General features: G+C 62.3%; 52 protein-coding genes (1 of these 52 cut by a window edge). 34 read left to right on the forward strand and 18 right to left on the reverse strand.

The annotated features are described in order from the left end of the window. Positions 1–277 precede the first annotated feature (277 nt). The 3 genes from AB4037_RS22275 (at position 278) to AB4037_RS22285 (ending at position 3,546) form a co-directional block, all read left to right on the forward strand. A complete protein-coding gene (locus AB4037_RS22275; RefSeq protein ID WP_434956403.1) occupies positions 278–712 on the forward strand; it encodes a PopZ family protein in 435 nt (144 codons plus the stop codon). Positions 713–829: 117 nt separating this feature from the next. Beyond that, entirely contained in the window at positions 830–2,656 is a 1,827-nt protein-coding gene (gene glmS, locus AB4037_RS22280; protein WP_441772978.1) for a glutamine--fructose-6-phosphate transaminase (isomerizing), read from the forward strand. Between the two features lie 185 nt (positions 2,657–2,841). Further along, on the forward strand, positions 2,842–3,546 hold the full coding sequence (locus AB4037_RS22285) for a DUF502 domain-containing protein (protein ID WP_434956401.1): 705 nt from the start codon (positions 2,842–2,844) through the stop codon (positions 3,544–3,546). A 34-nt stretch (positions 3,547–3,580) separates the two neighbouring features. Here the strand turns inward: AB4037_RS22285 and AB4037_RS22290 are convergent, their stop codons facing one another. From AB4037_RS22290 to AB4037_RS22300, 3 genes are all read right to left on the reverse strand, one after another. Continuing rightward, the gene (locus tag AB4037_RS22290) at positions 3,581–5,176 is read right to left on the reverse strand and encodes a methyltransferase regulatory domain-containing protein (RefSeq protein ID WP_441772979.1); all 1,596 of its coding nucleotides are present in this window, start codon (positions 5,174–5,176) and stop codon (positions 3,581–3,583) included. Positions 5,177–5,238: 62 nt separating this feature from the next. Further along, entirely contained in the window at positions 5,239–7,335 is a 2,097-nt protein-coding gene (gene recG, locus AB4037_RS22295; protein ID WP_434956399.1) for an ATP-dependent DNA helicase RecG, read from the reverse strand. Between the two features lie 171 nt (positions 7,336–7,506). Continuing rightward, complete coding sequence (locus AB4037_RS22300) at positions 7,507–7,860, reverse strand: DUF488 domain-containing protein (RefSeq protein ID WP_441772980.1); 354 nt, start codon at positions 7,858–7,860, stop codon at positions 7,507–7,509. 122 nt (positions 7,861–7,982) lie between these two features. Between AB4037_RS22300 and AB4037_RS22305 the strand changes: the two genes are divergently transcribed. Genes AB4037_RS22305 through AB4037_RS22315 form a run of 3 tightly spaced genes read left to right on the forward strand, consistent with a single transcriptional unit; the run spans position 7,983 to position 12,880 of the window. After that, the gene (locus tag AB4037_RS22305; protein WP_434956397.1) at positions 7,983–8,279 is read left to right on the forward strand and encodes a succinate dehydrogenase assembly factor 2; all 297 of its coding nucleotides are present in this window, start codon (positions 7,983–7,985) and stop codon (positions 8,277–8,279) included. Next, entirely contained in the window at positions 8,276–11,800 is a 3,525-nt protein-coding gene (mfd, locus tag AB4037_RS22310) for a transcription-repair coupling factor (protein ID WP_441772981.1), read from the forward strand. Before AB4037_RS22305 ends, mfd begins: the two co-directional genes overlap by 4 nt. 12 nt (positions 11,801–11,812) lie before the next feature. Then, positions 11,813–12,880 (forward strand): D-TA family PLP-dependent enzyme, encoded by a 1,068-nt coding sequence (locus AB4037_RS22315; protein ID WP_434956395.1) that lies wholly within the window; start codon positions 11,813–11,815, stop codon positions 12,878–12,880. A gap of 198 nt (positions 12,881–13,078) precedes the next feature. Here AB4037_RS22315 and AB4037_RS22320 read toward each other — a convergent pair whose 3' ends face one another. After that, complete coding sequence (locus tag AB4037_RS22320) at positions 13,079–14,464, reverse strand: AMP-binding protein (RefSeq protein WP_434956394.1); 1,386 nt, start codon at positions 14,462–14,464, stop codon at positions 13,079–13,081. A 216-nt stretch (positions 14,465–14,680) separates the two neighbouring features. On the opposite strand from AB4037_RS22320, the gene AB4037_RS22325 reads away from it, so the two are divergent. The 3 genes from AB4037_RS22325 (at position 14,681) to AB4037_RS22335 (ending at position 17,937) form a co-directional block, all read left to right on the forward strand. Next, complete coding sequence (locus AB4037_RS22325) at positions 14,681–16,072, forward strand: AmpG family muropeptide MFS transporter (protein ID WP_441773165.1); 1,392 nt, start codon at positions 14,681–14,683, stop codon at positions 16,070–16,072. Between the two features lie 321 nt (positions 16,073–16,393). After that, positions 16,394–17,134, forward strand: a complete 741-nt coding sequence (locus AB4037_RS22330; RefSeq protein WP_434956392.1) for an invasion associated locus B family protein — start codon at positions 16,394–16,396, stop codon at positions 17,132–17,134. 128 nt (positions 17,135–17,262) lie between these two features. Then, positions 17,263–17,937: an invasion associated locus B family protein gene (locus tag AB4037_RS22335; RefSeq protein WP_434956391.1), complete on the forward strand. Its 675-nt coding sequence runs from the start codon at positions 17,263–17,265 to the stop codon at positions 17,935–17,937. Between the two features lie 103 nt (positions 17,938–18,040). Here AB4037_RS22335 and hspQ read toward each other — a convergent pair whose 3' ends face one another. From hspQ to AB4037_RS22350, 3 genes are all read right to left on the reverse strand, one after another. After that, on the reverse strand, positions 18,041–18,373 hold the full coding sequence (gene hspQ, locus AB4037_RS22340) for a heat shock protein HspQ (RefSeq protein WP_434956390.1): 333 nt from the start codon (positions 18,371–18,373) through the stop codon (positions 18,041–18,043). Between the two features lie 185 nt (positions 18,374–18,558). Further along, positions 18,559–19,458: a lysophospholipid acyltransferase family protein gene (locus tag AB4037_RS22345; protein ID WP_441772982.1), complete on the reverse strand. Its 900-nt coding sequence runs from the start codon at positions 19,456–19,458 to the stop codon at positions 18,559–18,561. Between the two features lie 66 nt (positions 19,459–19,524). Next, complete coding sequence (locus AB4037_RS22350) at positions 19,525–20,718, reverse strand: UbiH/UbiF family hydroxylase (RefSeq protein ID WP_441772983.1); 1,194 nt, start codon at positions 20,716–20,718, stop codon at positions 19,525–19,527. Positions 20,719–20,840: 122 nt separating this feature from the next. Here AB4037_RS22350 and AB4037_RS22355 point away from each other — a divergent pair, with 122 nt between their 5' ends. The 7 genes from AB4037_RS22355 to AB4037_RS22385 all read left to right on the forward strand — a co-directional run bounded on the left by AB4037_RS22355 (position 20,841) and on the right by AB4037_RS22385 (position 29,080). Further along, entirely contained in the window at positions 20,841–22,007 is a 1,167-nt protein-coding gene (locus tag AB4037_RS22355) for a D-alanyl-D-alanine carboxypeptidase family protein (protein WP_441772984.1), read from the forward strand. Next, positions 22,004–22,651 carry a dTMP kinase gene (gene tmk, locus AB4037_RS22360; protein WP_434956386.1) on the forward strand — a complete coding sequence of 216 codons (648 nt, stop codon included), beginning with the start codon at positions 22,004–22,006 and terminating at the stop codon, positions 22,649–22,651. Before AB4037_RS22355 ends, tmk begins: the two co-directional genes overlap by 4 nt. Further along, complete coding sequence (locus tag AB4037_RS22365) at positions 22,648–23,688, forward strand: DNA polymerase III subunit delta' (RefSeq protein WP_441772985.1); 1,041 nt, start codon at positions 22,648–22,650, stop codon at positions 23,686–23,688. The genes tmk and AB4037_RS22365 overlap by 4 nt, the downstream gene beginning before the upstream one ends. 308 nt (positions 23,689–23,996) lie before the next feature. Beyond that, positions 23,997–25,562: a methionine--tRNA ligase gene (gene metG / locus AB4037_RS22370; protein ID WP_441772986.1), complete on the forward strand. Its 1,566-nt coding sequence runs from the start codon at positions 23,997–23,999 to the stop codon at positions 25,560–25,562. 16 nt (positions 25,563–25,578) lie between these two features. Then, entirely contained in the window at positions 25,579–26,379 is an 801-nt protein-coding gene (locus tag AB4037_RS22375; protein WP_441772987.1) for a TatD family hydrolase, read from the forward strand. A 5-nt stretch (positions 26,380–26,384) separates the two neighbouring features. Then, positions 26,385–27,206 (forward strand): MBL fold metallo-hydrolase, encoded by an 822-nt coding sequence (locus tag AB4037_RS22380; protein ID WP_441772988.1) that lies wholly within the window; start codon positions 26,385–26,387, stop codon positions 27,204–27,206. 221 nt (positions 27,207–27,427) lie between these two features. Further along, a complete protein-coding gene (locus AB4037_RS22385) occupies positions 27,428–29,080 on the forward strand; it encodes a Na/Pi cotransporter family protein (protein WP_434956381.1) in 1,653 nt (550 codons plus the stop codon). A gap of 66 nt (positions 29,081–29,146) precedes the next feature. On the opposite strand, the gene AB4037_RS22390 is transcribed toward AB4037_RS22385, so the two are convergent. Both AB4037_RS22390 and AB4037_RS22395 read right to left on the reverse strand, forming a co-directional pair. Further along, the gene (locus tag AB4037_RS22390) at positions 29,147–30,388 is read right to left on the reverse strand and encodes a Zn-dependent hydrolase (RefSeq protein WP_441772989.1); all 1,242 of its coding nucleotides are present in this window, start codon (positions 30,386–30,388) and stop codon (positions 29,147–29,149) included. Beyond that, positions 30,385–31,593: a diaminopropionate ammonia-lyase gene (locus AB4037_RS22395; protein ID WP_441772990.1), complete on the reverse strand. Its 1,209-nt coding sequence runs from the start codon at positions 31,591–31,593 to the stop codon at positions 30,385–30,387. The genes AB4037_RS22390 and AB4037_RS22395 overlap by 4 nt, the downstream gene beginning before the upstream one ends. A gap of 99 nt (positions 31,594–31,692) precedes the next feature. Between AB4037_RS22395 and AB4037_RS22400 the strand changes: the two genes are divergently transcribed. The 3 genes from AB4037_RS22400 (at position 31,693) to AB4037_RS22410 (ending at position 34,987) form a co-directional block, all read left to right on the forward strand. Beyond that, positions 31,693–32,205, forward strand: coding sequence for an Lrp/AsnC family transcriptional regulator (locus AB4037_RS22400; RefSeq protein ID WP_441772991.1), 513 nt, complete (start codon positions 31,693–31,695; stop codon positions 32,203–32,205). Positions 32,206–32,447: 242 nt separating this feature from the next. Then, positions 32,448–33,170: a tellurite resistance TerB family protein gene (locus AB4037_RS22405; protein ID WP_441772992.1), complete on the forward strand. Its 723-nt coding sequence runs from the start codon at positions 32,448–32,450 to the stop codon at positions 33,168–33,170. Between the two features lie 413 nt (positions 33,171–33,583). Continuing rightward, on the forward strand, positions 33,584–34,987 hold the full coding sequence (locus AB4037_RS22410) for a S41 family peptidase (RefSeq protein ID WP_441772993.1): 1,404 nt from the start codon (positions 33,584–33,586) through the stop codon (positions 34,985–34,987). Between the two features lie 46 nt (positions 34,988–35,033). Here AB4037_RS22410 and AB4037_RS22415 read toward each other — a convergent pair whose 3' ends face one another. Then, entirely contained in the window at positions 35,034–35,723 is a 690-nt protein-coding gene (locus AB4037_RS22415; RefSeq protein ID WP_441772994.1) for a cysteine hydrolase family protein, read from the reverse strand. Between the two features lie 129 nt (positions 35,724–35,852). Between AB4037_RS22415 and AB4037_RS22420 the strand changes: the two genes are divergently transcribed. The 12 genes from AB4037_RS22420 to AB4037_RS22475 all read left to right on the forward strand — a co-directional run bounded on the left by AB4037_RS22420 (position 35,853) and on the right by AB4037_RS22475 (position 47,528). Then, the gene (locus tag AB4037_RS22420) at positions 35,853–36,719 is read left to right on the forward strand and encodes a MurR/RpiR family transcriptional regulator (protein WP_441772995.1); all 867 of its coding nucleotides are present in this window, start codon (positions 35,853–35,855) and stop codon (positions 36,717–36,719) included. 113 nt (positions 36,720–36,832) lie between these two features. After that, on the forward strand, positions 36,833–38,152 hold the full coding sequence (locus AB4037_RS22425; RefSeq protein ID WP_441772996.1) for a glutamine synthetase: 1,320 nt from the start codon (positions 36,833–36,835) through the stop codon (positions 38,150–38,152). Next, on the forward strand, positions 38,152–38,961 hold the full coding sequence (locus AB4037_RS22430; protein ID WP_434956372.1) for an N-formylglutamate amidohydrolase: 810 nt from the start codon (positions 38,152–38,154) through the stop codon (positions 38,959–38,961). Before AB4037_RS22425 ends, AB4037_RS22430 begins: the two co-directional genes overlap by 1 nt. Beyond that, entirely contained in the window at positions 38,958–39,584 is a 627-nt protein-coding gene (locus tag AB4037_RS22435; RefSeq protein ID WP_441772997.1) for a cysteine hydrolase family protein, read from the forward strand. Before AB4037_RS22430 ends, AB4037_RS22435 begins: the two co-directional genes overlap by 4 nt. Further along, positions 39,577–40,353, forward strand: a complete 777-nt coding sequence (locus AB4037_RS22440) for an ABC transporter ATP-binding protein (RefSeq protein ID WP_441772998.1) — start codon at positions 39,577–39,579, stop codon at positions 40,351–40,353. Before AB4037_RS22435 ends, AB4037_RS22440 begins: the two co-directional genes overlap by 8 nt. After that, positions 40,346–41,083 carry an ABC transporter ATP-binding protein gene (locus AB4037_RS22445; protein ID WP_441772999.1) on the forward strand — a complete coding sequence of 246 codons (738 nt, stop codon included), beginning with the start codon at positions 40,346–40,348 and terminating at the stop codon, positions 41,081–41,083. Before AB4037_RS22440 ends, AB4037_RS22445 begins: the two co-directional genes overlap by 8 nt. Beyond that, positions 41,080–41,982, forward strand: coding sequence for a branched-chain amino acid ABC transporter permease (locus AB4037_RS22450; protein ID WP_434956368.1), 903 nt, complete (start codon positions 41,080–41,082; stop codon positions 41,980–41,982). The genes AB4037_RS22445 and AB4037_RS22450 overlap by 4 nt, the downstream gene beginning before the upstream one ends. Further along, entirely contained in the window at positions 41,979–43,019 is a 1,041-nt protein-coding gene (locus AB4037_RS22455) for a branched-chain amino acid ABC transporter permease (protein WP_441773000.1), read from the forward strand. Before AB4037_RS22450 ends, AB4037_RS22455 begins: the two co-directional genes overlap by 4 nt. A gap of 4 nt (positions 43,020–43,023) precedes the next feature. Next, positions 43,024–44,202, forward strand: a complete 1,179-nt coding sequence (locus tag AB4037_RS22460; protein WP_441773001.1) for an ABC transporter substrate-binding protein — start codon at positions 43,024–43,026, stop codon at positions 44,200–44,202. 1 nt (position 44,203) lies between these two features. After that, entirely contained in the window at positions 44,204–44,953 is a 750-nt protein-coding gene (locus tag AB4037_RS22465; protein WP_434956365.1) for a cyclase family protein, read from the forward strand. Positions 44,954–45,227: 274 nt separating this feature from the next. After that, on the forward strand, positions 45,228–45,701 hold the full coding sequence (lysM, locus tag AB4037_RS22470) for a peptidoglycan-binding protein LysM (protein WP_441773002.1): 474 nt from the start codon (positions 45,228–45,230) through the stop codon (positions 45,699–45,701). A gap of 183 nt (positions 45,702–45,884) precedes the next feature. Next, on the forward strand, positions 45,885–47,528 hold the full coding sequence (locus tag AB4037_RS22475) for a Hint domain-containing protein (protein WP_441773003.1): 1,644 nt from the start codon (positions 45,885–45,887) through the stop codon (positions 47,526–47,528). A 79-nt stretch (positions 47,529–47,607) separates the two neighbouring features. Here AB4037_RS22475 and AB4037_RS22480 read toward each other — a convergent pair whose 3' ends face one another. The 5 genes from AB4037_RS22480 to AB4037_RS22500 form a co-directional block, all read right to left on the reverse strand. Beyond that, positions 47,608–48,426 carry a carbohydrate ABC transporter permease gene (locus tag AB4037_RS22480; protein WP_441773004.1) on the reverse strand — a complete coding sequence of 273 codons (819 nt, stop codon included), beginning with the start codon at positions 48,424–48,426 and terminating at the stop codon, positions 47,608–47,610. A gap of 55 nt (positions 48,427–48,481) precedes the next feature. Further along, the gene (locus AB4037_RS22485) at positions 48,482–49,378 is read right to left on the reverse strand and encodes a carbohydrate ABC transporter permease (protein ID WP_441773166.1); all 897 of its coding nucleotides are present in this window, start codon (positions 49,376–49,378) and stop codon (positions 48,482–48,484) included. A gap of 35 nt (positions 49,379–49,413) precedes the next feature. Further along, the gene (locus AB4037_RS22490; RefSeq protein ID WP_441773005.1) at positions 49,414–50,748 is read right to left on the reverse strand and encodes an ABC transporter substrate-binding protein; all 1,335 of its coding nucleotides are present in this window, start codon (positions 50,746–50,748) and stop codon (positions 49,414–49,416) included. 56 nt (positions 50,749–50,804) lie between these two features. Next, a complete protein-coding gene (locus AB4037_RS22495) occupies positions 50,805–51,464 on the reverse strand; it encodes a GntR family transcriptional regulator (RefSeq protein ID WP_434956360.1) in 660 nt (219 codons plus the stop codon). A 77-nt stretch (positions 51,465–51,541) separates the two neighbouring features. Continuing rightward, positions 51,542–52,429 (reverse strand): dihydrodipicolinate synthase family protein, encoded by an 888-nt coding sequence (locus AB4037_RS22500; RefSeq protein WP_434956359.1) that lies wholly within the window; start codon positions 52,427–52,429, stop codon positions 51,542–51,544. Positions 52,430–52,637: 208 nt separating this feature from the next. Here AB4037_RS22500 and AB4037_RS22505 point away from each other — a divergent pair, with 208 nt between their 5' ends. Beyond that, positions 52,638–53,129 (forward strand): MEKHLA domain-containing protein, encoded by a 492-nt coding sequence (locus AB4037_RS22505; protein ID WP_434959635.1) that lies wholly within the window; start codon positions 52,638–52,640, stop codon positions 53,127–53,129. Between the two features lie 4 nt (positions 53,130–53,133). Here AB4037_RS22505 and AB4037_RS22510 read toward each other — a convergent pair whose 3' ends face one another. Beyond that, entirely contained in the window at positions 53,134–53,613 is a 480-nt protein-coding gene (locus AB4037_RS22510; protein WP_434956358.1) for a DUF2938 domain-containing protein, read from the reverse strand. Positions 53,614–53,678: 65 nt separating this feature from the next. Continuing rightward, positions 53,679–54,209, reverse strand: coding sequence for a regulatory protein RecX (locus tag AB4037_RS22515; RefSeq protein ID WP_434956357.1), 531 nt, complete (start codon positions 54,207–54,209; stop codon positions 53,679–53,681). Positions 54,210–54,342: 133 nt separating this feature from the next. Between AB4037_RS22515 and AB4037_RS22520 the strand changes: the two genes are divergently transcribed. After that, positions 54,343–54,999 carry an HAD family hydrolase gene (locus AB4037_RS22520; RefSeq protein ID WP_441773006.1) on the forward strand — a complete coding sequence of 219 codons (657 nt, stop codon included), beginning with the start codon at positions 54,343–54,345 and terminating at the stop codon, positions 54,997–54,999. A gap of 84 nt (positions 55,000–55,083) precedes the next feature. Here the strand turns inward: AB4037_RS22520 and arfB are convergent, their stop codons facing one another. Continuing rightward, positions 55,084–55,527 carry an alternative ribosome rescue aminoacyl-tRNA hydrolase ArfB gene (arfB, locus tag AB4037_RS22525; protein WP_434956355.1) on the reverse strand — a complete coding sequence of 148 codons (444 nt, stop codon included), beginning with the start codon at positions 55,525–55,527 and terminating at the stop codon, positions 55,084–55,086. Between the two features lie 126 nt (positions 55,528–55,653). Here arfB and uvrA point away from each other — a divergent pair, with 126 nt between their 5' ends. After that, a protein-coding gene (uvrA, locus tag AB4037_RS22530; protein ID WP_441773007.1) for an excinuclease ABC subunit UvrA crosses the window boundary here: on the forward strand, positions 55,654–57,013 show its start. 1,565 nt of this gene lie beyond the right edge of the window; only the first 1,360 of its 2,925 coding nucleotides appear in the window; its start codon is at positions 55,654–55,656; its stop codon lies beyond the right edge, outside the window.

Consider the following 57,013-nt stretch of genomic DNA (forward strand, 5'->3'; position numbering starts at 1 on the left):
AGATCGTGGCTGCCTATACCGTGCTGTCGACCGTCGGAAAGCTCAACGCCACGGCGCTCGGCCTCAAGGTTGCTCGTTACAACCCCACCACGCATTACGATCAGGTGCGTGACAAGTGGATCGGCACCGATATTCCGGATGGGCGCTAAGTAGCACCTACCCACAGGAAGATGACGGCAACGCCCTCCGCATCCTTGCGATCGGAGGGCGTTCTTGTTTGAAGTGAAGCAAGTGCGCATTGGGGGCAGGGCGCGCTTGATGTGGAAGGAGCAGCCCGATGTCGTCACCTACGCGGGCAGATCCGCCTCGTACCCTCAAGGAGCCCTCGATGGACGAGATTCTCAGCTCCATTCGCCGCATCATTTCGGATGATCCGCCGCCGGCAAGGCCGGGACGCCGCGCTCCGCTGGAAGCCTCCACTCAGGAGGAACCGTCGGCCCCTGCCGCCCCGTCCGAAATTTCCTCCGGCCCGATCGCAGCCAATGTCGATCGCGGGCCGGCTCCTTTGCTTTCGGCAATGCCGGAATCGGAGACGGCATCCGCCTTCGCCTCGCTGAACCACACGATATTCTCCAAGAATGCACGCACCATCGAGGACGTGGTGCAGGAAATGCTGAGACCCATGCTGCAGAGCTGGCTCGATGCCCATCTGCCGACCCTTGTCGAACGATTGGTTCGCCAAGAAATCGAGCGCATTTCCGGCCGGCAGTGACAGGCTCTTCAGGGGCTCTGTCACAAACTGTCAGGCATTTTGATTTCTCACTGCATTCACGAAGCCCTAAATCCCTCGCATCTAGAGTTCGTCTCGAATCGATGAAGGGTAAGGCGTATGTGCGGTATTGTCGGTATTCTGGGTAAGCAAGCGGTTGCGCTGCCCCTGGTGGATGCGCTGCGACGCTTGGAATATCGCGGCTACGACTCCGCCGGCATCGCGACGCTGGAGGAGGGAGCCATCACGCGCTGCCGGGCCGAGGGCAAGCTGCGCAATCTGGAAAGCAAGCTCGATCGAAATCCGCTCGCTGGTGTCATCGGCATCGGCCATACGCGGTGGGCGACCCATGGCAGGCCGACTGAAGAGAACGCCCATCCGCATGCCACCGCCCGAGTCGCGGTGGTCCATAACGGCATCATCGAGAACTTTCGCGAGCTGCGCGAAGAACTGAGCGCCGAAGGCGCGCGCTTCCAGAGCGAGACCGATACGGAGGTTATCGCCCATCTCGTCAACCGCGAGCTCGATCGCGGCCTGCCACCGATCGAGGCAGTGCATGCCAGCCTGCGGCGCCTTCGCGGGGCATTCTCACTGGGCTTCCTCTTCGCTGGCCACGACGATCTCATCATCGGTGCGCGGCTGGGGTCGCCGCTGGCGATCGGCTATGGTGAGGGCGAAATGTTCCTCGGCTCGGACGCCATCGCGCTGGCTCCCTTCACCAACACCATCGCCTATCTCGAAGACGGCGACAGCGTCGCCCTGACGCGTGGTTCGGCAACCATCTACGATGCCACCTTCAAGCGCGTGCACCGTCCGATCCAGAAATCGCAAGCGTCCGCCACCATCGTCGACAAGGGCAATCACCGGCATTTCATGGCCAAGGAGATCCACGAGCAACCGGAAGTCGTATCCCATACGCTGACCTCCTTCATCGACATGGTCGGCGAGACCATCCGGCTGCCCGAAGATCTGCCTTTCGACTGGAAGGACCTCAACCGCATCACCATCTCGGCCTGCGGCACGGCGTCCTTCGCTGGCATGATCGCCAAATATTGGTTCGAACGTTATGCGCGGCTGCCGGTCGAAGTCGATATAGCCTCCGAGTTCCGCTACCGCGAAGCCCCGCTCGACAAGGGAGGTCTTTCGATCTTCGTATCTCAATCGGGTGAGACGGCCGATACGCTCGCGGCGCTGCGCTATTGCAAGGAGCAGGGCCAGCACACGCTCGCCGTCGTCAACGTGCCAACCTCGACCATCGCTCGGGAAGCCTCGGTAATGGTCCGCACCTTGGCGGGTCCGGAGATCGGCGTCGCTTCCACCAAGGCCTTCACCTGCCAGCTCGCTGCCTTGGCGGGCCTTGCCATCGGCGCCGGCAAGGCGCGCGGCGCCCTGTCCGCAGAGGAAGAAAGCGAGCTCGTCCATGCCCTGATCGAGGCGCCGCGCCTGATGGCTGAGGCGCTGCGGCTCGAGCACGAAATCGAGACTTTCTCCAGGGACCTCGCCAAGGCCAAGGACGTACTCTATCTCGGTCGTGGCACCAGCTTCCCTCTTTCCCTTGAAGGTGCACTGAAACTCAAGGAAATCAGCTACATACACGCAGAAGGTTATGCTGCAGGCGAGCTGAAGCATGGCCCAATCGCCCTGATCGACGAGACCATGCCTGTGGTGGTGATCGCGCCTTTCGACGCGATCTTCGAAAAGACCGTCTCGAACATGCAGGAGGTTGCCGCACGGGGCGGCCGCATCATCCTGATAACCGATGAAGCTGGGGCAGCGGCGGCTGCCATGGCGACGCTGAAGACGATCATCCTGCCTTCGATGCCGGCGATCGTGACGCCGCTGGTCTATTCCATTCCGATCCAGCTGCTCGCCTATCACACCGCTGTGATCATCGGCACCGACGTCGACCAGCCACGCAATCTGGCCAAGAGCGTTACCGTCGAGTAGGAATGCTCACGGGCACCGCCTGATTGGACCGATTGCACAAATTTGCATCGACAGGCGGTGATGAGGGCGTGCTAGAGCAAAGCGCGTTGAGGCGATGGCGCTCTTTTGCTCCAGCTCTTTGTTCGAACGCGTCTTTGCGATTCTTGGTGATTCCACCAAATCGCAAAACGCTATAGAAGCGTGACATGGTACGAGATACGCCTCCCCACACGGTAATGCCTGCCGGTCCGCCTCAGCGGGCCAGTAGATTTGGCGGCTTGCACAGCTATTTCCTCACCGGCCTGGTGGTCACCGGGCCGGTTGCGATCACGCTCTACCTGATTTGGACCTTCATTCAGTGGGTCGATGGCTGGGTCAAGCCATTCATTCCCGCGCGTTACCTGCCCGAGACCTATCTCCCTTTTCAGATCCCGGGCTTCGGCCTGGTCGTCGCGGTCATCGGCCTCACCCTGATCGGCTTCTTCACCGCTAATCTGGTCGGCCGCACCTTGGTGCGTCTCGGCGAGAAGATCCTCGACCGCACCCCAGTGGTACGCGGCATCTACAAAGCCCTGAAACAGGTATTTTCGACCATCTTTTCCCAATCGGGCACATCCTTCCGAAAGGTCGGACTGGTGGAATTCCCGCAGGGCGCCTGGTCGATCGTCTTCATCTCCTCTGAGCCGAGCCCCGTGGTCGAGGCGAGGCTGCCGGGCGGCAACGACGGAGCCTGGGTTTCCGTCTTCATGCCCTGTGCGCCCAACCCGACAACAGGCTTCTTCTTCCTGCTGCCGAAATCAAAGGTGATCGAATTGCCGATCAGTGTCGAGCAGGCCACCAAGCTGGTGATCTCGGCCGGCCTGATCCAGCCCGAACAATTGCCGGTTCCCGAGGACCTGCGGCCGAACTGAAAAAGGCTCGCCGCTGCTGGCCCCTTCGAGGGATTTACGGCTCGAGCAATGCGTTGTTCCAAGCTATCCCGAGTGTGGCGGCGAGATGTTCCTGGGCGCAGGCCGCGATGTCGGCTTCGTCGGTGACGCGCTGACCATTGCGTTGGAAGTGCAGGGCATCCTCACCGGCTTTGGCCTTGAGATGAGCGAGCAGTTCGGCACGGGTCCGCGAGCCGTCCATCACGGGCAGGATATGCTGGGCCACCACGCCGAGATCGAAATTCTCATGACGCCGGTTGACGGTGCGCGTGCGGCCGCTGGCAGCATCCTTGCGAGCGAGGACGGTCGCCTTGGGGCGGTCTCCATCCGCGGCGCCGATATCAACCGCCATGGTAGATGCGACGATCAACCCGGAAAGAACGCCTTGCAGCAAGGCGCCGCGGATCTCATTCCGCTCCTCTTGGGTGAGTTTCTTCTTATCCGAAGTTTCGATCTCCGCGATAAGCTGGTGAAAGTTCGAGGTCGCCGGCTTTCGGGCCGCGACCCGTTCGAAAGCCTTGCGAACCGCCTCGACCCGCGTGCGGATCTGCCGACCTCCGCGGTTCTCGAAGCAATAGGGCATGTCCGCTTCGCTCGAGGGAACTTGCGTAATATCGGCCAACAGATGCAGGTCCTCGATCCGCTGCGGGTCGATATTCCGCTTTGTCGCTGCCGCCCGGGCCGGCGGGATCAACAGGGTCTGCCGGAAGGTCCGCCCTGTCACCACGTCGATATAATTCTCGGTCGAGAGCAGGGTGTTGCCACCCAGCATCCGCAGGGCCTTGGCAGCCTCCGGCCCGAAATTCTCGGGCACCATCATGTGCAGGTCGGCCTCGCCGAGATAGGCGAGTTGATGCTGGCCGGCCGCATACATGAAATCATGGAAAGAGCAGGGGGCATTGTCGAGTTCCAGGAACTCATGGGCCAGATAATCGTCCGGCACCTTCTGCAACTGCGCGACGCCTTCCTTGACCGCGGCGCCATAGGGGCCGGGTGGCGCATGCTCCGCCAGGAAGCCCATGAACTCCCGCGCCTTGGCGATGCGTTCACGCAAATTGCTGGCCTGGCCGACATGGGCCATCAAGGCATCGCGCAGGATCTGCTTGGGCCGCCAGCCCGGCAGCACGTTGAAGCTGACATAGGCAATGCCCTGGAATTCGAGATATTTGGAACAGATATCGAGGATCGCATGGCGCACGGGCTCCGGCACCCAGGAATACACGCCGTGGCAGACGATGAAGTCGAAGCGATGATCGGGGCCTTCGAAGAAGGCGATATCCTGTTGACGCAGCTCGATATTGGTCAAGCCGAGCGCCTCGATACGCTTGCGGCCATCGGCGATCTGGATGCCGGAAAGGTCTATGCCCAGAAAGCGGCCTTCTGGATGGGCCGCGGCCAGGGGAATGAGATTGCCGCCGCTCGCACAACCGATCTCGAGCACGCGCATTCTGTCGAGGTTCGGCATTTCAAGGCTGAACAGCCGCGCCACAGCCGCAAGTCTTGCCGGATGCGTCTGCGGAAAGGCATTGGAGACATAAGGCAGTTCGTCATAGCTCGCCCGCGTCCTGGCCTGAGCCTCTGCGAAATTGGACGGGTGAGCACCTGAGGTCATTGCGATATCCCCTGCATGAAGACTGGAACATCCCGGCAGATTACATGCCCGCTTCCCTTACGCTATCCCGAACGTAGCAGACGCACAGCTTCATCGCGTTCGAACAGATAGAGCAGGGTGCGCAGAGCCTCGCCGCGTGGCGAGACGAGCTCGGGATCGCGGGCCAGCACCAGCCTGGCATCGTCATTGGCGGGGGCGAGCAGATGACGGTGGCTGTCGAGATCGGCGACCCGGAACCCCGGCATGCCGGACTGACGCGTGCCGAGCACGTCGCCTTCGCCCCGCAATTTCAGGTCCTCTTCGGCGATGCGGAAACCATCCTCGGTCTCGCGCATGATCTCGAGTCGCTTGCGGGAGACCTCGCCAAGCGGCCCCCTGTAGAGCAGGAGACAGGTCGACTTGTCTGAGCCGCGCCCGATACGTCCGCGAAGCTGGTGGAGTTGAGCCAGGCCGAAGCGCTCGGCATGCTCGACCACCATCACCGTGGCCTCCGGCACATTGACGCCGACCTCGATCACCGTGGTCGAAACCAAGACACGCAGATCGCCCGACACGAACCGGGCCATCACCTCGTCCTTGGCCGTGCCTTTCATCTGCCCGTGGAGAAGACCGACCTTGTCGCCGAAGAGGGAGGCAAGATGGGCGAAGCGATCTTCGGCCGCTGCGACATCCAAAGTCTCGGATTCGGCGATCAGAGGACAGACCCAATAGGCCCGCGCGCCGGTCTGCAACAAGCGCGCCAAGCCATCAACCACCTCGTCGAGCCGTTCGAGCGAGATCAGGCGTGTATCCACCGGTTTGCGTCCGGCCGGCTTCTCGCGGAGCTGAGAGGAGTCCATGTCACCAAAATAGGTCAGCACCAGGCTGCGTGGGATCGGGGTCGCCGTCATCACCAGCACGTCGACACCAGCATTCTTGCGGCTCAAGGCCAAGCGCTGATGTACGCCGAAGCGATGCTGCTCGTCGACGATGGCAAGGCCGAGATCCCGAAACTCGACGTCCTCCTGGAACAGCGCATGCGTCCCCACCACGATGTCGATGCTGCCTTCCTTCAACGCAGCCTGCATGCGCGCACGTTCGCGCGCCTTGTCGCGCCCGGTAATCAGGCCAATGCGCAAACCGGCGGCCTCGGCAAGGGGCTGGATGGTGGCCAAGTGCTGGCGGGCGAGGATTTCAGTCGGCGCCATCAAGGCCGCCTGCCGCCCTCCTTCCACCATGGTCGCCATGGCAAGCAGGGCGACCACCGTCTTGCCGGAACCGACATCACCCTGCAGCAGTCGCAGCATGCGGGTCGGGGCCGCCATGTCGGCCCGGATATCGGCCAGCGCCGTAACCTGGCTCGCCGTCAGCTTGAAGGGCAGGGCAGCCTCGATCCGAGCCGCGATCATTCCAGTCCCGGTGACGGCGAGCCCCGGCAATGCCTTGTTGTGCGTACGCACCATGGCGAGTGCGAGTTGCGAGGCCAGGAGTTCATCATAGGCCAGCCTCAATCGGGAAGCGGAATCTGGTGCGACCGCCTGCGGTGTCTCCGGCGAATGCAGAGCGGCCAAGGCCTCGCGAAATCCCGGCCAGCGCTGCGCCTTGAGCCAGGCCGGGTCCTGCCACTCGGCGAGTTCGGCGGTTCGGGCCAGGGCTTCCTGCGTCACCTTCTGGATCTGGCGCGGATAGAGCCCTTCGGTCAGCGGATAAACCGGCTCGACCAGAGGCAGGGATTTGAGTCCTTCCTCATCGACGATCCGATCGGGATGCACCATCTGGCGCATGCCATCGAACAGCTCGATCTTACCGCTGAGCCAGCGCCGCTCGCCAACGGGCAGAGCGTGCTCGATCCAGCTCGTCTGAGCGGCGAAGAAGATGAGCGTGAGATCCCCGGTGTCGTCCTGGACATAAACCCGATAGGGGCCCTTGCCCCCACTGGGCCGGTGGCGCTCCACCATAATCTCGACCATCACCAATTCGCCGATCGGCGCATCCACCAATTTGGGACGGCGGCGGCGGTCGAGGACGCTGGCCGGCAGGTGAAACAAGGCATCCACCACCCGCGCGCCCACCGGCTCCGCACCTCCGAGGAGACGGGTGAGCAGCTTCACAAGCTTCGGCCCGACCCCTGGCAGGGATGAGACGGAAGCGAACAAGGGTGTCAGAATCGCCGGACGCATGAAGGCCTCACCGGTTCTTTTGGCCGGATGGAAAGCAGGAGGCAAGCTTCAGCCGTTCGAAAGAGTGGATCTTATTCGGAGCGCGGACTTCCAGTCCGCTCTTGGAACCGCAGCGTTCGCGGAAGAAGGAAGAGCGGACTCGAAGTCCGCGTTCCAACCTGCGCCTCCCACTCAAAAGGTGATGCACTCCAGGACCCTTTTGGTGACGATCGCATGGGTGTGTTCGACATCCCTGGCCGCGTAGACGAGGGTCGCGACCTTGTCGCCGATCATGCGCCGGAGTGCGATGACGGCCTCACTGTTGTGCGCGAGTTCGCTCTCGTAGAGGGCCTGAAATTCCCGCCATTTCGCCGAATCGTGACCGAACCATTTTCGGAGTGCCGGGCTCGGCGCCACGTCCTTGGCCCAGATGTCGATATGCGCCTCCTGCCTGGATAGGCCGCGCGGCCACAGGCGATCGACCAGGATGCGCAGACCATCCTCGGAAGCGGGCGGATCATAGGCGCGTTTCAATCCGATCGGCATGGTGGCTCCCGGTCACCTTCCATTCCCGCTCTGGGATTTGACCGCGCGGATGATATTTCGATCTTCCATGGTTCCCACAGGCCTTCGGACTCTCTATACAGCGTGCCAACAGGAACTGGAACATGTCCGGAACGATACGCACTTCTGAGGAACTTGACCCGCGTCGGAGACGGATCGTCTACCGGGCCTGGCATCGCGGCTTTCGCGAGATGGACCTCATCATGGGCAGCTTCTGCGATACCATCATCGTCGAGCTGTCCGAGGACGAGGTCGGTGACTTCGAAACGCTCATCGATGCCCCCGATCACGAGCTCTACGCCTGGATCAGGAGCGCTGAGCCCGTGCCGACCGAATTCGATACGCCTGTGTTCCGGCGGTTGCGCGATTACCATTTCACCATGAAACCGATGTTTGCATGAAAGCCGCGGATCGACTCGCTGGGGTTCTGAGCCGCCCCGGCGGCCAACTCGTCTTCTCCAACTGTGCTGATGGGCAGGACGGGCTCGTCCTGGCCGACCTCGCGCGCACACTGGTTGCACAGGCCCGCGAGCGACCGGCCGCCATCCTGCATATCGCACGCGACGGCGGCCGCTCGGCCACTTTGGAAGCGGCCCTTCAGTTCTACGCGCCCGAGATCGACGTCATCAGCTTTCCCGCATGGGACTGCCAACCCTATGACCGGGTGTCTCCCAATGCCGCCGTCATTGCCCGGCGCATGACCGCGCTGTCGCGATTGGCGACCACACGGGGCGGAGACCGGCCTCGTATCGTGCTCACCACCGTCAATGCCGTGTTGCAGCGCGTGCCGTCCCGCGATCTCATCGCCGCCCAATCGCTCTCTGCCGCGCCCGGCAATGCCGTCAATATGGACCGGCTGTCAGCATGGCTTGAGCATAACGGCTATCTGCGTTCCTCCACTGTGCGCGAGACCGGCGAATATGCCGTGCGAGGCGGCATCCTCGACCTCTACCCGCCAGGCTTGGCCATCCCGGTGCGTCTCGACTTCTTCGGCGATACGCTCGAATCCATCCGCAGCTTCGATGTCGAGACGCAGCGCTCCCAGACGCAACTGCGCATGCTCGACCTCGTGCCGATGAGCGAAGTCCAGCTTACCACCGAGACGATCAAGCGCTTCCGCCAGGCCTATCTTGCCGAATTTGGTGCCCAGACACGCGGCGATCCACTCTATGAGGCGATCTCCGAAGGCCGGCGCTATGTCGGCCTGGAACACTGGCTGCCGCTGTTTCACGGCAAGCTCGACACGCTTTTCGATTATCTGCCCGAGGTTCCTGTCGCTCTCGATGCCCTGGCCGAGGATGCCGCCGGCGAAAGATTGGCGCAGATCAAGGATTATTACGATGCCCGCCGCGAGGTACTGGGCAAGCCTGGCGAGACCGTGCCCTACAAGCCGCTGCCGCCGGACCGGCTCTACATCGCGCCCGAGGAGTGGCGCCGCCGGCTGGACGAGTCGTCCCTGGCGCGCATGACGCCATTCTCGTCTCCCCCCGCGCCCGGTCGGGAAATCATCGATTGCGGTGGTCGTCAGGGCCATAATTTTGCGGCTGAACGCGCCGCCGAGGACGCCAACGTCTTCGATGCCGTGGTCCGTCACATCCGCACTCTGCAGGCCTCAGGGCAACGGGTAATCGTGGCAGGCTGGACCGACGGCTCGCGCGAGAGGCTCGGTGCCGTACTCGCCGATCACGGCCTCACCCAGGCCAAGCCCATCCCCAACTTTGCTCGCGCCTTGGCACTGCCAAAAGGCGAGATTGCCCTCGGTGTGCTGCCGCTCGAAACAGGCTTCGAGACAGCCGACTTCGCCATCATCTCGGAACAGGACGTTCTCGGCGACCGGCTGGTGCGCCGTGCGGGCAAGCGCAAGCGCGCGCAGAACTTTCTCACCGAGATCGGTACCCTGTCGCCCGGCGATATCGTCGTGCATGTCGAGCACGGCATCGGGCGCTTCGTCGGCCTGCAGGCGGTGACTGCCGCGGGTGCACCGCATGATTGCCTGGAAATTCACTATGCGGGCGGCGACAAGCTGTTCCTGCCAGTGGAGAATCTGGAGCTGCTGTCGCGCTATGGCTCGGAAGACGCCGAAGCGCAGCTCGACAAGCTCGGTGGGCGCGGCTGGCAGGAACGCAAGGCGCGCATGAAGAAGCGCATCCGCGAAATGGCGGGTGAGCTGATCAAGATCGCTGCGGCACGCGCTTTGCGCGAGGCGCCCAAGCTGGTGCCGGCCCAGGGCATCTATGACGAATTCGCCGCGCGATTCCCCTATAGCGAAACCGAGGACCAGCAATTCGCCATCGACTCCGTGCTCGAGGATCTGGCATCCGGCCGCCCCATGGATCGCCTGGTTTGCGGCGACGTCGGCTTCGGCAAGACGGAAGTGGCTCTGCGCGCCGCCTTCGCCTGTGCGATGACGGGCCGGCAAGTCGCCGTCGTGGTCCCCACCACGCTGCTCGCCCGCCAGCATACCAAGACCTTCGCCGACCGGTTCAAGGGGCTACCCGTCAAGGTGGCGCAGCTCTCGCGCTTCGTCCCGGCGGATGAAGCCCGCAAGATCAAGGCGGGCCTGGTCTCGGGCGATGTCGACATCGTGGTCGGCACGCATGCATTGCTGGCCAAGACCATCGCCTTCCGGGATCTCGGCCTGCTGATCATCGATGAGGAGCAGCATTTCGGCGTGGCCCACAAGGAGCGCCTCAAGCAATTGCGCTCCGAGGTGCATGTCTTGACTCTGTCGGCGACGCCGATCCCGCGCACGCTGCAGCTCGCACTGACGGGCGTGCGCGAATTGTCGATCATCGCCACGCCGCCCGTCGATCGCCTGGCCGTGCGTACCTTCGTCACGCCTTTCGATGCCGTGGTGCTGCGCGAAGCGCTGATGCGCGAACGCTATCGCGGCGGCCAGAGCTTCTTCGTCGTGCCTCGCATCGAGGACATTGCCGACGCCAAGGCCTTCCTCGACGAATATGCGCCGGAGGCCAAGGTCGCCATCGGCCACGGCCAGATGGCTGCCGGCCAGCTCGAAGACGTGATGACGGCCTTCTACGAAGGCAAATACGACATCCTGCTCTCGACGACGATCGTTGAATCAGGCCTCGACATTCCCACCGCCAACACGCTGATCGTTTGGCGGGCCGACATGTTCGGCCTGGCCCAGCTCTACCAGCTGCGGGGGCGCGTGGGGCGCTCCAAGACCAGGGCCTATGCCCTGTTCACCCTGCCGGCCAACCGCACCATCACGCCCGGCGCCGAGCGCCGGCTCAAGGTGCTGCAATCGCTGGATACGTTGGGAGCGGGATTCCAGCTCGCCTCGCATGATCTCGACATTCGTGGAGCCGGCAATCTGCTGGGCGACGAACAGTCCGGCCACATCAAGGAAGTCGGTTACGAGCTCTACCAGCAGATGCTGGAAGAGGCCGTCGCGGCCCTCAAGGACGGTGGCGTCGAGACCGAGGTCGAGGAACAATGGTCACCACAGATTACCATCGGTACGCCGGTGATGATCCCCGAGGACTATGTCCCGGACCTGACATTGCGCCTCAGCCTCTATCGCCGCCTGTCCTCCCTGGATATCGACGCCGAGATCGACGCGTTCGGCGCCGAACTGACCGATCGCTTCGGCGAGCGGCCTGATGAGGTCGACCAGCTCCTCAAGCTGATGTCGATCAAGGCCCTGTGCCGGCGCGCCAATGTCGAGAAGGTCGACGCCGGCCCGAAAGGCGTGGTGGTCTCCTTCCGCGACAATGCCTTCGCCAACCCCGACGGGCTGGTGCGCTACATTGCCGAGCAGGGCTCTTTCGCCAAGGTCCGCCCGGACATGCGCGTCGTCTTCCAGCGCGATTTCGACAAGCCCATCGATCGGCTCAAGGGTACGGCCGTCATTCTCAAGAACCTCGCTCGCATCGCCGAGATGAAGAAAGCCGCCTGATCGGATACAATGATGGCAAGTTCCTCCCTCTCTTCCGTCGAAACTCCCTTCGTCCAGATTGATCTCGACATCGCCGAACGCAACATCGTACGGCTCCAGGCCTATTGCGACGAACACGGCCTCAGGCTGCGGCCGCATATCAAGACGCATAAACTGCCGCGCCTGGCCCGCTTCCAGGTCGAGCAGGGCGCGGTCGGCATTACCTGCCAGAAACTGTCGGAGGCCGATGCGATGACCGACGGCACCGGCCTCGACGATGTGCTGATCACTTATAATCTTGTTGGGGAGGCCAAGCGCGAGCGCCTGCGGGCACTTTCGGAGCGCATCCGTCTCAGCGTCGTGGCTGACAGCGCCGTTGTCGTCGATGAATTGGCGGCAGCCATGAAGGGAACCGGGCGCAAGCTGACCGTGCTGGTCGAGTGCGATACCGGAGCCCGGCGCTGCGGTGTTCCAACGCCGGAAGCGGCTGCGGAACTGGCAAACCGTATCGCGGCGTCATCCGAGCTGCATTTCGGCGGCCTGATGACCTATCCGCCGGTCGGCGGAACAGAGGCCGTACAGGATTTCATGCAAAGAGCGAAATCCTTGATTGAAGCTTTTGGAATTCCAGTCGAAACAATCACAAGCGGCGGATCTCCCGACATGTGGCGGGCGCATGAGGCCTCCATCATCACCGAATACCGGCCGGGGACCTACGTCTATAATGACCGTTCCCTTGTCGCCCGTGGTGTCTGCGGCTTCGATGACTGTGCCCTCAACGTGGTCGCCACAGTGGTGTCGGTGCCCGACCCGCATAGGGCCATTATCGATGCCGGTTCGAAAGTCCTGACCTCCGATCTGCTCGGCTTGACCGGGCATGGTCATGTCCTCGGCCGGCCGGACATCGCGATCGACCAGCTCTCGGAAGAGCATGGCCGGTTGATCAGCGAGCAGCCGATCGCCCTTTCAGTGGGCGACCGCGTGCGCATCGTGCCCAATCACGCCTGTGTGGTCGCCAATATGCTGGATTTCGTCGTCCTCTGTCGCGGCGATGCCCTCATCGGTCCCGAGCCCGTCGCCGCGCGCGGCCGCGTCTGGTGAGCGAGGCAGATCGCAACGCGGTTTACTCAAGCACCTTTCGTAGGTTGCACGACCTTTGTCATTGCCGGGCTTAATCCGGCAATTCAGGTTCCCCCTCCGAGACGCCGCATGCCCGGGTCAAACCCAGGCATGACAAAAGTCGGCGTTTCTCCTGTAAGTAAAAGGCATTGGAGCGAAAAGGTTTCATGCCGCCTGAAGTCAAGCGGCTCCCGCGAGAGGGCGGCTGAGCTTTGCCGGGTCGATACTCTGCCCGCGATCGTGGGCCTGAGCCGGTTCGTCCATGCTCATGGGCTTGCCATAGCGTGCACCCGTCACCTCAAGGAGACCAACGCCTCGATCCACGGATCCGGAAGCGGGGTAGGAGGTCGACACCCAACCCTCCGCTCCGAGGGGATAGGAGGCCTCCCGCTCGCTGACGTCGAAACCGACACCCGGCACCTGCTGGCCACGCAAGGCCAGATAACCGCTCTCCTCGACGCTGGCCTCGACGAGCGGCAAGGCAGTATCCTCCTGGCCCGCAACCGTTACCGCGAGTCCAAACCCGCCGTCATTCAGCGCGCGCATCGGCACGATGCCGATCTCGCCGAGCACGGCAAAATGGGGAACCGGGCAGGGGGCATCTACTGGCACGATGGCAGTATGCGGCGCCCGCGCGAGGCCGGCGACCTTTTCGAGCTTGCGGCTGTCGAACAAACCGTCGGAGAGGCCCGCACGCAGGACCGCGTCGGGCAACAGAGCATGGGTAACGCCGTGCATCGTCATCTGGACGGCAAAGACCGTCGCGTCGAAAGCTTGGTGCAGAATGAGCTGGCAGCCGGTGCTGAGCCATGTCACCAAGCCACCCGCAAGCCCCGCGAGCCCCGACGGAGCCATCGGACAAAGCAGACGCGAGGTTCGCGACAGACCGAGTTCCGCTACCAGCACCGAAGCGGCCGCATGCCATTCACGATGCGTGCGGGCGACGGCGAAGTCCCCGTCCGCGCCCCGGTCGATCGTCATGATCGCCAGGTTTTCCTCAGGGCGCTCGCGCCGCGACAGGCGGGTGATCACGCCCGTGCGGGGATAGCCGATGCAGTCCTCGAAAGAGACGGTCCCTCCCGGCAAATCCGCCCCGAAAGCCCCGATGAAACGAATATCGGCGATGGATTCGTCGACGAGGTGACGCAGTGGCCGCAAGGATTGGACATCGCCCATGCGCCGCGCCGCGAGGATCGCCTTGGCGTTCAGCCTCTCGGCGACGCCGACGATTTCAGCCGGCGAAAAATCGATCGGAACGATTACCGCCACGAGGCCCGCCCGGATACAGCCGAGCAGTGCGATCAACGTATCCGTCACGTTGAGCCCCTGCACGCAGACCAGCGCCTCGCTGGGCAACCCCATTTCGAAAAAGCGGCCGGCGACCGCGGAGACGGCAGCATCGACCTGGTTCCAGGTCAGTCTGCGCGGTGCGCCATCGGCCCAGAGGGGGCGGTCGGGCGCGTCGATCAGGGCCAGCATATCGCCGGCTCGCTGAGCGCTGAGACGCAGCATCTGGTCGAGGGTAGGGGGGGCGAGGGCAATCCTGGGCGTGATGTCTGACGTCATGGGGCCTCAGGGGGTATTCACAGGGCACGAATCAGATCCAGGTGAGTCTAACCCTGGATGACGGCAAAGCCATAGCCGGTTTGACAGCCCCGGTCGTCCCATCCGCGAGCACCATCCACACTTTGAGCAGATGCCCATTCCGAAAGCCCATGCACTCGGGAACATCCGTCATCAAAGCATTTGGTCTGTCCGGCCCGGCGCTCCATAATCGTGGACATGATTCCCGGTCAAAAACTCCTCACGCTTCTGCGCGACATCGCCGCCGACAAGCGCCTCGCTTTCATGCTGTTGCTCGGCTTCAGCTCGGGCTTGCCCTTCCTGCTGGTGTTCTCGACACAATCGGCCAGGCTGCGTGAGGTCGGGATCACACGTACCGACATTGGCCTGATGTTTTACGCGACGCTGTTCTACAGCATCAAATTCCTCTGGGCTCCCTTGCTGGAGCGGTTCGACCCGCCCGTGCTGGGACGGATGGTCGGCCGGTGGCGCGGTTGGCTGCTGATCACGCAGATGGGCATCATCCTGGGCCTGTTCGGTCTCGCCAGCAGCAATCCGGCAAGCTCGCTGGGAATGACGATATTCTGGACAACCGTCACCGCATTCTTTGCCGCCAGCCAGGACGTGGTGATCGACGGCTGGCGCATCAACGTCATCCCGCGTGACCGCCAGGGCATCATGCTGGCGGTGTCCCAGCTTGGCTATCGCATCGGCATATTGTGCGCGGGAGCCGGCGCCCTTTATTTGGCTGAATATCTCGACTGGCAGGCGGCTTACGCCACGATGGCCGCATTGATGCTCATCGGCATCATGGCTGCCTTGTTTGCGCCCGATCCGCCAGCTGTCGAGAAAGAAACCCTCACGGACAAGCTCATTTCTGTATTCGAGGATGACAAGGCTCCCGGCTCGCAGAGCACATCCAACCGGCCAGATTGGCTGACCGCTTACAAGGAAGCGCTGAGCGACCTCTTCTTACGCCGCGGTTGGATCCTCGTGCCAATCATGTTGCTCATCGCGCTTTATCGCCTGCCGGACTTCCTGGCTGGCGTGATGTCCAACCCGCTCTATATCGATCTTGGCTTCTCCAAAGCCGAAATAGCCAATATTTCGAAGATTTATGGCTTCGCCATCGGCCTGACCGCTCCCTTTGTGGGCGGCTTTTGCATCTGGCGCTTTGGCCTGATGCCCTCGCTGCTTTTTGGAGGCATTGCCGCCGCCACCTCACATTTGAGTATGGCTCTTTTGGCAGCCAAGGGAGCGGATTCGAGCTATCTGGCTTTGGCGGTGAGCGTCGAAAGCTTTGCAGGCGGCTTCGCGGGAACGGCGCTGATGGCCTACATGTCCTCGCTGACGTCGCCCGCCTATGCCGCCAGCCAGTATGCCCTCCTGAGTTCGCTTTACGCCCTGCCGGGCAAGTTGCTGGCAGGCATGTCGGGGAAAATGGTCGATCTGTTCGGCTATTCCGTCTTTTTCTCGGCGACGTCGACGATCGGCTTGCCGGTTGCGATCCTCTGCCTGATCGTCTGGCGCTCGGCGGACAAGGAAGCCCCTGGCCACTCGAAGGAAGAACAGGAACAAGCGTCACTGGCGGGCGAGGGAGGGCGCCGTTGAGGAGCGCTGGCGTACGGCAAGCGAATCGCTGCTCTAGAGTAGGCAAGACGGTTTGCTTCCTGCGATTTTCGCAACTCGAATGCCAGATATAGCGGCGCTGGTCACGTTTTCTTCAATTTGTCATGCACAAGCTGCGACACCGTCGCCATAGGTTGTTTTCGAGGCTGGAAACCAGTGCCCGCTTCGTTTATGGACCTTTCCTGAAATCGTCATCTCGGTGCCTTCGTCGGCGATGAGAGACATTCAGCCCCATTGGTGCGTTGCCGACCCCGCGCTAGCCCAGCGCGTTGCGGCGGCGGACTTAGGACCCAAGGATTTTGCATGATGTCGTTCCGCCTCCTTGCGACTGCAGCTCTTGCGGCGCTCAGCCTCGCGGTGACACCCGCATTGGCACAGGAAACGCCTGCCAAGCCGGCCGCGCCCGCCACGAAGCCGAAGGCACCTGCAGCCAAGCCGGCGCAAAAGCCTGCAGCAGCCGCGCCCGCGGCAGCAGCGGCCGCCGCTGAGCCCGTTCCCGGCCTGGAAGGCGCGACCACTCCCGCCATCTCCAGCTCCCAACCTGACTGGGTGAAGCTGTGCCAGGCCGACCAGGCCAAGAAGGAAATCTGCCTGACCCGTCGTGACCTGCGGTCCGATACGGGGCAGACGATGATGACCGCCATCCTCATGCAGAACGTCACCGACAAGAAGCAACTCCTGCGCCTTGTCCTGCCCGTCGGCGCCCTCATTCAGCCTGGCGTCGGCCTCTATCTCGACAATACCGCTTTCGCCAGCGGCAAATATGCCGTCTGCTCTCCCGAAGGCTGCCTGGTCGAACTGCCCATCGACGAGGCCCAGCTCAAGGCTCTTCGCGGTTCCAAGACCCTGGCGATCGCCTTCAAGACCCCCAACCAAGGCGTGCAACTGCCGCTGGGCACCGAGGGTTTTGCCAAGGCACTCGACAACAAGCCGCTCGATCCCCAGTCGATCGTCGACGAGCAGAAGAAGCTGCAGCAGCAATTGCAGGATGCCGCCGAGAAGGCGCGCCAGCAGCTCAATGCCAATCCGGCGCCTGCTCAATAAGACCGCCTGGAGCAAAGCGCGTTCATGACTGAACGCTTCTTTGCTCTCACTCTTTGGTTCGACGCGTCTTTGCGATTCTTGGCGCGACCGCCAAATCGCAAAACGCTTTAGGAACAGGAACCCAGATTATGCGAAACTCACTGATCGCTGGCACCGCGGCAGCCTTGATCCTGTCGGCCGGAACCGCGCTGGCCCAGCAACAGCCCCAGCCTGCTGGCCAGCAGCCCGAATTGCCCAAATTCGACCAGCCCGAATGGACCAAGATCTGCGCCAAGACCCCGGACGGCAAGGACACCTGCCAAACCGTGCGCGATCTTCTGGCACCGACTGCAGCCTGGATGATGACCGCGCAGGTCGGCCAGGAGAAGGGCGGCAAGCCCAAGCTCACTGTGATCATTCCGGCGGGCGTTGTCCTTCCGCTGGGTGCCCGCGTCCTCGTCGATGACCAGACCCTCGACACTGCGAAATATCGCATCTGCACGGGACCGAGCTGCATCGCCGATATGCCCCTGAGCGACGCGAATGTCGCCAGCCTCAAGAAGGGCAAGAAACTGAAAGTGCAGGCGATCACCTTCCAGGGCCAGCCTATCGGTATGGATATCGGCCTGGATGGCCTCGGCAAGGCTCTCGATGGCCAGGGCATCGACCAAGCCGGTTATGCTGCCAAGCAGAAAGACTATGGCGAGAAGTTGCAGGCTATATTCCAGCCCCTCATCGATGCCCAGCGCAAGCAGCAGCAACAGCAGGGCGGCGGCGCCGCACCGGCCACACCGCCGGCTCAGCCGGCAGCGCCCGCGCAATAACATGACAAAAGGCCGACCTTCGGGTCGGCCTTTTCATATCGGAAACCGACCGGCTCACCCTAGATTGCGAAGGTCGCCGATGCTCTCCAGGCCGAGGGGCGTATCAGTGGCGCGTACCTGGTTTCAGCCGGTACCCACCCTCATTGTCGCGGTCGAATAGCTCATCGATCTGCGTGTTCCGAACAGGACTGCCGCTGTCGTCGATCACCAGGTTCTGTTCGGAGACATAGGCGACATATTCCGTCTCCTCATTCTCCGCGAACAGATGATAGAAGGGCTGGTCCTTGGAAGGGCGCACATCTTCCGGAATGGACTGCCACCATTCTTCCGTATTGGAGAATTCCGGATCGACGTCGAAGATGACGCCACGAAACGGATAGATGCGGTGGCGTACCACTTGACCGATAAAGAACTTTGCTTCCCGCGCTTTATTCATACGCTATTCAATCGTCATTTGCGCTCGGCAAACTTGCAATAGTGGTGCCTGCAAGCCGGGCGATACCGAAGCCCGCCACAACCGAACGAGCCTGCTATCCCGTTACCAGAATAGCAGTATTATCGTCAAAGTCGTCGAATATTTCATTAATTTCACACGCGAAACGGCGGACGATGCAGTTGCCGTCATCCCCAGCGTCGGTGTGCCCACATCCATTGTTCGGGATGCTCGCGGATCCACTGCTCGAACAGGACATGAATTCTGCGCGTCGCTTCGGCAATGTCGGCATCGCGGTCGGCGGTACGCGGCACATCGATAACCTCAGCCTCGATATAGAAATGCACACCGCCCGTGCGCACGCAACGCGCGGCGATCAGCTCGGCATCGTTGCTGCGCGCCAGCAAGGCGGGGAAGGGCGTAGTGGGGGCAGGGCGGCCGAAGAACGGGATCATGATGCCCCGGCGATCCCGCAGATCCGCCAGCAAGGCGACCGCACCGCCGTCTCGTACGATGCGCATCAATTTACGCGCAACGTCGTTGCCCTTGGGGAACAGGCCGCGCGAATAACGATCCCGGCGGGCCAGCATGACATAATCGTCAACCTTGGGGTTCTTCATGCGCTGATAGACGCCCGCTGCCTTGATGCCGCGGACCAGGGTCGGATAGATCACCAGCTCCCAATTGCCGGTATGCAACGAGACGAAGACGCAGCCCCTGCCGGAGGTTTTCAGCGGATCGAGCTGGAGGCCGGCGCGGTCATCGATGCGGCCGGCCCGGACGATGCGTTCGCTGATCAGCGCTTCGGCGAAGGTCCGGCCGAGCTGCATCCACATGGCCCGTGCGATGGCCTCGATCTCTGCCCGCGATTTTTCGGGATAGGCCGCCGCAAGTTGGCGGAGGGCGCGCTCATGACGGCGCAGATGCGGTGCGACGAGGCGCCAGATCGTCCCCATCAACCAGGATCCGAAGTCGATGGGCAATATATGCAACACGCCGGTAAGGCCACGCAATGCACTGTATTCGAAGGCGTATTTGATCCGCCGCATACGGCGTCGCCACCCCTTTTCGTCTGCGCCGCTCGTCACGATGCCTTCCGTCATTCTTACGATTTGTACGTCCCGCCGGCCATTGAAACCAGAAGCGGGAAGAATTCAATGCTCGGCTGCGCGAGCGAGCCCCTGGCGCATCATGACCCGTCTCAAGGGACCGACCCGCTCGAGCGCATAGAGCCCGAGGCCACGCAGGCCCTGCAGGGGGAAATGCCCTGACAGCAGCGAGCGGTTCAACAGATCGACTGCCGAGTGACGGGTCCCGATGTCGAGCCGCCTTGCCCTGGCATAAGCTTCGAGCACGCTGGCTTCGCCGGGATCGCGGGCTCCTTCCAGGGACCGGGTTCCTTCTAAGCACTTGGCGAGGGCCGCGATGTCGCGCAGCGTGAGGTTGAACCCCTGCGCCCCGATCGGGGGAAGCACATGCGCGGCCTCGCCGATGAGGGCGACCCGGTCGGCGGCCTGCGTTACCGCCACCACCGCGCTCATCGGCCAGAAGGATCGCCGGCCGTCTACCTGAACATGGCCAAGCAGGGCATGGCTCTGGATTTCTATGGCTCGGGAAAGGGCGGCATCATCCATCGCCCGTAATTCATCGGCCTTTTCGGGGGAGACCACCCAGACGAGGCTGGCCCGCTGTCCAGGCAGCGGCACAAGGGTGAAAGGACCGGACTCGGTATGGAACTCGGTGGAGATATCGCGGTGTGTCCGGCCGATCTTCAAATTGAGGGCCAGCGCGACCTGGGGATAGTCGTGGCTCCGCGTTTCGATCCCGGCAGCCTGCCGCACGAGGGAGGCGCGCCCATCGGCTGCGACAATGAGATCGGCGGCAAGATCAGGCTGCCCATCGAGTTTGAGAACGAGGCCGTTTGCGCCGGGTTCGGCGCTAAGCACCCGCACCGGCAGATGTTGGACACCGGCCTCATGCAGGCGTGCCTGAAGTATCCGGCTCAGAGCGCCATTGGGAATGTTCCAGCCGAAGGCTTCCAATCCGATCTCCTCGGCCTGGAAGGCGATCGGACGGGCACGCAGGAGGCGCTGCGTCGCATCGACGATGGACATCACCCGCAGCGGCGCCGCCTCGGGATGGCCCGCAATCCGAATGCCGGCCTTCGCCAGGGCCTGGATGCTGCCATCGAGCAGAGCCGTGGTGCGGGTATCGCCGGCATTGCCGGGTGGGCCGACCAGGGTGACCTCGAGGCCTTTTGCGGCAAGGACCGCTGCGCAGGCCAAGCCTGCGAGCCCAGCTCCCACGATGACGATCGGACGATGATTTGATTCACGATTGGCTGGCATGATGGCTAACGGAATTAGCGCTCCTTGAAGCGGACGTCACCTGTTTTCCGGATGCCGAATGCCGAGCGCAATTGCACCGGATCGCGCGAATTTGGTAATATCGGGCAGAACGGACATCGGCGATGAAAAGGTTTGTCATCGGGTTATTTCTGGCGGCCGTCGCGCTGGTGCCCTCGCTTCATGCGGAACCGTTCACCACGACCGCCCCCATCGCCCTCGTGATCGAGACCGGTTCGGGCACGGTCCTGCTCGACAAGAACGCCGACAAGCCGGTCGAACCTGCCGCCATGGCCAAGATCATGACCGTTGCCGTCGTCGCCGAGGCTCTGCGCAAGGGCCACGCTTCGCGAGAGACCGAATATCCGATTTCGGAGGACACCTGGCGCAAGGGCGGCGCGCCCTCAGGCAGTGCCACCATGTTCGCTGCGGTGAGGAGCCGGGTACGGGTTGAAGATCTCTTGCGCGGGGTGATGGTCCAGGCCGCCAATGATGCCTGTCTGGCGCTGTCGCAGGGCCTCACGGGCCAGCTCGATGGCCTGGTACCGCGCATGAACACGCTGGCCACCGAAATCGGTTTGCAGCACACGCAGTTTCGCAATGTCACAGGATTTGCCGATCCGGCCCAATTGACCACGGCACGGGATCTGGCCCGGCTGCTCGGCTGGCTCCGCCGAAACGAGCCGGACATCTATGCGATCTATCAGGAACGGGATTTCACCTGGAACAAGATACGGCAGACCAACCGCAATCCCCTGCTCACCCAGGGACTGGGGGTCGATGGGGGCGTTACCGGCGCCTCCGACACCGCAGGCTATGGCGTGGTCGTTTCGGCGCTTCACGGTGATCAGCACTTCATCATGGTACTGCACGGTCTTCAATCCAATGCCGAGCGAGCGAGCGAAGCCAGGCGCGTCCTCGAATGGGCCGAAAATTCATTCCGCCCGCGTCTGGTCTTCTCCAAGGGGGAGATCGTGGGTGAGGCTACCGTCTATGGCGGCACGACCAACGCCGTGCCGGTTGCGGCCGATCGCGACATTTCCATGCTGGTGGACAACAACGGCGCCGAAAAACTCAGCGCCAAATTGCTCTATGACGGGCCGCTCGAGGCACCGGTGCAGAAAAATGCCGTCGTCGGTCGGCTCCAGATTTTGCGCGAGGGACAGATTTCGCTCGAAATTCCCCTGTATGCAATCGCCGATGTACCAGTCGGCAGTCTTCCCCAACGCGCATTCGGTGCTATCTACGAGCTTGGCATCGGATTGATACAGGGTGGGCACGACAAGCGATGAAGGGCCGGTTCATAACGTTCGAAGGCGGCGAAGGGGTGGGCAAATCCACCCAGATCCGCCGGTTGGCGGCATCCTTGAACGCCCTCGGCATCGAAACCCTGCTGACGCGCGAACCCGGGGGCTCCCCTGGTGCCGAGGAATTGCGTGAGGTGCTGCTTTCCGGCGGCGCCAAGCATTTTGGCCCCTTTGCCGAAACCATTTTGTTCTATGCGGCGCGCGACGACCATCTCAACACGACGATCAGGCCCGCCCTTGCCAGGGGGTTGTGGGTCCTGTGCGATCGCTTCATGGATTCGACCCGCGCCTATCAGGGCGTGCTCGGCGAGGTCGAGCCGGCCTTGATCCGCTCCATCGAACGCGTGGTCGTCGGCTCCACCGTCCCCGACCTCACGCTCATTCTCGACATGCCGGCCCGTGATGGGCTCGCCAGGGTTCGCTCCCGTGGCACGGCTATCGATCGCTTCGAAGGCGAGAGCCTGATTTTCCATGAAAAGCTGCGCGAGGCCTTCCTGGCCATCGCGGAATTCGAGCCCCGCCGCTGCGCCGTCGTCGACGCCTCCGCCTCACAGGATGAGGTCGCCGCGGCGATTCTCGGCGTCGTGAGAAAGAGGCTCGATCTCGATGCCACACAGGTGCTGGCATGAGCGAGCGTTTTGAAAGCGACATGCTGGCTGACAGCCCGCATCCGCGCGAAACCATGGAACTGATCGGCCAGGACAGAGCGGAGCAGGCGCTGCTGACAGCCTATCGCTCGGGCCGCATCCATCATGCCTGGCTTTTGGGCGGGCCGGAAGGCATCGGCAAGGCGACGCTGGCCTACCGCATGGCCAAATTCGTACTGACCCATCCGGACCCTCATCACCTCGACGGGGCCACGAGCCTCTCGGTCGCCGCCAATGCAGCGCCCGCACGCCAGATCGTGTCGCAATCCCATGTCGATCTTGCGGTGTTGCGCCGTCTTCCCAACGACAAGACCAAGGGCTTCTATTCCAATATTCGCGTCGACGACGTGCGCAACGTGGTGCGTTTCCTCGGTTCGACCGCCGGGGCAGGGGGCTGGCGCATCGCCATCATCGATTCTGCCGAGGATCTGGCCAGGGAGGGCGCAAATGCCCTGCTCAAAGTGCTGGAGGAGCCGCCGCCGCGCGTGCTTTTTCTGATGATCTCGCATCAGCCGGCCCGCCTCCTGCCCACCATCCGCTCACGCTGCCGGCTGCTCACGCTCGATCCACTCGGCGAGGCCGATGTGCTCAGAGCCGCTGCGCAGGCGCGCCCGGATCTGTCCGAGGAAACGCTGGCCGCGGGGGCCGCCCTGGCGCAGGGCAGTGTAAGGCGAGCCCTGACCCTGGCAGACGGGGAGGGGGTGTCACTCCACCGTTCCCTCGCGGATCTGTTGGCCAAGCTGCCCCGCATCGACGTGGCTGCCGCCCATGCTCTCGCCGACCGCTGCGCCAACAAGGCCGGCGACGAGAATTTCGCGCTCCTGCTCGATTTCCTCGACGAGTGGCTGCATCAACGCCTGCTGGCAGCCCGCGGCGAACCCGTGCCCCGCCTTGCACGCTGGGCACAGGTATGGGAGAAGGCCCGTCACGCTGCGCGTGACGTCGAGGCCTATAATCTCGACCGCAAACCTTTCGTGCTCGCGACCCTCGGCCTGCTCGCCGAAGCCTCCGCGGCCTAAACCGGCCAGAGCTCGGCAATCCGCAGGGAAGTTGGGGTTCCAGGCATTTTTCGCCTGCCAGGGCCCAAAAACGCCCGTAGCGACAGTCACCAGAGCAAAGCACGTTGCGACGGAAACGCTGCTTTGCTCTAACTCTTTGGTTAGACGTGTTTTTGCGATTCTCGGCGCTTTCGCCAAATCGCAAAACGCTTTCGGCATTTTCCGGCGAAAAGTCTCCCAACTTTACCCGAAAATGCTCTACATCAGGAATCCCTGATGCGCGGCCTGGCTGGCGGTGTCGCGCATCGTTGTCAGGAAAAGCGTCATCGATGGCCGAGAAAGACACCTATTACATCACCACGGCGATCTCCTATCCCAATGGCAAGCCCCATATCGGGCATGCCTATGAGTTGATCGCAACCGATGCCATCGCCCGTTTCAAGCGGCTCGACGGGAACGAGGTGTTCTTCCTGACCGGTACCGACGAGCATGGCCAGAAGATGCTGCAGACAGCAGCCAAGCAAGGCAGCACGGCCCAGGCACTGGCAGACCAGAACTCGGAATATTTCCGCGAGATGGCCAAGACGCTCAATGCGTCGAACGACGACTTCATCCGTACCAGCGAGGAGCGCCACTACCGCGCCTGCCAGGAGATCTGGCGCCGGATGGAGGCGGCGGGCGACATCTACCTGTCCAAATATTCGGGCTGGTATTCGGTGCGCGACGAAGCTTTCTTCGACGAGAAGGACCTGGCGCTGAATTCGGATGGCTCCCGCACGGTGATCGAGACCGGCGCCAAGGTGGAATGGGTGGAGGAAGAGAGCTATTTCTTCCGCCTCTCCGCCTATCAGGATCGCCTGCTCAAGCACTATGAGAGCCATCCCGGCTTCATCGGCCCGGAAGAGCGCCGCAACGAGATCATGAGCTTCGTGCGCTCGGGCCTGCGTGACCTTTCCATCAGCCGTACCACCTTCGACTGGGGCGTGCCGGTTCCCGGCAACCCCAAGCATGTCATGTATGTCTGGGTCGATGCCCTCACCAATTACCTGACGGCGACGGGCTTTCCGGACACGGATACCGAACGCTCGAAATTCTGGCCGGCCAGCGTGCACATCATCGGCAAGGATATCGTGCGCTTCCATACGGTGTATTGGCCGGCTTTCCTGATGTCGGCGGGTCTGCCTTTGCCGCATCGCGTCTTCGGCCATGGCTTCCTGTTCAACCGCGGCGAGAAGATGTCGAAATCGGTCGGCAACGTGATCGATCCGTTCACGCTTGCCGAGCATTACGGCGTCGACCAGCTGCGCTACTTCTTCCTGCGCGAAGTTCCCTTCGGCCAGGATGGCAATTATTCGCATGAGGCGATCGTCAACCGCATCAATGCCGACCTCGCCAATGATTTCGGTAATCTGGCCAATCGCTGCCTGAAGATGATCGCGGCCAATTGCGGCGGCAAGGTGCCGAGCCCCGGCGATTTCCTGCCCTCCGACGAGCAATTGCTGAAGACAGCGGACAACCTCATCTGGCAGGCGCGCGACTCCATCTTCAATTTCGCCCTGCATTCCATCCTCGCCGATCTGTGGAGCGTGGTGGGCGAAGCGAACCGCTATTTTGCTGCCGAAGAACCGTGGAAGCTGAAGACCAGCAACCCGGCCCGCATGGAAACCGTGCTCTATGTCACCGCCGAGGTGGTTCGCCAGATCGCCATCCTCGCCCAGCCGGTGATCCCGACCGGCGCGGCGCGCATGCTCGACCTCCTGGCTGTGCCTGAAGATGCCCGTGACTTCGATCACCTCGGCGTTGACGGCCGTTTGTCGCCGGATGTTGCCTTGCCAGCGCCCGAAGCTGTCTTCCCCCGCTATGTCGAAGCGACTGACAGCGCGGGCAAGGCGTAAAGTTGTTTGGTAAGCCATGCTGATCGATAGCCATTGCCATCTCGACTTCCCGGACCTGCAGGCCGAGATCGACGACGTCGTTGCGCGTGCCCGCAAGACCGGAGTGGGACGCATGATCACCATCTCCACCCGCATCCGCCAGTTCGAGAGGATCAAGGCGCTGATCGAGACCTACGACGATGTCTTCGGCTCGATCGGCACGCACTGCCTGCATGCCCATGAAGAAGACGATATTCCCCTAGAGACCATCCTGGAACTCGCCGCCCATCCCAAGGTGGTGGCGATCGGCGAGGCCGGGCTGGACTATCACTATGACTATGCGCCGCGCGATGTACAGGCGCGCGGCTTTCGCAAGCATATCGCCGCGGCTCGGCTCACCGGACTGCCGCTCGTGATCCATGCCCGCCAGGCTGACCAGGACATCGGCGACATTCTCGAAGAGGAAATGGGGAAGGGCGCTTTCAGCGCCGTCCTCCATTGCTACTCGTCGGGCCCCGAACTGGCTCGCCGGGGGCTTGGGCTCGGCTTCTACGTTTCCTTCTCCGGCATCCTCACTTTCAAATCGGCCGAGGAGATCCGGGACATCGCCCGCCTCGTCCCCCATGACCGTCTGCTGGTGGAAACGGACGCTCCCTATCTGGCGCCCATGCCGTTCCGCGGCAAACGCAACGAGCCGGCCTATGTAGCCAACACGGCGCGGGTTCTGGCCGATACTATCGGCCTGAGCGAGAGCGAGGTCGCACGGCAGACCAGTGAAAACGCCTTTCGTCTCTTCACCAAAATGCCTCGTCCCGACGGCATCAAGGCGGCAGCCTGACGCCGATGACGTTGATTGCGACATTATTGGGCTGCGGTTCCTCCGGCGGCGTCCCCCGCGTCGGGTTTGGCTGGGGCAGTTGCGATCCCGCCGAACCCCGAAACCGGCGCCGGCGCTGTGCCTTGCTGCTCGAACAGGACAGGGCAGAGGGCGGCCGCACCACGGTGCTGATCGATACCGGCGCTGACATGCGCCAGCAATTGCTGGATGCCGAGGTCAAGGCGGTCGATGGCGTACTCTACACCCACGACCATGCCGACCATACCCACGGCATCGACGATCTGCGCGTGCTGGCGCTCTACCAGCGCAGCCTCGTCGACGTCTATGCCGACAAGCGCACCGCCGCCTTGCTGCGCAGCCGCTTCGACTATTGCTTCGAGACGCCGCCGGGTTCGTCCTATCCTCCCATCCTGACACTCAACACCATCACGATTGGACAAGCCGTCAGTATCGGCGGCGCCGGAGGCTCAATCACGGCCTTGCCGTTCGAGCAGGATCACGGCGACATCCAATCCCTGGGCTTCAGGATCGACGATTTCGCTTATTCCAGCGATATCAATGGCCTGCCGAAAGAAAGCGAAGCATTGCTGGAGGGCCTCGACACCTGGATCGTCGATGCTCTTCGTCCTACGCCGCATCCCAGCCATTGGTCGTTGCCGGAAACGCTGGCCTGGATCGAGAAACTGAAACCGCGGCGCGCCATCCTGACCAACATGCATACGGACATGGACTATCAGACCCTGCGGCGCACCCTGCCGGAAGGCGTTGAGCCGGGCTATGACGGCATGCATATCGAACTGGCGCTGCCGAGAGCAAAACGCGTTTAGACGGAAACATGCTGCTCACGCTCTTTCGTTCCAAGCCAATCCAACGGATTGGCTGAAGCGTCTTTGTGATTCCTGGCGCGACCCCCAAATCGCAAAACGCTCTGGAACAAATTGACCGCACGCGTCGAAATGTGACGTTGATGTTCATGCTATTTCAATTGCTTATGTGATAGATTCGTCCGTCTTGTCACCAAGGGGATTCGTCCTAAGGAATTGTTCGGTTGGCTGGTCAGCACGTTTTTCTCAATCTTCTCGCCGGTATCGCACTTCTGATCTGGTCCACTCGTCTGGTGAAGACAGGCATCATGCGGGCCTTCGGGGAACGATTGCGTGGTGTGATTTCGCGCGCCACCTCCAACCGCTTTTCGGCTTGCCTGGCCGGAGCGGGGGTGGCCGCAGCCCTTCAGAGTTCGACCGGCTCGACTCTTCTGGTGATGTCCTTCGTCGAACGGGGCTTCCTCACGCTCGGCATGGCCCTGGCCGTGCTGCTGGGCAGCAATGTCGGTACCACGCTCGTGGTCCAGGCTCTGTCCTTCGATCTTTCCGCCCTGATGCCGGTTCTGCTGATCGCCGGCGTGGCCGCGTTCATGCTCGGGCGTTCATCCGTCTCGCAGAACGTCGGCCGCGCCATGATCGGCCTGGGCCTGATGATCCTGTCGCTGCATCTGGTCGTCGGGATCGCCGAGCCGATCCGCCAGAGCGAAATCATGACGCTGATCTTCGAGCGCCTCAACGGCCAGCCCTGGGCCGCACTGCTGATCGGCGCCGCGCTGGCCTGGCTGGTGCATTCGAGCGTGGCTATCCTGCTTCTGGTGATGTCGCTCACCGGGGCAGGGGTCGTGGGCATTCCGCTCGGCCTTGCCCTGGTGCTGGGTGCCAATATCGGCTCCGGGCTCGCACCGCTGGGCCTGTCCCTGACAGCGCCGATTGAAGTCCGGCGCGCTTTGTTCGGCAATCTCGGTACCCGAGTGGTCGGAGCCGTCGTGCTGCTGCCACTGATCGGCCTCATCCAGCCCTGGCTGGCGCAGCTGGAGGCCTCGGGAGCCCGCCAGATCGCCAATTTCCATGTCGGCTTCAATCTGCTGCTCCTGGTCGTCTTCCTTCCCTTCATCGACCAGACCGCCCGCCTGCTCGAAAGACTGGTGAAGGCCCCGGAGGCGCCGATCGGCGAGCGCCCCTCGCCGGTTCTCGACGAGGGAGACTTTGACAGTCCCTCGGTCGCGCTGGTCGCGGCCTCGCGCGAGGTGATCAGGCTGGCTGAGCTCGTTGAAATCATGCTGCGGGAATCGATCATAACCTTCGAGGAGAACGACGATTCCCGGCGCAAGCAGATCAGCCAGCTCGACTATCAGGTCGACCGGCTGCAGGAGAATATCAAGCTTTATCTGACCCGACTGACGCGCACGCCGCTCGACAAGGATATGAGCCGCAAAGCATTCGAACTCATCCTGTTCACCACCAATCTCGAACATGTCGGCGACATTCTCGACAAGACCCTGCTGGAATTGGCAGCCAAGAAGCAGCGGCTCAATTTAAGCTTCTCGAGCGAGGGCTGGGCCGAGATCAAGGCCATGCATCGCGAAGTGGTGGCACAGATGCGGCTCGCCATCACGGTGTTCATGACCCAGGATCCCGTCATGGCCCGCCAATTGGTGGTCGCCAAGGATCATATCCGCAATTTCGAACGCTCGGCGGCAGAGAGCCACCTCAACCGCCTGCGTGCCGGCACGCTAGCCTCGATCGAGACCAGCTCGCTGCATATGGACGTCATCCGCGACCTCAAGCGCATCGTCGCGCATCTGACCGCTGTGGCCTATCCGATCCTCGAGGCGGCGGGCGAGCTTTCGACTTCCCGCCTCAAGGATGCCGGATAAAATCTATTTCTATCCAATACGATAAATCGACTTTCTCATAAAAGAGGTAGGCAGCCTGAGTCGCAATCAGCCTGGTGCGACCGTGAGATTTCGCACCACGTCGAGGAGCACGGCCGCACCGGCAACCAGATCCGCATCCGGCGTGAACTCCTTGGGATTGTGGCTGATTCCGGCGATGCTGGGCACGAAGATCATGGCTGAAGGTGCTATCCGCGCCATCATCTGTGCGTCGTGCCCGGCACCGGAAGTCATCCGACGGCAGCGCAGGCCATTCCGGCCTGCCGCCTGTTCGATCTGCTCCACCAGCCCATTGTCGAACACCACCGGTTCGAAGCGGGCGAGACGCTCGGCGTAGACCGTGACGCCCTCCGACCGGGCCAGCCCCTCCAGAAACGAGGCGAGGTCACTTTCCGCCTCGCGCAGGCGCGTTTCATCGGGATCGCGCAGGTCCACAGTGAGGATCGCCCGTGCCGGGATGACGTTGATGGCATTCGGCTCGAACCGAAGACTGCCGACGGTCGCCACTGACGGTGTATTGGTGGCAACAGCCTTTTCGCGCAGAAAGGTTATCACGCGTGCGGCGGCATGGCCGGCATCATGGCGCAGGGACATCGGGGTGGTGCCGGCGTGATTGGCGACACCCTCGATGGTGATGCGCTGCCAGGAGATACCCTGAAGCGTCTCGACGGCGCCGATGGCCAGGCCTTCGCGTTCGAGCACCGGACCTTGCTCGATGTGAAGCTCCAGATAGGCATGCGGCTTCAGGAATCCCGGCTCCAATTCGCCCGCATAGCCGATCCGCCGCAACTCGTCGCCAAGCCTGGTCCCATCGGTGCCGATGGAGGCCAGCGCCTCCTCGATCGACAATCCCCCGGCATGGACGAGGGAACCCATCATATCGGGCGCGTAGCGCACGCCCTCCTCATTGGTGAAGGCGGCTACGGCGATCGGCCGACTTGGGCGCCAGCCCGATGATTTCAGCGTCTCGATCACTTCGAGACCCGCCAATACGCCGTAGCAGCCATCATAGATCCCCGCATCGATGACGGTGTCGATGTGAGAGCCGAGCAGAAGCGGTGCCTCGTCCGGCACGCTCTCCGGCCGCCAGATGCCGAAGATATTGCCGATCCTGTCGATCCCAACATCGAGGTCCGCTTCGTCGAGCCACCCAATCAGGCTGTCGCGTCCCGCCTTGTCGGCATCGGACGCTGCCAATCGGGCCAATTGACCGTTTTCGCCCCGGCCGATCGTCCCAAGGCTGCGCAATCGCCCAAGCAGACGCTCGGTTTGGATGGAGTTCTCGCTCATACCCGATGCTCCGCGCCTGCCATCTGCACATCCTCCGGCCCGAGGCCGACCAATTCACGGTAACGCGCGGGATCGGTGGCGCCTTCACTGTTGATCACCAGGATGCGAGCATCGCTATCCAGGCCGAGCGTCCGACGCATGGCTTCGTCTCCAGCGGCCTGGAGCAAGCCAGCAAGACCGGCTGCTCCGCTCTCGCCGGCGACAATGGCCGGATCGCCCGGCAAAGGCCGCGCCAGGCTGTTCATCGCCGCAATCGCCTCCTCGTCCTCCACCGTCATGAAGGCATCCGACACGCGGGCCAGGATCCGCCACGCGACGTGGGAGGGTTCGTAGCATTCCAGCATCGCCATCACCGTGGGAGCGCCATGGCTGACCTTTACGGGATGGCCGGCCTTAGCACTGGCGAAGATACAGGCCGAGAGAGTGGGCTCGACCACCACCAGTTTCGGTCTGTGTGCTCCGAGGACGAGTGCGGCATGGCCACCGAGCGCCGCCGCAATGCCGCCGACACCGGCCTGAACGAACAAATGGGTTGGCGGTTCGCGCATCTGTCGCAAGGCCTCGCGCAAGATGGTGGTATAGCCCTGCATCACCAGACCTGGGATACGCTCATAGCCCTCCCAGGAGGTATCCGAGACGACAGTCCAGCCGTTGGTTTCACTGACACGGGCGGCCTCGGTTACGGATTCATCATAGGTACCGTCCACGCGCAAGATTTCCGCCCCGAAAGCGGCGATCGCCGCCACGCGCCCCGGGCTGACGCCGCCATGCACGAAAATCACGGCCTTCGCCCCGACGAAGCGGGCTCCTTGCGCCACGGAGCGGCCATGATTGCCATCGGTCGCGCAGGCGAAGATCATCCCGGCGGCAACCGACCTGACGTCGGCCTGGCCGAGTTCGGAGTAGTCGATCTGCCGCCCCAATTGCAGGCAGGCCCTCTCGATCACTAGCCGCACCACGGCATAAGCTCCGCCAAGAGCCTTGAAACTACAAAGACCTAGACGATGCGCCTCATCTTTCACAAGGAGTTCGCCGATGCCGAGCCGCGCCGCAAGCGCGGACAAAGAGAGCAGGGGAGTCGGGCGATGATCGGCACGGACGGCCAGGAAACGCTCGACTTCGTCAGCCCCGTCGTCCCCCAATATGGCACGGTCGCCGATGAGGAGCGGGGAGCGATGATGAGGACCGGCATTGGCGAGAAACATCGTGGATCTCCAATTTACAGGCGCAATCCTATTGCGCATCGGGCGATGAATGCGCTCTGATTGAGCGGTATTGACGCAATTTTGTATCGTCAGGTCCGTATGTCGCGCATTTCCGGCTCATCTCTCGAACTCGACGCGTTCGACGTCGCCATCCTGGCGATCCTGCAGCGCGACAACCAGACACCGCAGCGCAGGATTGCCGAGGCCATTCATCTGTCGGCACCGGCCGTGCAACGCCGCATCCACCGCTTGGAAGCGGGCGGCATCATCACCGCCAATGTCGCCTTGCTCAATCCGGCAAAAGTTGGCCAGCACCTGACCATCGTAGTCAATGTCGACCTGGAGCGTGAGCGTAGCGCCTTGATCGACGAGGCCAAGAAGGCATTTCTGGCCGAGAGCGGCGTGCAGCAATGCTATTATGTCGCCGGAGAAACGGATTTCGTGCTGATCCTGAACGTGCCGTCGATGGGCGATTATGAAGCGCTGACACGCCGGCTGTTCTTCGCCAACAGCAACATCAAACGCTTCCGGACTTTCGTGGTAATGGACCGGGTCAAAACCGGCACCGCCTTGTCCCTGGACAAGGTTCCGGGCGTCTCGGCAGCGCAATGAGGTCTCAAGATTTTAGATTTGAATTATCTTATAACATATTGAATTATAACAATAAATATGTAATTATATGACGAGTTCGTATTGCCTTCATGACCAAGATTTCATATTGGCGGCCTTGAAGCGGCCGGGTTCTTGGCACCACATCCGGCCGTGCTGATCGATCCGGTCGAATCCCAAGATGGAGACGTCCGAAAGTTCGTGGCGAGCTTGGGCTGGGCGATCGTAGAGGAGCAAGACGAATAATGGATCTGAACAATCTGCTTGGAAAAGTGCTGGGTGCCGGCGGTCAAGTTCTCAACACGCCAGGCAAGAAACTGGCGGCTGGTGGCGCAGCGGCGGGCATCCTGTTTACAGAGACCGGCCGGGACCTGGCTGGCGCGGCTGTCAAATATGGCGGTATTGCCGCTATCGGCGCGCTGGCGCTGCATGCCTGGCAGCGTAGCCAGGCTGGGCAGGCCGGCGCTCCGGCAGCGGCTGACAACGGCACGGCCGCAGCGAACGGCGCGCCCGGCGGCTTCCTGCCACCGCAATTATCGACCCCACAGCCGCTGCCGCCCGTTATCGAGGCGCGTGCAGTGGAGGCACTGCCGGTGGAAACCCCGGCCGCGGCTGAAAGCCATGCCAAGCTCTTGCTGGGGGCCATGATCAACGCGGCCAAGGCCGACGGCAATGTCGATGCCGAGGAGCAGAGCCTGATCCTCGGACATGCCGACAAGCTCAATCTCTCCGACGAGGAGCGCAACTTCCTGTTCCAGGAGTTGAGCAAGCCGTTCGACATGGAACCGATCGTGCGCGGCGCAAGCACGCCGGAACTGGCCGCCGAAGTCTACGCCGTTTCGCGCATCGCTGTCGGCGCAGCATCACCGGCCGAGAATTCCTACCTGCATGTACTGGCCGGCCGCCTGAAGCTGCCACAAGCCGTCACGGGCCAGATCGACGGCGGCCTGGCGGCCGTCGGCCGATAGACGACCGACCGGACACCGGATCGCATCGGTCTTGTACACCGACCGAGACCGGGCTTTTTGAGGAAAGCCCGGTTTATCAAGCGCTTGGCCCGGCCGGAGGCATGGGATTATGTTCCATAATATATCTTATGCGAATTAGGGATGTGAGGCGGCGCCCCACTCCCGAACCAGTTTCGGTCGGCATGTACGGCGACCTTGAGCCAGCGGCACCGCCGGAAATCGCAGCCCGCTGATCAAGGCTCTTCCAGGCTGTCGTACCGCTCATGAGCCACGTAACGGTCATGCGTCCGGCTAGAACCTCGACAAGGCCGCGGTGAGCCGCGCAACGCATTCATGTTGCCGCCTGGTCGACGGCCGTTCATATGCATGCCAATTTCAGCCAGTAGGACCGCCGTTTGCTTGGAGGTCGCCTGATGCACCGCATACTGCTTTTCTGCCTGCTCTTGCTGGCGTCGCCGGCCCAGGCCGCATCGGACTTGACGGATGGCGTATGGCTGACGACTGGTTATGGCCACGCCTATGCGATTGACGGCGAACATTTGCAGCGCTTCGAGATCACGGCGATCAGCTGTCAGAAATCCGCCTCGGCCGAGCGCGTCGCGGCTTCCGGGAACGCCGTGCGGTTTGCCGGTTCCAGTGTCAATAACGACACCGGCGTGACCGATGCCTTCGTTTTCCGGCCAGGACAACAGCCGAACCAGCTCGTGCTGAACGTCGACGGTGTCGCCACGCAGACCCAACTCACCCGTATCGACGCGCTGCCTGCGGCCTGCACGCAAACCTCCTCCATCGATCCCGTGACCAATTTCGACGTTTTCGTTCGGACTTTCGCCGAACATTATCCCTTCTTTACCCAGCACCGCGTGGACTGGGTTGCCATGACAGCCGCGCATCGTGCAACGATCAGCTCTGCCACCGACGAACAAACGCTCTTTGCGCATTTTCGTGAGATGCTGGCGCCGCTCGAGGATGCTCATGTCTGGATCGAGGCACCGGCCCTCCATCTGGAATTCAGCGGCTGGCGTCCTCCCGCGGCCAGGAGTGAGGCAATTCATCAGCGGGCGCTGGCCATCGTCGAAAAACGCTTCCTGACGACACCCCTCGCCTGGTACTGCAACCGCCAGCTCGCTTTCGGCATGCTGCCTGACGGTGTTGGCTATTTGCTGATCGTCAGTTTCGAAAACTACGACAAGAATGCCGAAAGCACGGCTCAGACAGCGGCGCTCGATGCGGCGCTGGACGATATTTTCGGCAAGGCACCGGGCTTGCGGGGGCTCATTGTCGACATCCGGCCCAATGGTGGTGGCACCGAAATGCTGGGCCTGGCGATTGCCGCCCGTCTGACCACCAAGACCTACCTTGCCTCCAGCAAGATCTTTCGCATAGACCCCACGGACCCGACGAAATTCAGCAAGCCACAGCCGATCATGGTCATGCCGTCATCGCGGCCCGGCTTTTACGGGCCGATGGCGCTGTTAATGGGCCATGACAGCGTCAGTGCGGCCGAAGCCTTCGCCATGTCTCTTCAGGGACGCACGAACAAACCCGTTTTCATCGGCGAGAACACGCAGGGCGTCTTCTCCGACGTGCTGATCCGCCATTTGCCGAATGGCTGGCGCTTCGGTGTCCCCAATGAGATCTACTTGAATGAAAATGGGCAAGCCTATGATATCACGGGTGTTCCGCCCGACAAGTTGGTCGCTCTGTTCACAGACCCCGATCTCGATGCCGAACGCGACCCAGCCCTTGAAGCCGCGGCACGCGCTATCGCCGAAACGACCCGGCCGGGTCGTACGCCCAACTCCCCTAGAAATTGATGAATCACTTTATCTATCAATATCTAAGTATTGATAGATAATGGATTTATGCGACATTACGACTCGACAAGCGCCTGATTTCGGCAATCATCTCGTCGGTGCTGCGCGTACGGCAATAATGACCGCCCATGCTCTCGATCGATGCAAGATGGTTCTCGGGTGTCTCGGCCGCGCAGCAATCCTCGACCTGGGTCACGAGGAAGCCGCGGTCGGCGGCGTCCCGTATGGCGGACTCGACGCACTGGTCGGTGACAACCCCATAGATGACCAGAAATTCCACGCCGAGATTGCGCAGCACATAGTCGATATTGGTGGCATTGAAGATGCCGGACGCAGTCTTGGGGATGATGATTTCATCGCCCCTGGGGCCGACAGCCTCGATCACTTGCGCTTCCCAGCAACCCTTCGGGAAATTCAAGCCCGAAATCTTGTGGTCCAGGCTGCGGTCGCGCCCATCCTGGGTCAGGCTTTCAAGCACGGTGAAGATCACTTCGATGCCGGCGGCCCTCGCCGCTTCCTGGAGGCGAGCCTGGTTAGGGATCACCACGCTGTCGATACGCTCGTAAAAGGCCTGCTTTGCCGCTTCCGGCGTATCGGGCATGCGTGCCCGAGCCAGGATCTGCTCGTTGAACTCGCCATTCTGCATGTCGACATTGAGCAGTGCCGTTCGGGCCGGAACGATTTCACGCTCCCGGTAGGCACCGCCCGGCGCGTCAATGGCTGGAAGGCCTGCCATGAAGTCCTCGCGGGAAGGGGTTGTTTCGTTGTAATTCAAATTACGGCTTTGCTGGTAATTGGCCTATCCTGTACCGAGGCATTGTGAAAGACAATGGCCTCCGCATGGACGTCGAGAAGAGGTATCGCCATGGAGCCCCCGAAAGCCGCCCTGCCCCAGACCGGCACGACGCTTGCCGATCGTGTCGCAGCGACCATGCCGTCCCTGAGCGATGCTGAAAAGCGGGCGGCGCGCGCCCTCCTCGCCCGCTATCCCACCACCGGCATGGAGACGGTGGCTCTGTTTGCCGAAAGAGCCAAGGTGAGTTCTCCCACCATTCTGCGCTTCGTGGCCAAGCTCGGATTTCCAGGCTATGCCGACTTCCGGCGCGCGCTGCGCGAGGAAATGGAAGCCCAGGCCGAATTCCCGCTGACGCGTCCGCATGCCGATGCCTCGACATCGGCGCTCATCGAATTCAGCGGCGCCCTGGCCGAGACGGTGCAGGGTTCGATTGCCATGATCAACGAGGCGGAACTGGCACGCCTGGTGGACATTCTCATCGATGAAAGGCGTCAGGTTTTCCTGCTCGGCGGCGATTTCACCGAACCGGCTGCGCGGCATCTCGAATTCCACCTGCGCAAGCTTCGCGGCAAGGTAAGGCTGTTCTCCTCGGCGCTGATGCGACGCGCCGACGAACTTGCCGATCTTCGGCGCAAGGACGTCGTTATCCTGTTCGACATTCGCCGCTATCAGGCCGACACGGTGCGTACGGCGGAGGTGGCCAAGAGCCGTGAAGCCGTGGTCGCCCTCTTCACGGACCAATGGATGTCGGATGCCGCCCAGGTCGCCGACATCGTGCTGAGGGCGCGCGTCGACGTCCCCTCGCCTTGGGACAGCTTGATCGGCGTGATCGCCCTGGTGGAAGCAGTCGCGCTTGCAATCGATTCCCGGCAATGGTCGATTGCCAGGGCTCGCTTCGAAACCATCGAAGGCGTACGGCAGAAGCTGCTCCCGTGACGTTTTCTCATTTTGCTAAAAATTACGGCATCACCGCTATCAACATCATCTTGTAAGAAATAATTCTCGCGTGCTAGCGTTCGTCCCAATAAAAACAGGGGAACGACACGCCAATGGCGACAAGGCCTGAAAGCGTCATCACGGTCTGCTGCAGCGACATTGCCGGTCAGGTCCGAGGCAAGGGATTTCCAGCCACCGATCTGGAGAACCGCCGCCGTTTCGGTGTCGGTTGGACCCCGACCAACATCATGATCAATTGCTTCGGCCGCATCCCCGCCACCCCCTTCGGTGCGGAAGGCGACCTCATGCTGGTGCCACAGCCGGGCGGGGATATCCGCCTGCCCTATGACGACGGCACGCCCACCGAGCACATCATCCTCGGCGACATCCAGACCATGGCGGGCGAACCTTGGGATTGCTGCCTGCGCGGCCTGCTCAAGCGCGCCCTCGCCACGCTCGAGGCGGAAGCGGGCCTGCGCCTCATCGCCAGCTTCGAGCATGAATTCTGGTACGGCGCCGGTGAAGAGCGTCCGGGCGATTCCTACGCCGCCAGCAGCATCAGGGGCATGGAGGGCTTCATCGGCTCCTTCCTGGCGGCTTTGCGCGCCAACGATATTGCCCCCGATACCTTCCTGCCTGAATACGGCCCACGGCAGTATGAGATCACCATCGACCCGGCAGAAGGCCTGAAGGCGGCCGACCAGGCGGTGAAGCTCCGCGAGATCTGCCGCTCGCTGGCCCGCCGCCACGGTAGCCATGCCAGTTTCTCGCCGGTGGTGACGCCGGGCATCGTCGGCAATGGCGTTCACATCCATTTCAGCCTGATCGATCTTGCCGGCAAGCCGGTCTGCCACGGCACCGGATGCCCGTCCGGATTGAGCGAGATCGCTGCTTCCTTCTGTGCCGGCATCCTCAGGCACGCCCGGGCCCTGTGCGCCATCACCGCGCCCAGCGTGATTTCCTATGAGCGGCTGAAGCCGCATTCCTGGTCGGCCTATTACGCCAATCTCGCCGATCGGGACCGCGAGGCGCTCCTGAGAATCTGCCCCTATCCCGAGATCGAGGGCGTCGACGTCGCCAAGCGCTACAACATCGAATATCGCGGCGCCGATGCCACTGCGAGCCCCTATCTGCAACTGGCTATGCTGGTCTTTGCAGGACTTTCAGGCATACGCGGAGCCCTGCCCGCCCCCTTCATCTCCAGCGGCGATCCCGGGCGCTGGAGTGCCGAGGAGCGTGCTGAGCGCGGCATCGACGACTTGCCACGCAGCCTCGGCGAAGCCCTGGACGCCTTGGAAGCCGACACCGCCGCCGTCGCTTGGCTGGGCCCAGTCCTGACCAAGGCCTATCTCATGCATAAGCGCGGCGAGATCGAAATAGCCGGCGATACGGGCCTGGAAGAACTCTGCGCCCTTTATGCGAGGGCCTATTGATGACTTCGCCCCAGCGCCCTGCCCCAACAGGCCTGCTCGCCGCTGGCGATCCGCCGCCGGTCGGCTTGCATAATGGTGAGGCATCCTCCCCCTTCTTGATCATTTGCGACCATGCCGGCAATGCAGTTCCCGCCGCGTTGGCTGGGCTGGGTTTGCCGCAATCGGAACTCGAGCGCCATATCGGCATCGACATCGGCATCCTGGGCGTGAGCATAGGCCTGTCCGATCGTCTGCAGGCGCCGCTGATATTCCAGCGCTATTCGCGTCTGGTCGCCGAGTGCAACCGCCGGCTCGGTTCGCCCAGCTTCATCGCGCCTATTTCCGATGGAACGCTGGTGCCGGCCAACCAGGATCCGACGGCCGATGACCGCCGGGCCCGCATCCGCGAGATCGTCGATCCCTATCATGCCGAGATATCCGCCCACATCGACCACAAGTTGGTGGCCGGCCTGCCCCTGATCCTGGTGTCGATGCACAGCTTCACGCCCTCGCTCCGGGCCGCTCCCGCACCGCGCCCCTGGCATGTCGGCCTTTGCTATCACGACAACAGGCAATTCTCGGACCTGGTCCTCGCCGAACTGGCCGATCAGAGCGATCTCGTGATCGGGCGCAACCAACCCTACGGCGTCAACATGGCTGAGGATTATTCCGTGCCTGTTCATGGCGAGGAACGGCGGCTGCCCTATGTCGAATTCGAGATCCGCCAGGACCTCATCGCCGAGGCATCCGGCCAAGCCGCCTGGGCGGAGCGCCTCGCTCCCATTCTGACGGCAGCCTATGCGCGCTTCGGCGTGGAGACCGGCCGATGATCCCCGATCGCAAGGCAGCTCTCGATCCCACCCGCACTGCGATCCTGGTGATCGACACCCAGGATGGCATCTTCAACGCACAAGCGGAGACGGCACGCCCCCATTTCTATCGCTCGGCCCGCGACGTCGCCATTCCCAACATCGCGCGCCTGCTGGCTGCCGGCCGGGCAGCGGGCGCCGAGATCATCTATACCGTCATCGCCAGCCTGACCGAGGACGGGCGCGACCGCAGCCTCGACTACAAGCAGACCGGCTTTCACTTCCCGCCCGGTGCCCCTCAGACGCGAGTCATCGCCGAACTCGCGCCCGGTCGGGACGAGATGGTGCTGCCGAAAACCTCGTCCAGCCTCTTCAACTCCACCAATTTCGAATATCTCATCCGCAATATCGGGCTCGATACCATCGTGGTAACGGGTTTCCTGACCGATCAATGCATCGACCATACGGTGCGCGACGGCGCCGATCGCGGCTTTCGCATGGTCTGCCCCGTCGACGCCTGCACGACCGACACGCCCGAGCGCCACGAGCGGGCCTTGAGTGCCTTCAAGGGCTATTGCCGGCAGGCTGGTACCGACGAGTTGGTGAGGGAACTGACGAGCTCACGGAGACGCGGCGATGGCTGAACCATCAGCGCCCCTGCTGCGCACGGCCGATCTCACCAAGGCCTTCCGGGGCCTGGTCGCCCTGCGCAATCAGGCCATCAGCGTACGGGCCGGCGAGATCGTCGGCATCATCGGCCCGAACGGATCGGGCAAGAGCACCTTCTTCAATCTGGTAACCGGCTTCTCGCGGCCCAATGCCGGCACGATCGAGTTCCAGGGCCAGTCGATCGCCGGGCTGTCGACCGCTGCCATCGTCGAACGGGGCATCGCCCGCACCTTTCAGGGATCGCGCCTGTTCGGCTCGCTGAGCGTGCGGGACAATGTACTGGCCGCAGCCCAGCTTCGTCACCCCATCGGCCCGTTTGCTGCGATCCTGCGCGGCGCACGCTTTCGGGCGCGCCTCGCCGCCGCCCAACACGCCGCCGATGAATTGCTCGATTTGATGGCGCTCAAGCCGCAGGCGCTGCAGCCGGCGTCCGCCCTGCCCTACGGCGACCAGCGTCGTCTCGAAATCGCCCGCGCTTTGGCGACGCAGCCACGGCTGCTGCTGCTCGATGAGCCCGCCGCCGGCCTCGATTCCAACGAGACCCGGGTGCTGGCCGGGTTGATCCGCACCATCCGGGATCGCTACGGCATCGCGGTCGTGGTCGTCGAGCACGACATGGATCTGATCATGAATCTGTGTGAGCGCATCCAGGTCCTGGCCACCGGCGAGGTCATCTGCACGGGCACGCCGGCGGAAGTGCGCAGCAATAGCAGGGTCCGGGAGGCCTATCTCGGCCATGCCTGACGCCCGCTTCTCCTCCCCTTTGCTCCGGATCGACGGGCTCGAAGTCAATTTTGGCGCGGTACGCGCGCTCAAGGGAGTGTCCCTCGATGTCGGCCAGGGTGAAGTCGTCGCCCTGGTCGGCGCCAACGGCGCCGGCAAGAGCACGACGCTACGCACGGTCTCCGGCCTGAATCGTCCGAGGGCCGGCAGCATCACCTTCACGGGCCGGGCCATCGCAACACTTCCTCCGGCCGAGATCGTGCGGATCGGCATCTCGCATAGTCCGGAGGGTCGGCGCCTGTTCGGCGGCCTGACGGTGGCCGACAATCTGCGCCTCGGCGCCTGCACGCGGCATGATCGCGACGGCATCGTCCGTGACCTGGAACGCATGTTCGCCCTGTTCCCCATTCTCAAGCAGCGCCTGACGCAATTGGCAGGCACGCTTTCGGGCGGCGAGCAGCAGCAGCTTGCCCTCGCCCGCGCCATGATGGCGGCCCCTCGCCTCCTTCTGCTCGACGAACCCTCGCTCGGCGTCGCTCCCCTGCTGGTCCGCCACATCTTCGATGCGCTGGCCGAGCTCAAGCGTCAGGGCATGACCATGCTCCTGGTCGAGCAGAACATCGCCATCGCCCTGGAACTGGCCGACCGGGCCTATGTGCTGCGCACCGGCCGCGTGGTGCTGTCGGGCAGTTCGGCCGAGCTGACGGCCAATGACCGCGTCGCGCAGGCCTATCTGGGGGCGGACGAATGAACGGGTTCGAATATGTCCTCCAGCAGGTCATCAATGCCATCAGCCTCGGCAGCCTCTACGCCCTGGTCGCCGTGGGCCTGTCCATCGTCTTCGGCGTGCTGCGGCTGACCAATTTCGCCCATGGCGACGTGATGATGGTGGGTGCCTTCACCACCGTGATCCTCGGCGCGACCGGCATGCCTTTCGCCCTCGCCATGCTCTGCGGCATCCTCGCTGCGGCCCTGGCGGGCTTCGTGATCGAGCGCGTCGCCTATCGGCCCATCCGCAACGCACCCGACGTCACCCGGTTGCTGACCAGCCTTGCCGTCACCTACATCCTTGAAAATCTCGGCATCCTGGCTTTCACCTCTTCGCCGCGCAATTTTCCCCTGCCCGATTTGCTCAACGGTTCCTGGCAACTGGCCGATGGTGCCATCACCTTCACCAACATCAACATCCTGACCATCGCCCTCTCCTTCCTCTCGCTGCTGGGGCTGGGGTGGTTCATCACCCGCACCACCGTCGGGCTCGGCATGCGGGCGGCGGCCGAGGACATGTCGGCCGCCCATCTCGTCGGCCTCGACGTCAACCGCGTCATCGTGATCGCCTTCGTGGTGGCCTCCGCCTATGCCGGGCTCGCCGGCGTGCTCTGGGCGGCGCAGGCCGGCGTCGTCCAGCCCCAGATGGGCTTCACGCCCTTGCTGAAGGCCTTCGTCGCGGCGATCATCGGCGGCTTCGGGTCGATCGCCGGCGCCCTCGTCGGCGGCTACATGCTCGGCGCCCTCGAGATCTTCATCGTCGCCTTCCTGCCCGATGCGGTGACACCCTATCGCGACGCCATCGTCTTCAGCCTGCTGATAGCCTTCCTGCTGTTCCGTCCCGGCGGCCTGCTGCAGCCCAATCGTGAGATCAAGCTATGAAAGCAGGCCTGCGCCTTCCGCTCACCGCTGCGATCGGCATCGCTCTCGCCACCGTGGTCGCCATCAGCGCCCCCCTTGTCCTGAGCGACTATTTCACCCGCATACTCATCCTGATCGCACTCAATTCGGTGCTGGTACTCTCGCTCTCGCTCAGCAACGGCTTTACCGGCGTGTTCTCGCTGGGCCATGTCGGCTTCGTCGGCGCGGGGGCCTATGCCTCGGGCATCCTGTCGCTGACGGTGCAGCAAAAGGCTGCCTTGCTGCCGCATTTGCCGGCCCTGCTGTCGGGCTTCAGCCTGCCCTTCCTGCCGGCAACCCTGGCCGCCGGCCTGTTCACGGCCCTGCTCGCGGTGATCGTCGGCTATCCCCTGATGCGCCTGTCGGGCTACTTCGTTTCTGTGGCGACCATGGGCTTTCTCATCATCGTCAATGTCGTCCTGATCAACGCAGCGGACTTCACCCGCGGCTCGCGCACCTTCACCGGCGTGCCGCTGCAGACCAATCTGCCCTGGGTGATGGCCTGGCTGGTGGTGACGCTGCTCTTGCTGGCGCGCCTCGTCTATTCCCCCTTTGGCCGCTCGATGATGGCGGTGCGGGACGACACCATCGCCGCTGGCGCCATCGGCATCGGCGTGCTGCGCACGCGCCTGATCGCCTTCGTGATCGGAGCCTTTTTCGCTGGCGTGGGCGGTTCGCTCTATGCCCATTATCTCGGCTCCTTCTCGCCGATCACCTTCTATTTCGCCATGACGCTGAACCTGATCGCCATGCTCGTCCTGGGTGGCATGGGTTCCCTTTCGGGCGCACTGATCGGCGTCGTCTGCGTCTCCCTTCTTTCGGAAATGCTGCGCTCGGCCGAGCGTGGCTTCAGCCTGCTCGGCATAACGGTGCCGCCTTTGTTCGGGGCGAGCCAGATCGTGCTCGGCATCCTCTTCATCCTGATCATGATCTTCCGGCCGAAGGGGATCATGGGCGACCGCGAATTGACGTTCGGGGCGACCAAAACATCGGCGAACAATCCATCAATTGAGAGGTGACCAGATGTTGACGTTGAGCAGACGCAGAACCCTCGCCCTCGGCCTGTCGGCCGCCGCCATGCTGGCGATCCCCGGCCCGGCCCTCGCGGCCGATCCGATCAAGATCGGCTATTCGGCCAATCTCACCGGTGTGCAGGCCTCGCTCGACGGCCCCATGCTGAACGGCGCCAAGCTGGCAGCGCAGGAGATCAACGCCGCCGGCGGCGTGCTGGGGCGGCCGATCGAACTGGTGATCTATGATTCCAAATCCGACGCCACCGTGATCTCCACCGTCGCCAGCCAGATGATCGACAGCGACAAGGTCGTCGGCATCATCGGCTTTGCGGATTCGGATTCGGTGCTGGCCATCGGGCCCCAGGTGCAGAAGGCGGAAATTCCGTTCGTCACCCCCGGCGCCACCTCGCCCAAGCTGCCGGCCCAGCTCGGCAACCAGGTCTTCCTCGCCGCCTTCGGCGACAATGTCCAGGCCGCCGTGGGAGCGGAATTCGCACTCAAGACGCTGAACGCCAAGACCTGCTATCTGCTGACGGATATCGGCACCGAATACACCACCCTGCTCTCCGACTATTTCGTCAAGGCTTACGAGCATGGCGGCGGCAAGATCGTCGGCAAGGACAGCTACAAGATCGGCGACAAGACCTTCACCGCCCAGATCGCCAAGATCAAGGCGCTTTCCGAGAAGCCGGCCTTCATCTATGCGGCCGCCAATGCCGAGGAGATCGGCCTCATCCTCAAGCAGTTACGCCAGGCCGGCATCACCCTGCCGGTGGTCGGCGGCGATGGCTATGACACGCCCTTGCTGCTGCAAGTCGGCGGCGAGGCGGCCAACGATACCTATTTCACCACCCACGCCTTCATCGGCGATGGCGCCAGCGCGAAGGTGAAAGCCTTCATGGATGCGTACCAGAAGGCCTACAACACCGTACCGGAAAATGCCTTCGCCGCACTCGGCTACGATGCGGTGAAACTGATGGCCGATGCCGTCAAGCGAGCCGGCGCGCCCGAACCTGCTAAGATCCGCGATGCCCTTGCGGCCACCTCCGGTCTCGACGGCGTGACGGGTACGATCACCTACCGCCCGAATATCTCGGTGCCGGACAAGTCGGTCTCGGTCATCGGCGTCAAGGGCGGCAAGCTCACGCTCGCTGGCGAAGCCGCGCCATCCTTCGTCGCGGAGCCCTGACATGGCCACGCCCCTTCCCCTCTGGGAGGTCTATCGCGCCGCCTTCGCCGGCGCGATCTTCACCGATCTGAGCCACGCCTTCCACCCTGGGCAGCCACGCTTCTCGGCCTTTCCGGACGAGGAGCGCCTGGTCGTATTCGACTACCCCAAGGGCGATGCCTTCCAGGTGCATCGCTACGCCTTCGTCGGGCAATGGGGCACGCATGTCGATCCGCCCGTGCATTTCATCGAGGGCGGGCGCGCCGTGGACGATCTGCCGGTCTCCGAAATGCTGCTGCCTCTGGTGGTGCTGGATATCCGGCACAGAGTTGCCGCCAGCCCCGACGCGACACCGGAGCTGAGCGACATCGCGGCCTGGGAAGAGCGTAACGGGCGTATCCCCGCAGGCTGCTTCGTTGCCCTGCGTACGGGGTGGTCAAGCCGCTGGCCGGACAGCGAACGCTTCTACAACCGCTCGGCAGACGGCGTTTCCCATTGCCCCGGCTGGTCGCGGGCGGTGCTCGAAGAGCTGTTCGAAAGGCGGGAAATCGCCGCCATCGGCCACGAGCAGATCGACACCGATCCCGGCGTGGCGACATCGAAGGGCGATTTCGGCCTCGAACATTATGTGCTGTCACGCGACCGCTGGCAGGTCGAATTGCTCGCCAATCTCGATGATGTGCCGGAGGTCGGCGCCCTGATCATGGCAAGTTGGCCGAAGGCGAAAGGAGGTTCTGGCTTTCCGGCTCGCGCTATCGCCATCCATCGCTGATTTCGGACTGTTTCGGCATCGTACCGGGAATGCCATGATCATCCCGGAACTCGTCGCTCAACTCCTGCCGAGCCAGTATTCGCGTGCGAGATCGGCCCGCCCGCGGTCGCTTCACCACGAAGACAGGCGTTTGACGTTGGGCTTGACTGCGCAGGCGATCGCTTCGACAGACGCTGCACTTGCCGGGCCCGTTTGCCTCGAATCTGTGTGACCGCACAACCGTTCCATGCTAGCCTATCTTTAGGTAATTTTGCCTGATACGCCTGGAGTGAACATGGGACTGTTCAATTTCATCAAGGACGCCGGCCATAAGATGTTCGGTTCGAGCAAGGCCGAGGCAGCGCCGGCGGCAGCTCCGACCGATGTTGCCGCGCTGGTGAAAAAGCAGATCGAGGAAGCCGGCCTCAAGGCCGATGGCCTGCAGGTTTCGGTGGACGGAGACAAGGTCGTCCTGGGTGGCGTGGCTCCCTCCCAGGAAGTCGCCGAGAAGATCATTCTCACCGCCGGCAACAACAATGGCGTGGCGCAGGTCGACAGCCAGCTCGGCGTCAACGCCCCCGGAACGCCCTCGACCATGTATACGGTCGTGAAGGGTGACACGCTCTGGGCCATTGCCGAGAAGCACTATGGCAAGGGCAAGGGCAATCTCTACAAGGAGATCGTCAAGGCCAACACGCCGCCCGTCAAGGACCCCGACCACATCCTCCCCGGCTGGGTCCTGCGCATTCCGCCGATCGGGCAGGCCTAAGCCTTCTCCCTCCTCACGCAGTAACTTCGAACCCGGCGAGACATCTCGCCGGGTTTTTCTTTGGTGTCGCCCTATAAAAGCTGCGGGCCAATAGAACCTCACAACGGAATACCTTCGATGCTAATCATGCAGGTCGCCAATGGCGTCGCTGAAAAGAATTCGGCGCAACAAATTGGCCGTTGATTGATTGCAAAAGAAGGCATAAACACTACCTTCAGATATAAATTCTATAGATATGTCATTTTTCCAGATGGAAAATCCTTTAATTTAAATTTCAGCTACAATCCTACCTCTCTGCCAATTATGGCCTTTATACGGAGTCGTAAGAGGATGAGCGTTCCAGGGAATATTACCGTACCTGAATTTCTATTGTACCCAAATGGCGACGTGAACCATCCATACCCCGTTAAGGTTAAAGTGGAATATGTAGAGGAAGATCCATTTGATCCGGGGCCAAAAGTTATAATAGACGGCGCGTCTATCGGAAGTCTTGGTGGCGGAACCTCTATCGAAGAATACAATTCTCCAGTCAACGGCCAGAGTTTCGAAGGCTATAAGCTTGTTGGCAGCGTTTACAACTCCAAAGGAAGCGAAAAAACTGTTACAATTTTTATTGACAAATTTGGCAATGTCGTTTCTGCGTCGGGCGAGAACATTTATTGGACCGGTACGCAGCTTGAGACAGTCCCGCTTACAACTGACGCCCCACTGCCCAAGGCAACATTCGGCGATGCTCCCTGCTTCGTAGCCGGGACGATGATCCATACGACCCGGGGCAATATTGCGGTTGAGCATTTGAGGATTGGCGACGTAGTCATCACTGCGAATAGCAGTCGTCGCAAGATTGTATGGCTGGGGTGTAATGAGGTGGAACCAATCCGCCATTCCCAACCGGAGGAGACCTACCCCTTTAGAATCCGCGCCCACGCTTTCGGCGATCATCGTCCCTCTCGCGATCTGTGGTTATCGCCGGATCACGCGGTGGCAGTACCCTGCCTGTCAGATGTGCTCATTCCGATCAAGCATCTCGACAATGGAGCGACCATTTCGCAAGTGCCGCTCGACAGGGTGGTCTATTGGCATGTCGAATTGGAACAGCATGACGTGCTTCTGGCTGAGAATCTACCGACGGAGAGCTTCCTCGACACCAGGGGCAAGAGTTTCTTCAGAGTAGTTGAACTCGGAGAGGGACAGGTGAGTTTTCCCACACGCAGTGGGCAGCCCCATGCTCAGTTACCGCGTCGCAGAAACTGGAATTCAGATGCTTGCCTGCCACTGGTGACCGAGGGCCCGATCGTGGCGGCCATACGCGTTCAGTTGCTGGATCGGGCCAAGCAACTCGGTTGGACACTTTCCAACCTGGCAGCTTTGCGCTTTGAGACGGAAGGGGGAGAAGACGACCTGGGTGTCCACGCCTTGTCCGATACATTCTATCGCTTGATTTTCCCAGCTCATGTCAAAGCTATCGCATTATCTTCCTCCACTTTCGTGCCCCGCCATACGGATGTGGAGACCTATGATGATCGCCGTTTAGGCGTGCCTTTACATCGGTTGGACGTGCATGATTCGAACGGATTTCGTAAGATTGCTCTCGACGATCCAGGTCTTTCGGAAGGGTTCCACGCCATCCAGCAATGGCAGGGCGATCGCTGGCGCTGGACGAATGGGCGGGGCACCATCGCTTCCAGCCTGTGGGCAGACGCCGTCGGTTTGGTCACCCTCGAGATCGAACTGGCACGCGATCGAGGCCGAACACGTGCCTGGCTTGAGCCAACCGACCACAGCCTCCCTCACGACAATGCATACAACTCAGAAAACGCTGCATAATTCCTGACTGGCATGGGCGTGACAGCGGAGGCTGTCATCAAGTACGGTTCTGCCACGTGGAAGTGGCAGGAGACAGCCCCTATTTCACCGCCCCGGCCGTTAGGCCCGCGACGATCTGGCGCTGGGCGAACAAAGTCAGCAACAGCACCGGCAGCGTCACAACCAGCGCTGCGGCGGCGAGCGGCCCCCAACTCACCTGCTCGAAGGACAGCATGTTGTAGACGGCGACAGGCAGCGTGCGCGTCTCGCGGCTGGCCAGCACGATGCCGAAGACGAAATTGTTCCAGGAGAAGATCACGGCCAGGATCAGCGAGACCACGATGCCGGGCTTGGCGATCGGCAGTGCCACTTTGTAGAAGATCTGCCAGCGCGAAGCGCCGTCGATCATGGCCGCTTCCTCCAGCTCCAGCGGAGTCGTCTCAAAATAGCCGATCATGATCCAGATCACGATCGGGATCGTCACCACCAGATGGATGATGATCTGAGGCCATAGCGTGCCGAGCAGGCCGAGCGACTGGAACAGCAGAAACATCGGGATCAGGAAGGAAAGGCCCGGCGTCATTCGGGCGATCATGATCACCATAGCCGCCTTGTCGGCCTTGATGCGGGCGATGCCGTAACCCGCCGGCACGCCGACGATCAGCGCCAGCGCCGTAGCCGCACCTGTGACGACCACGCTGTTCCAGAAATAGCGCAGGAAATCGTTGGTGGCGAAGATCTCGGTGTAGTTCGACCAGGCGAACTGCTCAGGGATCAGGATCGGCGGATAGGCGCCGTTGTCGATCTCGTATTTCAGCGAGAGCGACAGCATCCAGATGAAAAAGAGCAGCGCCGGCGACACCACGACGAAGCTCAGGAACAGCGTGCCGGCGAGACGCAGGAGACGTCGAAAGGTCATCGTCCGAAACTTCATCATCCAAGCCTTCATCACCCAAGCCTTCATCTTCTTGTCCTCAGGTGTTCCATTTCGCGCGCTGGCGCAGATGCAGCAGCACCAGTGACATCAGGATGATGATGACGAAGAACACCACGGCGATCGCCGAGCCGTAGCCGATGTCGTAGTAGGAGAAGGCCACGTTGTAGAGATAGAGGTTGATGGTCTCCGAGGCCGTGCCCGGGCCGCCCTGTGTCATGGCATAGATGATGTCGAAGCTCTTGAGGGCGTCGATCGAACGAATGATCACCGCGATCATCATGAAGGGCAGGATCATCGGCAGCGTGATGTAGCGGAATTTCTGCCAGGCATTGGCACCGTCGATCTCAGCGCCTTCGAAGGGTTCACGCGGCATCGAGGCCAGTCCGCCGAGCACGATGAGCATGATGAGCGGCGTCCACTGCCAGGTTTCTACCAGCACCAGGGAGGGAATTACCGTGCCCTGCTCGAAGATCCAGGCCTGGGGCGGAATGCCCACCAGCGACAAGAGGTAGTTCAGGACGCCGAGTTGGGGATGGAACATCATGGTCCAGACCAGGGCGACCGCGACGGGCGTGGCCATCATCGGCATCACGAAGATGCCGCGCAGCACGCCGCGTAGCGGCATCTTCGAATCGAAGACCAGGGCCGCCAGCGTGCCCAGGATCAGGGGCGCCACCACTGAGAGCACGGTGTAGGTGAGCGTGTGCCACATCGACTCCCAGAACCGCATGTCGCCGGCCAGGCGGATATAGTTCTCGAGCCCGACGAAGCGCGGCGCTGATCCGACCTGCCAGGCATTGGCGCTCATACCGATGGTGAACAGCCAGGGAAAGACGATCACCGCCGATACGAGCACCAGTGCCGGCAGAATAAAGGGCCAGTAGCCCGGCCGCAGGGGGCCGGAACCATTGTCAGCCGCCTGGGCGGGAGCCATCGCCTGAGCAGAAGATCTGGCTGGGCTTTCGACGCTCATTGCGCCTCGCTGCGGGCGAGCACGGGCTTGAAGGCCTCCGTCGCCTTCTTCATCTCCGCCGCCGGATCGCCGCCGCCGAGCAGATTGGTCAGGCCCACGCCGATGATGTCGCGGAACTCGGTCACCGGAATGATCACGGGAAGCCCGAGCTGGCTGATCGGCGCCGACTGCGCGACACAGTCGACCCAGCTTCCGGGCATGGTGACGCCTTCGCGGACCTTGGCGTCGTTCAGGATCGAACTGCGGAACGGCACGCCCGCGCCAGCCTGCAACAAGCGCGCACCCATCTCCTTGGAAATCGCCCACTGGCAATAGAGATAGGCGGCTTCCTTCTTGGCCGAGGCCTCGGTAACGCCGATGCCATCGCCGAAGGTGGCAGAGGCCTGTGTCACCGGCCCTTTGGGCATCACGCCATAGCCGACCTTGCCGACGACGCGAGACTTCTGCGGATTCTCCAGCGGCGGGGCAAAGCCGACGCCGTCAAGCCACATGCCGACCTTGCCCTGCAGGAAGGCGGACTGGCATTCGGCCCAGTTGAAGCCGGTGACGCCGCGCGGAGCCGACTTGGTCATCAGGCGCTGATAGAGCGCGGCCGCCTCGATGGCCTCGGCGGAATCGGTCTGCAGCGAGCCGTCTGCGCCGACGGGGTTCTTGCCATGGCCGAGCAGGAAGCTGGTCCACACCGGCACATTGGCATTCTTGGCGCCGCGCGCCACGAAGCCGGCAATGTTGTTGCTGGCATCGGTGATGGCTTCTGCCGCCTTGACCATCTCCTCGAAGGTCTTGGGATATTCCAGCCCCTTGGCGGCGAACAGATCCTTGTTCCAATAGACGATCCAGTAATCCACCGAGAAGGGCAGTGCACCGAAGCGACCATTCTTGTCCTTGGCGAAGGCGAGGCCCGCGGCGGCGAAATCGCTCTCGACCAAAGAAGGATCCGTCAGTTCCGGGTTCTTGAGGAACGGTCCGAGATCGGCCAGCCAACCGGCCTTTTCGAACTGGCGCTTCTGCACGTGGTAGCTGACATGGATGACATCGAAGCTCGGCTTGCCTGAAGTCAGCTCGATGACGGCCTTCTGGCGTTGCTGCTGCTCGGGCGTCTGCTCGGCATTGACCTTGATGCCGGTTAGTTCCTCGAATTCCTTCTGGTATTTCTGCAGCGTATCGCCGCGCGGGCTCTTGATCAGGTTCACTTCGAGCGTGGTGCCGGCATATTTCTTCCAGTCGACAGCCGCGAAGGCCGGCCGGATACCCGCCAGACCAGCAGCGCCGAGTGCGGCGGAACCGGCCAGGAATTGCCGGCGCGACGGCTTCAACAAATCAAAACTCATAGGTTCCTCCTCCCAAAGCTTCTTTTGGATCGTCTGTCTAGTGGATCGTCCTGGCGCTAAACCTTCAGCGCCAGGGCACGGGCGTTGTTGATGTGTTCGGCGATGGCGTCCACCGCCTTTTGCGGCTCGCGGCTCTCGATGGCAGCGAGAATGGCCAGATGCTCGCGCATCACCGGCACCACCCGGCCATCGATGCGAAAACGCTCCTGGTTGATCAGGCGCATCTTGATCGAATTGACGCGATAGGCCTTGGCGATGATCTCGTTACCGGTTGAGTCGATGATGGTGTCGTGCAGGTTCCAGTCGATCGCCTGCGCCTGCTCCACCATCTCGGGCGCCAACTCTTCCGACAGTCCCCTGGCCAGCATGTCCTCATGTTCATGGCGCAGCTTCGCCAGCAAGCCATCGGAAGCCGAAACGGTGAAGAGCGCGATGGCTTCCTTTTCCAGGAATAGCCGGAACTGAAAGGCATCCTTGATCAGGCTGAGATCGATATGGGCGATCTGGATGCCACGTTGGGGGATGGTGGAGAGCAGGCCCTCCGCCTCCAGGCGCGGCACGAGTTCGCGGATGGCCCCGAGCGGCAGGCCAGTCAGCGCCACCAACTCGCGTTGGGATACGAACTGGCCGGGACGAACATCGCGCGCCAACAAATGGCGGGTGAAACTGGCATAAGCCTTTTCCCGCAATCGCAGCGGTTCGCCGCCCTCCTCCATCCGTCCCTCCCTGGCCCGGAGAAAAATGCGATTTTTCCCAATCGCAATTTGCTCCAGCTCCTTGTTTTAGTGCGTCTCTAGGCCGCCTTCGTCTGCTCGATGCGGTCGAACAAGCCGGCCAGCCTCTTGGCATCCTGCTCCGGCAACGCCACCAGAGGCGCCCTTGTGGTCGACCATGCCGCATCACCGGTGCGATGGGCAACCAGGGCCTTGACCGCCGGGATGACCGGATAGTGGACGAGTTCGTCGACGAGGGCGATCAGTCCCGCATCGTCCCGTCCTTCGTGAACCATCGGCAGCATGCGCCCGGGACAGATATTCGCCATGCCGGAGATCGCCCCCTGCCCGCCCAAGCGCACGCCGGCCGCCAGGCCTCGCTCGTCGCCGATCAGGATGGCGAGATCGCGATGGGCTTCGAGGAGGGCCTGGGTGAACGGCCAATTGCCCGAGGAATCCTTGACGCCGGCCACAACTGCCGGAAACGCCTGCTTCAGTTGCCCAATCAGGGCCACTGAAAGCTCCACGGCGGTGACCGAGGGTATGTTGTAGAGATAGACATCCCTTGCCTTCGGCCCGATCGCCGCAAACACGGCAGCGAACCAGGCAAACAGGCCGTCATCCCTCAGCCCCTTGAAATAGGAAGGCGGCGCCAGCAGCACGCCGCGGCAACCGGCATCCAGCGCCTGCCGAGCTTGCGCCGCAGCATCGGCAACGGCATTTGCCATCACGCCAACCACGATCTGCCGCGCCTCGATGCCATCAGCCAGGAAGGACGACAGCAAGGCTTCACGCTCGGCGGAAGCGATCGACGCCCCCTCCCCGGTCGTGCCGAACAGCGTGACGCTGCCGCAACCATTGGCGAGGCACCAGCGTGCATGCGGGATGGCACGGGCGACGTCGACCTGCCCATCGCCATCGAAGGGTGTGGCCAATGCCACCGAAAGGCCAAAAAATTGGTGCGTCATCCCTGTCATCCATCGAATTTTCAATATACAATCTTCGATAACAGACTGACATGTCAGCCGCAAGTCAGGCCGGAAGTTTTGTCTGATCAATTTCAACCGTCGGACTTGACCTGCTGTCATCAGGCAACGAGATTTGTTGCGTGCAACCGGCAGCTCCCGCTTCGATGCGCCCGCTGCGCGGCCTCATCCTCACAACCGCCATACGATCATGACATTAAGCCCTGAGCTCGCCGAGACCTGGCCGGATCTTGCCGGCAATACCGATTTCGCCGCTTTGCTCGATCATAGCCTCCGTCGCCTGACAGGGCGTGGCCTTTTCCCAGCTCCTCCGGCCGACCGGGCAGACGCCGCGTGGCTCTACGCCGAGGCGCCCTTCTGCCTTCTGGCCCACGACACCAGGGCCGATCCTGTTTTTATCTATGGAAACAAGGTCGTACAGGATTGTTTTGAATACAGCTGGGAGGAATTGACGCAGTTGCCCTCCCGCCTGTCGGCGGAGTTTCCGAATCGTGACGAACGCCAGCGCCTGCTCGACACCGTCAAGAAGCAGGGATTCATCGCCGACTATCACGGCGTGCGAATTGCCAAATCCGGCCGACGTTTCTTCATCGAAAATGCCACAGTCTGGGAAGTGATCGACGAAGCGGGCAACCGCCACGGCCAAGCCGCCCTGTTCGCTTCGTGGCGCGACCTGCCCTGACCCATCAGCGGATGATCAGCGCCGTCCCCCACAGGCCAACCGCAAATACCGTGTGCGCGACCAGATTGAGTAGGCGCACCTTGGTGGGATTGGGCGTTTTCGACGCAGCCCAGCCGATGCCAAGCCCGGGCTGCAGCAAGAACCAGCCGGCCCCCACCGTGACGATGCCGAGGATCCAGGCCGGCAGGAATGTCGGGTCGGACAGCCAAGCCGCACCAGCGAAGATCACCAGGATCACGCCGTAGAGAATGCCGACCACGTAATGGCCGATCCAGCCCAGTGCCAATTCATGGGCGTAGGGTGCGGCCTTGCCGATATCGTCATGGAAGACACGGCCCTCTTTCAGATGCCAGAACCAGCGGCCCACAGGCGCCCAGTTGGGCAGGTTCTCACCGAAGAATTTGTGCAGCAGGATCGCCCACAGATCCATGAGGACCGTTGCGCCAACGCCGATCGCAACGCCGCGCCAGAAAAGTTCGAACATGCCGATTCCACCAAGAGGACTGTATTCATCATACAAAACACGCCGCACCCGGCCGATGCAAGATTTCAAACCTCGAGAAGAGCACGGATTTCGTCGGGATCCGCGGTAACGATGCGGCGGGCCAGCCAGACAGCAAAGCCTCCGCGTGCCAATATCGCAATCTCCCGCTCGAGCTCGGCATCGCGGTCGGTCCGCCGCCAGGGGCCAATGCGCCGGCGCTGTGCCAGCCGGGCAGCGGCTCTTTCTTCAGCTTCATCGCGGTCCTCCCCCGCAAGGGCCTGGGCCACCAAGGTGCGATCAACCCCCTTGGCCGCCAGGGCGGCACCGATCCTGCGGGCGGAAAAGCCGCGGCTGCGCCCGGCATGAAGGCGGGCCTCCACGAAACTGGCATCGTCGATGAAACCGAGCTGCCTGCAATAATCGATGGTGCGCTCGATCATTTCGGCGACTTCGATTTCCGGGTCCAATTTGCGACGCGCCCGCCGCAGCAAGACCTGGCGGAGATTGGCGACGCTGGTCGATCGCTGGCCGAGATAATGGAGCGCGGACTTGCGCATCCAGCTTTCTTCGCGGCTCAGGGACGGGATGATGGACATGGCAGCCTCGAATCGTTGGAAAGAACTTGCCGGAACGCATGGCAGCGCGCCATCATCTCCCTGGCTCGGGCTCACCTTGACAAGAATCGCGACACGCCGGCCTCTGCACGTCTTCTCGGATCAGGCGGTTCCCATGCCCTTCTCTCTAGTGATTTTCGATTGCGATGGCGTTCTCGTCGACAGCGAGATCCTGTCGGCGGAAGTCGAAGCCGAGGCCCTGTCGGCCCTCGGCGTAAAAGTCACCCCGCATGACGTGATGCAGCGCTTTCTCGGTCTGACCCAGGAAGCCTTGGAAGAGCGTTTCGAGCAGGATTTCGGGCTCAAGCTGCCACCGGACCATGCCGAGACTACGCGCCGCATGCTTCGGGCCGCCTATGTGACGCGTCTGGAACCGATTCCGGGCGTGCGCGAAGTGCTCCAAACCCTGCCGATGCCCTTTTGCGTGGCTTCCAACAGCCCGCCGGCCAAGCTCGGTCTCGGCCTCAGCATCACCAACCTGTTCGAGCTCGTCTATCCCAACATCTTCAGCGCAAATCTGGTGGCACAGGGAAAACCGGCCCCGGACCTGTTTTTGCATGCCGCGAGGGCTCTCGGTGTGGATCCCGCCAAGACCGTGGTGGTCGAGGACAGCGTGGTCGGCATCAAGGCAGCCAAGGCCGCCGGCATGACGGTGATCGGCTTTGTCGGCGGACTGCATCATATGCCCCCCAGCGAGGAAACCCTGGTGGCAGCCGGTGCCGACTACATCGCCGAGACGATGGACGAAGTGAAGGCGCGCATCCTGGCCTGATCCCGGCAGTCTGCCCCGAAAAGCAAACGGCGAAATCTCAAAAGCTCCGATTTGCCGTGCCCGGGCTTCGTCCTCGGCCGGACCTCAATCCACGGAGAACTTGCCGCCACGCAGCGATTTCACGTTTGAGCGGCGCGATTTCGATTCCAGCCGCCGCGCCTTGGCGGCCTTGGAGGGCTTCGTCACCTTGCGGGGCGGCGGCGGCGGCGTGGCGGCCTCCCGCAGGAGAGCGACCAACCGCTCGCGCGCGTCCTCGCGATTACGCTCCTGGGTGCGGAAGCGCTGGGCAACAATCACCAGCACGCCCTCCTGCGTCAGCTTCCTGCCCGCCAGCTTCTGGGCTCGGATGGCGACGTCGTTCGGGAGCGAGGGCGACCTGCGGATATTGAAGCGCAACTGCACCGCCGTCGACAGCTTGTTGACATTCTGTCCGCCGGGCCCCGAGGAGCGCACGAAGTCCTCATCGATCTCGCGCTCGTCGATGAACAAGGTGGGGTTAATCTCGATCATGGCGCGTGCATAACCCATCGGAACTCGGGGTGCCGCAAAATTTTGCGGATAAGTTCACGAATTGTTCTTGTTTTTTCACCAGCCCTCCTTCAATTTGCGAGCCAAAGCGCCTATCTCTCGACAAAAGCCCACAGGATCGTCCGTATGTCTGGCCGCCCCATCTCCGGCAGCGCTGTTCCGTCGCCTGCCGACCGCCGCTTCATCACCGTGCGCGGCGCGCGCGAGCACAATCTCAAGAATGTCGATCTGGAAATCCCGCGTGACAAGCTCGTGGTGTTCACCGGCCTGTCCGGCTCGGGCAAGTCCTCGCTCGCTTTCGACACCATCTATGCCGAGGGACAGCGCCGCTATGTCGAGAGCCTTTCGGCCTATGCGCGCCAATTCCTCGAAATGATGCAGAAGCCGGACGTCGACCAGATCGACGGCCTGTCGCCCGCCATTTCGATCGAACAGAAGACGACCTCGCGCAATCCCCGCTCGACGGTGGCGACAGTCACAGAGATCTACGACTATATGCGCCTGCTCTGGGCTCGTATCGGCATTCCCTATTCGCCGGCGACCGGGCTGCCGATCGAAAGTCAGACCGTCAGCCAGATGGTCGATCGCGTCATGGCCATGCCAGAGGGCACCAGGCTGTTCCTGCTCGCGCCGGTGGTGCGCGGGCGCAAGGGCGAATATCGCAAGGAACTCGCCGACTTCCTCAAGCGCGGCTTCCAGCGTGTCAAGATCGACGGTACCTTCTACGAGATCGCCGACGCCCCCGCCCTCGACAAGAAGCTCAAGCACGATCTCGACGTGGTGGTGGACCGCATCGTGGTGCGCGCCGATATCGCCAGCCGCCTGGCTGATTCCTTCGAGACGGCCTTGGAGTTGGCCGACGGCATCGCCGTGGTCGAACTGGCCGATCAGAAGGAGGCCGACGGCTCATCCAAGCGCGTGATGTTCAGCCAGAAATTCGCCTGCCCGGTTTCCGGCTTCACCATTCCGGAGATCGAGCCCAGGCTGTTCTCCTTCAACAACCCCTTTGGCGCCTGCCCGTCCTGCGACGGCATCGGCACCGAGATGACGGTCGATCCCGTCCTGGTGGTGCCCGACGAGACCCTGTCGCTGCGCAAGGGCGCGCTGGCGCCTTGGGCGAAATCCACCAGCCCCTATTACAGCCAGACCGTCGACGCCCTCGCCAAGCATTACAAGTTCGGCGTGACCACGCCCTGGAAGGACCTGCCGGAGAAGGTGCAGCAGGTGTTCCTCTATGGCTCGGGCGAGGAGCAAATCGTCTTTTCCTTCGATGACGGCCTGCGCTCCTATGAGACACGCAAGGCCTTCGAGGGCGTGGTGACCAATCTGGAGCGGCGCTGGAAGGAAACCGATTCAGAACAGGCCCGCGAGGATATTTCGCGCTTCATGGCCAATACGCCGTGCAAGGCTTGCGCCGGTTTCCGCCTGAAACCCGAATCCTTGGCGGTAAAGGTCACGCACCGCCATATCGGCGAGATCTCGGCAA

Origin of the sequence: Labrys sp. KB_33_2 (genome assembly GCF_052114505.1) — a bacterium.
Lineage (GTDB): Bacteria > Pseudomonadota > Alphaproteobacteria > Rhizobiales > Labraceae > Labrys.

Excerpts from the sequence above, each read along its gene's own strand:
- AB4037_RS22275 (WP_434956403.1), top strand. The coding sequence starts at position 278 with ATGTCGTCACCTACGCGGGCAGATCCGCCTCGTACCCTCAAGGAGCCC.
- glmS (WP_441772978.1), top strand. The coding sequence starts at position 830 with ATGTGCGGTATTGTCGGTATTCTGGGTAAGCAAGCGGTTGCGCTGCCC.
- AB4037_RS22285 (WP_434956401.1), top strand. The coding sequence starts at position 2,842 with ATGGTACGAGATACGCCTCCCCACACGGTAATGCCTGCCGGTCCGCCT.
- AB4037_RS22290 (WP_441772979.1), bottom strand. The coding sequence starts at position 5,176 with ATGACCTCAGGTGCTCACCCGTCCAATTTCGCAGAGGCTCAGGCCAGG.
- recG (WP_434956399.1), bottom strand. The coding sequence starts at position 7,335 with ATGCGTCCGGCGATTCTGACACCCTTGTTCGCTTCCGTCTCATCCCTG.
- AB4037_RS22300 (WP_441772980.1), bottom strand. The coding sequence starts at position 7,860 with ATGCCGATCGGATTGAAACGCGCCTATGATCCGCCCGCTTCCGAGGAT.
- AB4037_RS22305 (WP_434956397.1), top strand. The coding sequence starts at position 7,983 with ATGTCCGGAACGATACGCACTTCTGAGGAACTTGACCCGCGTCGGAGA.
- mfd (WP_441772981.1), top strand. The coding sequence starts at position 8,276 with ATGAAAGCCGCGGATCGACTCGCTGGGGTTCTGAGCCGCCCCGGCGGC.
- AB4037_RS22315 (WP_434956395.1), top strand. The coding sequence starts at position 11,813 with ATGGCAAGTTCCTCCCTCTCTTCCGTCGAAACTCCCTTCGTCCAGATT.
- AB4037_RS22320 (WP_434956394.1), bottom strand. The coding sequence starts at position 14,464 with ATGACGTCAGACATCACGCCCAGGATTGCCCTCGCCCCCCCTACCCTC.
- AB4037_RS22325 (WP_441773165.1), top strand. The coding sequence starts at position 14,681 with ATGATTCCCGGTCAAAAACTCCTCACGCTTCTGCGCGACATCGCCGCC.
- AB4037_RS22330 (WP_434956392.1), top strand. The coding sequence starts at position 16,394 with ATGATGTCGTTCCGCCTCCTTGCGACTGCAGCTCTTGCGGCGCTCAGC.
- AB4037_RS22335 (WP_434956391.1), top strand. The coding sequence starts at position 17,263 with ATGCGAAACTCACTGATCGCTGGCACCGCGGCAGCCTTGATCCTGTCG.
- hspQ (WP_434956390.1), bottom strand. The coding sequence starts at position 18,373 with ATGAATAAAGCGCGGGAAGCAAAGTTCTTTATCGGTCAAGTGGTACGC.
- AB4037_RS22350 (WP_441772983.1), bottom strand. The coding sequence starts at position 20,718 with ATGCCAGCCAATCGTGAATCAAATCATCGTCCGATCGTCATCGTGGGA.
- AB4037_RS22355 (WP_441772984.1), top strand. The coding sequence starts at position 20,841 with ATGAAAAGGTTTGTCATCGGGTTATTTCTGGCGGCCGTCGCGCTGGTG.
- tmk (WP_434956386.1), top strand. The coding sequence starts at position 22,004 with ATGAAGGGCCGGTTCATAACGTTCGAAGGCGGCGAAGGGGTGGGCAAA.
- AB4037_RS22365 (WP_441772985.1), top strand. The coding sequence starts at position 22,648 with ATGAGCGAGCGTTTTGAAAGCGACATGCTGGCTGACAGCCCGCATCCG.
- metG (WP_441772986.1), top strand. The coding sequence starts at position 23,997 with ATGGCCGAGAAAGACACCTATTACATCACCACGGCGATCTCCTATCCC.
- AB4037_RS22375 (WP_441772987.1), top strand. The coding sequence starts at position 25,579 with ATGCTGATCGATAGCCATTGCCATCTCGACTTCCCGGACCTGCAGGCC.
- AB4037_RS22380 (WP_441772988.1), top strand. The coding sequence starts at position 26,385 with ATGACGTTGATTGCGACATTATTGGGCTGCGGTTCCTCCGGCGGCGTC.
- AB4037_RS22390 (WP_441772989.1), bottom strand. The coding sequence starts at position 30,388 with ATGAGCGAGAACTCCATCCAAACCGAGCGTCTGCTTGGGCGATTGCGC.
- AB4037_RS22395 (WP_441772990.1), bottom strand. The coding sequence starts at position 31,593 with ATGTTTCTCGCCAATGCCGGTCCTCATCATCGCTCCCCGCTCCTCATC.
- AB4037_RS22400 (WP_441772991.1), top strand. The coding sequence starts at position 31,693 with ATGTCGCGCATTTCCGGCTCATCTCTCGAACTCGACGCGTTCGACGTC.
- AB4037_RS22405 (WP_441772992.1), top strand. The coding sequence starts at position 32,448 with ATGGATCTGAACAATCTGCTTGGAAAAGTGCTGGGTGCCGGCGGTCAA.
- AB4037_RS22410 (WP_441772993.1), top strand. The coding sequence starts at position 33,584 with ATGCACCGCATACTGCTTTTCTGCCTGCTCTTGCTGGCGTCGCCGGCC.
- AB4037_RS22415 (WP_441772994.1), bottom strand. The coding sequence starts at position 35,723 with ATGGCAGGCCTTCCAGCCATTGACGCGCCGGGCGGTGCCTACCGGGAG.
- AB4037_RS22420 (WP_441772995.1), top strand. The coding sequence starts at position 35,853 with ATGGAGCCCCCGAAAGCCGCCCTGCCCCAGACCGGCACGACGCTTGCC.
- AB4037_RS22425 (WP_441772996.1), top strand. The coding sequence starts at position 36,833 with ATGGCGACAAGGCCTGAAAGCGTCATCACGGTCTGCTGCAGCGACATT.
- AB4037_RS22430 (WP_434956372.1), top strand. The coding sequence starts at position 38,152 with ATGACTTCGCCCCAGCGCCCTGCCCCAACAGGCCTGCTCGCCGCTGGC.
- AB4037_RS22435 (WP_441772997.1), top strand. The coding sequence starts at position 38,958 with ATGATCCCCGATCGCAAGGCAGCTCTCGATCCCACCCGCACTGCGATC.
- AB4037_RS22440 (WP_441772998.1), top strand. The coding sequence starts at position 39,577 with ATGGCTGAACCATCAGCGCCCCTGCTGCGCACGGCCGATCTCACCAAG.
- AB4037_RS22445 (WP_441772999.1), top strand. The coding sequence starts at position 40,346 with ATGCCTGACGCCCGCTTCTCCTCCCCTTTGCTCCGGATCGACGGGCTC.
- AB4037_RS22450 (WP_434956368.1), top strand. The coding sequence starts at position 41,080 with ATGAACGGGTTCGAATATGTCCTCCAGCAGGTCATCAATGCCATCAGC.
- AB4037_RS22455 (WP_441773000.1), top strand. The coding sequence starts at position 41,979 with ATGAAAGCAGGCCTGCGCCTTCCGCTCACCGCTGCGATCGGCATCGCT.
- AB4037_RS22460 (WP_441773001.1), top strand. The coding sequence starts at position 43,024 with ATGTTGACGTTGAGCAGACGCAGAACCCTCGCCCTCGGCCTGTCGGCC.
- AB4037_RS22465 (WP_434956365.1), top strand. The coding sequence starts at position 44,204 with ATGGCCACGCCCCTTCCCCTCTGGGAGGTCTATCGCGCCGCCTTCGCC.
- lysM (WP_441773002.1), top strand. The coding sequence starts at position 45,228 with ATGGGACTGTTCAATTTCATCAAGGACGCCGGCCATAAGATGTTCGGT.
- AB4037_RS22480 (WP_441773004.1), bottom strand. The coding sequence starts at position 48,426 with ATGACCTTTCGACGTCTCCTGCGTCTCGCCGGCACGCTGTTCCTGAGC.
- AB4037_RS22485 (WP_441773166.1), bottom strand. The coding sequence starts at position 49,378 with ATGGCTCCCGCCCAGGCGGCTGACAATGGTTCCGGCCCCCTGCGGCCG.
- AB4037_RS22490 (WP_441773005.1), bottom strand. The coding sequence starts at position 50,748 with ATGAGTTTTGATTTGTTGAAGCCGTCGCGCCGGCAATTCCTGGCCGGT.
- AB4037_RS22495 (WP_434956360.1), bottom strand. The coding sequence starts at position 51,464 with ATGGAGGAGGGCGGCGAACCGCTGCGATTGCGGGAAAAGGCTTATGCC.
- AB4037_RS22500 (WP_434956359.1), bottom strand. The coding sequence starts at position 52,429 with ATGACGCACCAATTTTTTGGCCTTTCGGTGGCATTGGCCACACCCTTC.
- AB4037_RS22505 (WP_434959635.1), top strand. The coding sequence starts at position 52,638 with ATGACATTAAGCCCTGAGCTCGCCGAGACCTGGCCGGATCTTGCCGGC.
- AB4037_RS22510 (WP_434956358.1), bottom strand. The coding sequence starts at position 53,613 with ATGTTCGAACTTTTCTGGCGCGGCGTTGCGATCGGCGTTGGCGCAACG.
- AB4037_RS22515 (WP_434956357.1), bottom strand. The coding sequence starts at position 54,209 with ATGTCCATCATCCCGTCCCTGAGCCGCGAAGAAAGCTGGATGCGCAAG.
- AB4037_RS22520 (WP_441773006.1), top strand. The coding sequence starts at position 54,343 with ATGCCCTTCTCTCTAGTGATTTTCGATTGCGATGGCGTTCTCGTCGAC.
- arfB (WP_434956355.1), bottom strand. The coding sequence starts at position 55,527 with ATGGGTTATGCACGCGCCATGATCGAGATTAACCCCACCTTGTTCATC.